A 47,041-nucleotide genomic window follows, 5' to 3' on the forward strand; every position below is an offset into this window, starting at 1 on the left:
CACCACGACCATGGCGATCCCGGTGGCGATCGCGAAAATCCGCTTCGGCTCTATCCCCATCAGCCCCGCCGTCACGGCGTCGTCCGAGGTGGCGCGGAAGGCACGGCCGAGGGCGGTGTGGTAAAAGAGCGCGTTGAGCGCAATGATCGTCACGATCGCCGAGGCAAAGGTCATCAACGGCATGATCCCAACCGTGACCAGCCCTAGATCGAGCGATGCCCCTTCCAACGCGCCCACCGGAATGCGGCGGCTGTCGGCGGAGAAGGCCTCGAGCAGGCCGTTCTGCAAGGCGACCGACAGGCCGAACGTGACCAGAAGCGGCGGCAGGATGTCCTTGCCCAGCACGCGGTTCAGGACGGCGGCCTGCAGCAGCCAGCCGAGCCCGAACATCACGGGCATGGCAATCAGGGCAGCGATCCAGGGCGACAAGCCGAGCAGCGTGACGCCCATCAAAACCAGATAAGCGGCAAGAATGATGAGGTCGCCATGGGCTAGGTTCACCAGCCGCATGATGCCGAAGACGAGGCTCAACCCTGCTGCAAACAGGGCATAGAGCCCGCCCAGCAGAATCCCTTGCACGAGGGTGTCCAGCCAGATCATCGCCGCGCCACCTCGATCAGGCCACAAGGGTGCTGTGCGAGCAGACGACCGAGCCTTGGTTCCCGCGTCATGCCGCCACTCCGAAATAGGCAGAGTGGATATCTTCGCGCGTGACCTCGGCCGCCCTGGCGGCCAGCGTGGCGCGACCCTCCATCATGCAGTAGACGCGGTCGGCCACTGCCAGCGCCTTGCCGATATCCTGCTCCACCAGCACGATCGCGGCGCCGCCTTGGCGGATCCTGGGAAGTGCTGCGTAGATATCGCGGATGACGACGGGCGCGAGGCCGAGGCTGATCTCGTCGCAAAGCAGCAATTCGGGGTTCGACATCAGCGCCCGGCCGATCGCCACCATCTGCTGCTGGCCACCCGAGAGCGCGGTACCGGGGCTCTTGCGCCGCTCGCCCAGGATCGGGAAAAGGTCATAGACCGCGTCGAGGCTCCACGGCCCCTGCACCTTACGCGCCTGCCCGCCGACCAGCAGATTTTCCTCGACGGTGAGCGAAGGGAACAGCCGGCGCCCCTCCGGCACCATGGCGATGCCGCGCTTCATGATCTCGGCCGAAGACAGCGCGCCGATCGGCTCGCCCCTGTGCAGCACCATGCCGGGCGCGTTGCCGATCACGCCGGTGATCGAGCGCATCAGCGTGGATTTGCCGGCGCCGTTGGCGCCGATGATCGCCACGCATTCGCCCGCGGCCACGGTGATATCCACACCGAACAGTGCCCGGAACTGGCCGTAATTCGCGGTGAGGCCGCGCGTTTCCAGCATCAGACCTCGAGCCCCAGATAGATTTCGCGAACCGCCTTCGAGGCCATGATCTCATCAGGCGCGCCGATCCCGATCACGCGCCCGAAATCCAGCACGAGGAGCCGCTCGACCACCGAATTCAGGGCATGCAGCACATGCTCGATCCAGATGATGGTGGTCCCCCTCGCGTGGATGGCTCTGATCGTCGCGACCAGGGCCTTGCATTCGCCCTCCGTCAGACCGCCCGCGATCTCGTCCAGAAGCAGAAGTTCGGGGCCTGTCGCCAAGGCGCGGGCGAGTTCCAGGCGCTTGCGGTCGAGAAGGCTCAACGAGCCGGCCACGAAATTGGCTTTCCTGAGGAGCTCCGTCGCCTCGAGGATACCAGCGCAATCCTCGACCATCTCGGCCTCGCGTCCGCCGCGGCCGAAGGCGGCGGCGGTCAAGAGATTCTCGAACACGGTCAGCCCCTCGAAAGGCTGCGGAATCTGGAAGCTGCGGCCGACGCCCATGCGCACCCGCTCCATGGCCGGAGCGCGGGTCACGTCGCGGCCGAGGAATTCGATGCGGCCCTCATTTGCAAACAAGTTTCCGGTGATCAGGTTGAAGAGCGTCGATTTTCCCGCGCCGTTCGGGCCTATAATGCCCAGCGCTTCGCCGCGCGGCACGCTGACGGTCACGGAATCCGCAACCTTCAGGGCGCCGAAGGACTTCGAAACGTTTTCCAGCCTGAGTATCATCACAGTCATCCTTGGGTCGCGCCGAACGAGGGCGGCGCAGCCGCCCCCGGCAGCGTCAGGCCAGGGCTTCCATCTTGCCAGCGGTGGGAATCTCGGTAGCGCCGGCGTTCTCGACGGTCACCAGATCGAAGCCGCCACCGGCCTTCTTCCGCCACTGGCCGCCAACGAGCGGCGTCTTGCAGACGTTCTTCGCGGCGAAAGGCGGCAGTCCCGCACCGCTCCATGCCACTTTCCCCACCACCGTCGTCATGTCGGTGGCGGCTATGGCCGCCGCGATCGCCTCGGCATTGGTCGGATCCGAAACGCGCCCCATGACATTGGCCGCCACCTCGAACAGCGAATGGACAAAACCGATCGGCTGCGTCCAGGGGCGCCCGGTCTTGGCGGTGAAATCCGCCGCGATTTCCGCCGAGCTCTCGCCCGTCACGGACGATTTGAACGGATGCGAGGCCGACCACCAGACCTCGGATGAGAGGTTGTGGCCAGCATCGCCCAGCGTCTCGACCGATTGCGGAAAGAGGATCGCTTTGGCCACCGTTATCGCCTTGGGCTTGAAGCCCTGCTGGCGGGCCTGGTTCCAGAAGGTGGTGAAGTCCGGCGGAATGACCACACCGGTGACGATCTCGGCATTGGCCGCCTTGAAGGCGTTGACCTGCGCGGTGAAATCGTCCGACAGGTTCTGATAGCGGCCGGGATCGGCAAGGCTGAAACCGGCGGCATCGAGGCCCGGCTTCAAGCCGTTCTTCGGATCACCCCAGGCATTGCCGTCGGCATCGTTGGGGAACAGCCCTCCCACCTTGCCGTTGGTGGAAAGCTGCTTCCACATGCCGGTGTAGACGGCGATGATGTCCTCGAGACCCCAGAAATAGTGATAGGCGAAGTTGAAAGGCTTCCACGAGGACGGATCGGCCGGATTGCCCTGCTGGCCGATGAACCAGGGCTGCCACGGCGCCATCGTCGAGATCACCGGCACGCCCTCCGCCTCGCAGGTGGTGGCCACCGGATTGGTGTTCTCGGGCGTCGAGCCGACGAGCATCAGGTTGATCTCGTCATCGACGATCAGGCTCTTGGCTACCTCGGCCGCGCGGTTGGGGTTCGACTGGCTGTCCTTGACGATGACCTCGAAGTTCTTGCCCGCCTCGGAAGCGAGGAAGGCCTTGATGTTGTAGGCGTCGCTTTCCGCGAAGCCGGCGAGCGGCCCCGTCTGCGGCGAAACATAGCCCAGGCGGATCTTGGCGCCTTGCGCGATGGCCGGCGTCGCCAGGCGCGAACCGGCGAGCGCCAGGCCTGTCGCCGCCGAGGCTTTCAGTAGGCTGCGTCTTGTGATCATGTTTGGTTCCTCCCTCTTGTTTTGTTCTCAGTCCCCCGGACGGCGTCCCTCCCACGCCGCCTGAAGGAGTTCCCTTATCGATCCCGGATCAATCGGCCTTGGATTCGCATAGGCATTCTTCACCGCGATTGCCGCCGCGCGGTCGAGATCGGCCTCCTCGATGCCGATCGCCTTCAGGCTCAGCGGAGAGCCGACCGACTGTGCGAAATCCCAGAGCCCGCCGCCCGCCGAACCACCACCGAATGCCTCAGCGATCGGGCGCAGCAGATCGGGCACCGCCGCTTCGTTGAAGGCGGTCGTGTAGGGCAGCAGGATGGCGTGGGTTTCGGCGTGCGGCGTGTCGAACGAGCCGCCGAAGACGTGCGCCAGCTTGTGATGCAGCGCCATCGAGACATAGCCGAGTGCGGTCGAGCAGCACCACGCCGCATAGAGCGCCTGCGTCCGCGCCGCGCGATCCTGCGGATTGCCGATCAACCTTGGAATGCCTTCCCGAAAGGCAACCATGGCATCCCTGCACATCAGCACGATGACCGGATTGCGATCGGGGGCATACAAGGCTTCCATCGCATGAGCGATCGCGTTCATCGCCGAGGTTACGGTGAGATTTACCGGCAAGCTCAGTGTCAGATCGACGTCGTAGATCACCGTCTCTGGGCGAATGTCCGGCGAGCGGCGGGTGGTCTTCTCGCCGGCTGCCGTCTCGCCGAGTATGTCGGTCATTTCCGAGCCGGCATAGGTGGTGGGAATGACCACCTGGTCGGCGCCCGTGCGCACGGCAATGGCCTTGCCGAGCCCAGTGGTCGAGCCGCCGCCGAGGCTGACGACCGCCGAAGCGCCACTGCCGCGGAAGGTATCGATGGCCTTTTCCGTGACCTCGACAGGGGTATGCATGACCGCGCCGGCAAAGATCCCGGCGGCGAGGCCACCAAGGCTTGCGGCCAGCCTTTCCGCATCGCCCTTCTGATGCGGCGTCGAAAGCACCATCACCTTTTCATGGCCGAGCCGCCGGACTTCCTCCTCGACGCGAGCCATGGTGCCGGCACCGAAGACCACCCGTGTCGTCAGGCCCGGAAAGGTGAAGCTGTCCATCATCGCGCCGCCTCCATGCGCGGGCCACGCCCGGCCGCGAGGTCGTCGAGGATAGTGCCCAGCATGGCAATCTCGGCGTCCGAGACCTCATGGCCGCGGCCCGGGAACAGATCGGCCCGCAGGCTCGCGCCAATCCGGCCCAGCGATTGCGCGGCATCGGCAAACGCCGAGACCGGTATCCACGGATCGGCATCACCACCGGAAAGATAAATCGGCATTCCGGCCGGCGCCGCCTCGGATCTTTCGTCCGCCGGAACGCCGACACGGCAGCCCGTGAAGGCCGCCAAAGCGTCCGGCGGCGGCAGCCCCGCACAGAGATATTCGATCGAGAGACACGCCCCTTGCGAGAAGCCCGCGAGAAGCAGCGGCAGTCCGGGCAGTTCGGCACGCGCCGCAACCATTGCGGCCGCAAGGTGGTCGAGCGCGTCAGAGAGCTGCGCGCGGGCGACCGACGTCAACGGGTCGACGGCACGCGCCTCCCACCACATGCCGTGCGGCGCGCGCGGCAGGATGAAGGCCACGGCCGACGCGGAAAGCCGCGACAGCACATGGGACTGCATCTCTTCGGGCGATTGGCCGCGGCCGTGGACGAAGACGCAAATCGCCTTAGCCTCCGGGCCTCTTGGCCCAAGCCGGAGCGGACCGCTGCCTGAACTCACGCGAAATCCGCCTGTTCCAGGCCGGCCTGCAATTCGCTCTCGCGGTCCTTGAACCAAGGCGGGAAGACCAGCGTCTTGCCGATCTGGCCCGGAGGCTCGTCCTTGGCCCAGCCTTCCGGCGTGGTCCAGGCAATTTCGAACAGCGCGCCGCCGGGCGAGCGGACATAACAGGACTTGAAGTAGTTGCGGTCCTTCTGCTCCGATATGTCCGTGAAGCCGAGGCCCTCGATATGAGCGCGCAGCTTCAACTGGTTCTCTTCGTCGCCGGTGTTGAGGGCGAGGTGGTGGATCGTGCCTCCCGCCAGAGTCCAGGTGCCCTGCGGGCTGTCGCGGTCGACAATGACCTCCACGCGCTGTGCGACGCCGGCCGCATCCGGCACGCGGAACACGAGCCCCTCGTGGTCGTCGGCCTCTTTCTCCATCGGCAATGCGATGGTCAGGAAGTCGTCCATGGCGGTGCGGTCCATCACCGCCACCACGGCGCCGTAGATTCCCTTGATGCCGTGGGCCTTGCCGATGCCCTGCGCCTCGTTGGTGATGGGCGCGCGGGGATCCCTGTCGCTTTCCACCAGCTCATGCGGGATGCCGCAGGGATGTGCGAAAGCCGCACGGTCGGCGCCAAAACGGGTGATCTTGATGGCCTCGATGCCGCGCGCATTCAACCGGTCGACCCAGAAATCCGCGGCGCCCCTGGGGATCGACTGCATGATGGTGCGCGACTGATTGGACCCGCGGCGGCCATAGACGCCCGGCTTGCGGAACGGGAAGGTGGTGATGATCGTCGACGCATCGCCATTGGGCGAGCCGTAATAGAGGTGGTAGACCGGGATGACGCCGTCGAACAAGACGGTGCGCTTCACCGAATGCAGGCCGAGCGCCTTGGTATAGAAATCAAAATCTTCCTGAGCGCTGTCGGTCGAGAGCGTCAAATGGTGGTAGCCGCTGATACGTGCCATCGGTCATCTCCTCCCAGAGGTTTCGGTATCGCTCCGCCGCTGCGGGCAGAGCACGAGGTTGAGGTCGAGCGCGTGCTTGCGTTTTCCTCCATTGGGCGGCAGCGCGCGGAACTCGGCCATGAGTTCGGGTTTGACCCCGAAGATGGCATCCCGGCCGATCGCAGGGTCCGACCGGTCGAAGATGTGGGTCGTCAGCGTCTCGAAGCCCTCCGCCGAGACGCGAAAATGGATATGGGCCGGCCGCTCGAGGCCAAGGCCCAGCGCTGACATCAATTGACCGACCGGTCCGTCCGACGGCAGCGTGTAGCCCTTCGGCTTCACCGTCGTGAAGCGGAACCGTCCCTGCGGATCGGTACGGAAGCGTCCGCGCAGATTGAATTCCGGCTGGCGGTCGGGTTCCTGGTTCTCGTAGAGACCCTCGGCATTGGCCTGCCAGATCTCGACCGTCGCATCGCCGACCCCCGCGCCGTCGAGCGCGACGATGCGGCCCGCGACCTCCAGCGGCTCGCCCTTGTGATCGCGCGAGATGTTCGCGCCGGGTGGCATCTCCGGCACGTCGGCCCGGTAGAAGGGCCCGGCCAGGGTGTTTGGTGTCGCTCCGGCGGGGCGCGGGCTGTTCTGATCCTCGATCAGCGAAGACACGCCCAGGACGTCGGCGAACAGCACCCATTCCTGGCGCCGCGCATCGGCGTAGTGGCCAACCTCGGTCAGAAAATCGATCGCCTGGCGGAATTCCTCGCCGGAGGGCCGCAACTCCACGATCAGCGCGTGCAAACCATCCACGGCTGCCTGCGCCGCCGCCGCCAGGCGGGACTGGCCCATTGCCGTCAGGCGCCGCGAGAATTCCTCGGCCTGCGTCGATATCGCCTTGGGGGACTCATCCCGCTTCGGGTCGTGCTGGCCGTGCATTCCGCCGGGGCCTCCCTTCCCCTTGCCAAGCGGGATAGCACGGCCCGACGCGATGCTTGATGAGATGTGACGTCCCTTGTATAGCGTTTTGCTATGAAGCTGAACGAGCGCCACCTCATGCAGCTCGCCGCGGTGCTGGATGCCGGCGGCGTGTCGGAAGGAGCCGCCATGCTGGGCTTGACCCAGCCGGCGGTCAGCCGATCACTGGCCATGCTGGAGGCGCGGGTGGGTGAGCCGCTGTTCCTCAAGGGCCGCCGGCCGCTGCAGGCGACGCCGCTCGGCTTCCAGCTGGCGGCGCAGGGCCGCACGATCATCACCGCGTCGCGCAAGGCGTCGGATGCGGTGCAGGGCCTCATGAAAGGCACCAAAGGTGTCGTCCGTGTCGGCGGCGTGCCGTTCTTCATGGACGCGATGATCAGCCGGATGATCGGAGAATTCCAGAAGCTCGAACCCGAGGTCACCGTTCAGCAGAGCTACATGAACCTGCCCGAGATGGTCGCGGCGCTGGACAGCAACCAGATCGACCTCGGCATCGTGCCGATCGGCGTGCTCGACCTTGGTCCCGGCTTCGAATTCACCGAAATCCTGCCCGGACGCAATGTCGTGGCTTGCCGGCCCGATCATCCCCTGCTGCGAAATCGCCGCCTCAGGGCGCATGACCTGACCAGCTTTCCCTGGGTGGCTCCCCTGCCCGGCTCTCCGCTGATGTCGGACCTGCAGATGATCCTGATGAGCATCGGCATGTCGGACCTGAACATCCGCTATTCGGGAGGCTCGCTGATGAGCGTGATCAACTTCCTTGCCGAAACCGATGCGTTGGCCGTGCTGCCATTCTCCGTAGTCTTCGCGCAGCGCAAGGAGAGCCGGGTTACGGTGCTGCCCTATGAAATCCCGCAGCCCAGCCGCTCACTCGGTATCCTTCGCCGGGTCAGCGGACCACGCTCACCGGCGGCAGAGCGCTTCGCCGGCCACGTCACGACCGCCTTCGAAAACCTGAAGCACATCATCAAACGGCATGAGAATGCCGTTGTCTGGGGACGGTAAACCAGCCTCGCTATTCGAATGATGCGGTAGCGTCACACAACGCGCATGTTTCCTCCAGCCGGAGGCGCTTCATCCCCGCGTCGCCGGTTAGGCTCGACGGCCGCCCGCCCCCAAAAGCCGTCGGGCCGCCAGAAATCCCGATATCCTATTGGTCACGCCCTCCTCCACCTCGCCATCACTGCGTAAACGCTTTGGACATCTGATCCGCAAAGGGTTTCAACAGATAAGACCAGACATTGCGTTCGTCGGTGCGGATATGAACCTCGGCGGGCATACCTGGCCTCAGCACCTTCGCTTCGGTCAGGCAGCTCGATTTGCTTTCAACCTTGATACGCGCCGAAAAATAGGAAAGCTGACGTTGCGGGTCTTTAATCAGATCTGCCGAGATGTGTTTCACTGACCCTTGGCAGACCGGAGTGGTTCCCACGTCGAACGCCGGAAAACGGATTGATACCGGCTGCCCAGGCCGGACATCGTCGACCCGCGACGGAGGGATCAGCGCGTCCACCACAAGATCGTCGGTATCAGGTACGATGGTCATAAGCATCTCGCCAGGCGCGATAACGCCGCCGACGGTATGGACAGCCGATTCCTGTATCGTTCCGGACTGTGGCGCGCGGATCGTTGTCTTGGTCAGTTCATCCTGCGCCACAATCCTCCGTTCGTTGAGTTCGGTCTGTTTGGCTTCGGTCTCGCGGAGTTCGGTCGTCACGTCGGTGCGCCTTTGGTCATCCAGCTGCAGCATCTGCAACCCCGTTTCGCTGATGCGCGCCTGGGCTTCAGCTACTGCTGCAGCGAGGCGACCCGATTCTCCCCTGGCCCGGGTGGCATCCAACTTGATGTTGCTTACCCTCTCCTTGGAGACGAGTTTTTTGGCGTAGAGGGAATCAACGTCGGCGAAATCCTTGCTCAGCAGGGCAACCGATTCATCCACCGCGCTCTGTTGCGCTTTAAGACCGTCGATCTGACGTTCAAGTTGCTGGGATTGGCTTCTCAGCTGTGCCTTCTGTCCAGCCAAAGCCGAAGAGCGCGTTTCAAAGAGAGCGCGTTCGCCGTTGACGAGCGCAGCCAGCTCCGGTTGGTTCATTCGCGCTTTCAGGCCGACCGGCAGCTGCATTTCCGCCAAGCCCGTGCGCTCGGCCTCCAGCCGGGCGAGGCGAACGGTCGCGCGATCGAGATCCTCGCTGATGATTTGCAGGTTCGCGCGTGTCAGCGTGTCATCCAGCCTGACCAGCACGTCGCCGGCTCGCACATGATCTCCGTCCTGCGCGAAGATCCCGCCCACTGTTCCTCCGGTTTGATGCTGGACCTTCTTGACGTTGCTTTCTACCACCACGGTGGCCGGTGCAACCACGGCGCCGGCGATCTTGGTCAATCCCAGCCACAGGCCGCCGCCGAGGACCAGCAGACCTGTAATCACCAAGCCGAATATCAGGTTGGCCCGTATACCGTCCGGCAGATCTGGCGAGCTCACGGCAGGTCCTTTGCTGCCACGAAGGGTCCGGGCATAGGACGAGAAGGTGACGAATGTTTCGAGCAGAGCCTCATGCATGCCCGGCAACCCCCGGTATCGGCGCCAAAGAAGATGGCCGAGGTGAAACAGGCGGTGAAGGTCGGAGCACGTTCGCCAAGACCTCCTCGCGCGAGCCAAAGGCATGAACCGTCCCGTTCGACATAACCAGCACCTGATCGATGTTGGCGAGTGCCGAGGGACGATGCGCAACGACAATGACGATGCCCCCGCGCTGACGCACTGCCCGTATGGCGCCGGCCAGGGCAGCGTCTCCATCCACGTCGAGGTTCGAGTTCGGTTCGTCGAGCACGACAAGGAACGGCTCGCCATAAAGGGCTCGGGCGAGACCCACGAGTTGCCTCTGCCCTGCCGACAGGGCTGCTCCCCCCTCCCCGATGCGGGTCTGAAATCCCTGAGGGAGTTGCATGATCATTTTCTCGACGCCGGCGGCTCTTGCCGCCGCAAGGACGCCTTTTGGATCCGTCTTGCCTCGGAACCTCGAAATGTTGTCTGCTACCGTGCCGTCAAACAACTCCACATCCTGCGGCATGTAGCCGATATGGGCGCCGAGATGTTCCGAGTTCCATTGATCGAGAGAGGCGCCGTCCAATCTCACCGAGCCATGGAGCGGCTTCCACACCCCGACCAACGAACGGGCCAGCGTCGTCTTGCCGGAGCCGCTCGGGCCGACGACGGCCATTCCAGCCCCCCTCGACAGGTGGAAACTTACATTTACAACGGTCGGTCTTGTCAGGCCGGGCGGCGCGACTGTCAGTTGCTCGACGGCAAATCGTGCCTGTGGACGAGGCAATTCCATCGGATCGTCCTGACTGCCAAATGCAGCCATGACAGCTGCCAGTTCGCTATAGCTGCGCCGGGTCGATAGAAAACCTCTCCAGTTTGCAATGGCCGCGTCAACTGGGGCCAAGGCCCGGCCGAGCAATATGGAAGATGCGATAATCACCCCAGGAGAAGCTTCACCGCCGATGACCAGGTAGGCACCGAGCCCCAGAACGCCGGATTGCAGACCCATGCGAAGCGCCTTCGAGAAGGAACTGGCGCCACCGACGACATCCGAGAGGCGCTCCTGCTGACCAAGATATGCGCGGCTGACGTCGCTCCAGCGTCGAGCCAGTCGACCAGAAAGCCCCATTGCATGAACAACCTCGGCGTTGCGCCGGGCGGAGTCGGCAAGCGCCCGTTGCGACGACAAGTCTTCGGAGGCGCGCGCGGCCGGACCACGGCTAAAGACTTCCGCAACCGCCGTCAGGAGGACCACGGCGATCGCGCCGACGGTTGCCAACAAGCCGAGCAAAGGATGGAGCAAATAAATGATCACCAGATAAAAAGGGATCCACGGAGCGTCGAAGATGACCGTCGGTCCCGTTCCGGAAAGAAAGCCGCGCAGTCGGTCAAGATCGTGCAAAGGCTGCAAGCGGCCCGCATCACGTCCTGCCTTGAGCGGCAAGGACAGGGAGATGGAGAACACCTTTTGCTGCAAATTTCTATAGAGAAGACTGCCGATGCGGACCAGCACGCGAAGCCGCACGAAATCCAGGAGCCCGTAGACCGCATACAAGCCCAGCATGCCGATCGTGAATCCCACCAGGGTGGGAACGCTCTGCGACGGCAGAACGCGATCGTAGATCTGCAACATATAGACCGAACCGGTCAGGGCGAGAATGTTTATCACTGCCGAAAACAGCGCCACGCCAAGCAGCCCAGGCATGCAGGCGAGAATGGCGGAACGCAGCTCGGGAGAACCGGCCCCCGATGTTTTCATGACCAGCGGTCGTTCGCGCGACACTGCCGCGCCGTTACTTCCGTAAATTGTGATGGCTCAAACCTTTCTTGGTGCGCATAGCAGCCGCTATCCGTCGCCCCCCTTATTACGCTCTGCTTACATACGTCGACTTTGAGGAAAATGCAGCGGATTCGTGGCGCAGGACCAACGAAACGCGACCCGCAGCGTGCACAGGCTGGGGATAACTCCCCCAAAAAACGGCAATTCACGCTAGTAACGCAGTCCAGAATGGAACACGCAAAAGGGGCTTATGTCCTTGCTTCCACACACTTTCAAAGACGCCACGGTCGTTGACACAAAATACCTGATGCGGAGCAACAACTTAGATCAATCAAACCTTTTGTCGTTCTGTATTCTGTATTTGATCTCGCCCCGATACACCAATCACCCGAGCAGACCATCAGTCTCCCAGACTTCCAGAGGCGGCAAATTGACGACCGTCAGGCCGGCACGCCGGATCGTCATTCAAACGGAGGAGGACGGTGATCGAGCCTGACGTATTGTGGTTTAACGCATGCGCAGGGATGGCGACTGGAGGGCTCGTTCACCTCGGGGCGCTGGCCGACGGGTTCGACCGGCCCCATCTGTGACGGCTGCCAACCTGCCCAAGGAGGCGGATCGCGCCTTCGCCATCGTCGTTATCAGAGCGGACGCCGCGTTAGCCGTGCGTTATCCGCGTAGTGGGGTGTTGCGTGGAAAAGAAGTATCGGAAATTAAGAAGAGCTGTCTGGGAAACGATATATAGGGTCAGCTTGATAACCCCGAATTTCTACGTTCTGAACTACCCCATAGCAGCAGCGGGATTCTTTAACGGGAACAACAGGTTCCCAAGACGGGTTTCCAGTCAATCGGCTACGATAAATGATTTTATATTTGACAGAATGATACGAAATAGATGGGGATACCTGGAGAAGATTTGCGTTGATAAGCATTATGCTAAGTACATAGCTAGTGGAATCGCAGGCCTTAAAATCCCAAAGACGATCTCTGTATTCAAGATAGATAGAAATACGACGGCAGATGACATTTTACTTTGGATCCAGCCTTTCCTCGGACGTCATTTCGTGATGAAGCCGACCCATTCCTCTGGAAAAATTATATTCCTCGACAAACCGCTCAATAGGAAAACTCTAGAGGAATTCTTAAATTTCTCTAAGAGGTCGTACTTTAATATCGGACGAGAGACACAATATTATAAAATGGAAAAGAAATTAATTGTCGAAGACAACATTTCTACTGGTGGTGAATTAAGTGACTACAAATTCTTTTGCGTTCGCGGCAAGGCAATTTATCTTCAGGTCGACGTCGGTAGATTTGTTGATCATAAAAGGGCTGTCTTTTCTCTTCCGGATTTTAAGCAGATTGATGTCATGTATGGTTATGACCTACCAGAAAACGTAGAAAGGCCGGAAAATCTCGAAAAAATGATCGAGATCGCGGAAACGATATCTAGGGATGTTGAGTTTGTCAGGGTCGATTTGTACAGCATTAACGGTGACATATATTTTGGAGAGATGACTTTTTCTCCATGCGCTGGGTCGGATCATATTTCAAACGAGAGTTGGGCCATCGATTTTTTAAATAGGATCAAAGCAGAAAGTGCTCCTAAAGCAGCGATAGGTGGCCGCTTCACGCCGCAAGCGGCACGATCTTTCGACCGTCAAGTTGGCGGGTGAGCCGCGAGGGCGTCAGCGCAAGCCTCGGTTCATGTGCCGAGGCACCCCAATTGGCTTTCCCCTAGTTGGGGATAACCCGGTCGGGAAAGGCGGATATTTCCCAATCACGCGGCTCAACAATGAGCCGGATGAGAGGGGCTTATGTTGTTGTTGCGGCACTGTTTTAAAAGACTTCGGTTGACCCGAAGCGGAACATCTCCTGCTGTGCAGCAATCCTGTCGGCGATCAAAGATTCTATCCAGCGGGTGTCGTATTTGATTTGGGCCTAATATGCGCCGTCAACTAAGCAGACGTGGGGCATAACCGAATCAACCAAAGGATTTTTGGATGACACTCCACTACGCGTCCGGTGGATCAGCCGCCGAGATCGCAACCGCCGGATTCAATCTGGCTGATGTTCAGTACGTTTCGCAAGTCAATGCCTTGCCGGATGGCATGAAAGGCTTGGTTTATCTCGGTGAGCACGACGGAGTAACTTCGTCTTTCATTGATAAAGTCACTCCCTTCATAGGTAATCCAAATGTGTTCGGGTTTTACCTTAGCGACGAGCCTGATCCGACAGGCAAGTGGGGCAGCTACGCAACCGCTGCAAATCTAAAGGCGGAATCCGACTGGATTCATTCTCATGTTCCCGGCGCCAAGACCTTCATCACGATGATGAACTTGGGCACGGATGGCTCCCCGAGCTACATGAACCCGAACGACCCGGCCCACGCCGCTTACAATCCGGCGAATACGGGCATCGATTTCTACGGTATCGGCTATTACCCCATCAACAACACTTCGGCTCCCGACTACACCCATATCGACAAGATGGTTGCGGCTGCCGGTGAAGCGGGCATCCCGATTGACAAGATCGTCCCGCTTTACCAGGCGTTCGGTGGTGGCAACTGGGAAACCAGCGCTGGCGGCAAGTTTGTCATGCCCACCGCTGCCCAGGAGCAGGCCATGATTGATCGTTGGGCCGCACTGGTTCCGTCGCCGGCCTTTGACTATACCTATAAATGGGGAACGCAGAATGGCGACACCGCGCTTGAAAGCGCCTCGGAACTGAAAGCCTTTTTCCTCCAGCACAATCTCGAGGGCACCCATGCCCCGGTCTCGCCCCCGGTTAGTGATCCTGTCACGCCCCCGGTCAGTGATCCGGTCGGCACACCGACCACACCTCCTACTCACGTCGGCACCCCTGCTCCCACCGGGCCGGCCCCGTCGGGCAGCGATCATGTCTTCCATGGCACGCGCGGCGCAGACGTTTTCCACGCAACCGGGGGCAATGACAAATATCTCGTCAACAATGCTCATGACAAGGTCATGGAAGCGCCAAACGGGGGCTTCGACAAGGTCGCGGCCTCGGTGAGTTACGCTCTTACGGCGGGATCACATGTCGAGCAGCTCTCCACCGCCAATTCCGGTGGCAGGGCGTCCATTAACCTGACCGGCAACGAATTCGGTCAAGCCATCTATGGAAATGGCGGTGCCAACAAGATCAATGGCGGCGGTGGCGCCGACAAGATGACCGGCTATGGCGGCAATGACACCTATTACGTCGACAATGCCCACGACAAGGTGGTGGAGCAGGGAGGAAGCGGCCTCGACAAGGTTCTTGCCTCGGTGAGCTTCGCTCTTTCGGCTGGCTCGCACATCGAGCAACTCGCAACCACCAAGACGTCCGGCAAGGCCGCCATCAATCTGACCGGCAACGAATTCGGACAGACCATTCAAGGCAATGCCGGTAACAACAAGATCGACGGTGGCGGCGGAGCCGATACGTTGACCGGGCACGGGGGCAGAGATGCCTTCGTGTTCAGTACCGCCCTTGGCGCTGGAAACGTCGACAGGATCACTGATTTCAACAAAGCCCAGGACAAGATCCACCTCGACCATTCCATCTTTGCCGGTCTCGATCAGGGGGGCCTCTCGTCGGACGCTTTCTTTGCCGGCAAAGCGGCGCATGACAGTTCCGATCACATTATCTACAACAGTTCGACCGGAGCTCTTTCTTTCGACAGCGACGGCGTCGGAGGCGCAAACCAGATCCATTTCGCGAGCCTCTCTCCGCATCTGTCGATTACCGCATCGTCTTTCCTGGTCACCTGACGCTCCAGCGACGAATGCCTTAAAGGTCGGCGAGGTCTTGGTGCCTCGCCGACAGTCGTTTGGGCCGAGCGTCCGAACTTCGCGCCCATCAGCGAGCCGCGGAGTTCAGGTCCGCCACGCCTTACTCCAGCCACTCATCGTACCCACTTCAGGCAATGCCGTGGGGGCGTCCCGGTGAGACTGCGTCGGCAAGACAGGAGGGACATTAGCGCTCCCCCACCGCGAGGGAATCTCGCCTCACTGGTCCTACCCCTTTCCAAACATCATGGTGTCATTCAAACGGACGAGGACAGGAACCCGGCCTCCCCATAGCGTGCACTCGGGCGGGATGCGCTCATAGGTGATGAAACCGGGCCGTGGCAGCATCGAGAGCGTCAGTTACTCGATTGCCCGCCGTGTGCGCTGGGGAGAGGCAGATGAACCCACATCTGGTCTGCGTGGGAGGCGAGGATCACGCCTTGAGAGTTCCCTTCCTCATCGCGCTGCGAGAGAAAGGCTTTCGCGTTACGGCGGTCTCGAGCGGTTCTCCCGTACCGTTTTTAAGGCATGACATTTCGCATCACAGGTTCTCCTTCGACCGGTTTGCATCTGGCGGCGGGGAATGGCGTGCTCTCGGAACGATGCGCCGATTGATGCGGGAGCTTCGGCCCGACATCATCCAGAGTTTCGACACCAAGCCAAATCTGTTGACGCCCCTTTCCATGCGGGGAACAGTTCCGGTTATTCGCACCATCAACGGGCTGGGCTGGACGTTCTCATCTCTGGCGCCTCGCGCTTTGGCCCTGCGTCCGGTCTATTGCGCGCTGCAATGGCTCGCGTCTTCGTGGACGGCGGCGACCGTTTTCCAAAATCGTGATGACCAACTGTTCTTCGAGCGCTTTCGGCTGACCGGTCGCGGAAGCTCGCGACTGATACGCAGTTCCGGAATCGATGTCGATGCGTTCGCAACGGTGCGCCATCTCGGGTCCTCGGCAACGAAGATGCGTAGGGAACTCGGCCTCCAGTCCGCCGAAGTGGTGATCTTTGTCGGCCGCTTGACCCGTCAGAAGGGTGTGGGAACCCTCCTCGAGGCGGTTCCTCGCGTCGTGGCCGAAAGACCAGCAGCACGATTTGTGCTTGTCGGCCCGCGAGAATCCGAAGGCTCATTCGCAATCGACAAGTCCGAGATCGACCGGCACGCATCTCATGTGCTGGCCTTGGGTCCACGACGCGATGTCGCTGATCTCCTCGGCATGGCCGATGTATTCGCCTTTCCCACCCAGTATCGCGAAGGAGTACCGCGTGTGTTGCTGGAAGCGGGGCTTTCGGGACTGCCAATCGTGGCTTCCAGGATGCCAGGCTGCAGAGACGTCGTCGAAGACGGGTGGAATGGCTACCTGGTTGCACCGCATGACGCCGATGCCCTTGCCTCGCGAACAATAGACTTGCTGTCCGACCGCGCTGGGGCAAAGGCAATGGGCGTCCGTTCCGCTGAACTTGTGCGGGAGCGATTTGCCCTGCCGTTGGTGGTCGATCAGTACTGCGACCTGTACGAAAACACACTCCGCGCGGGGCTTCCGCGACCGCTCCCTGCTGTCGCGCTTGAGGGCAGCCTCGCAGATCACCGGGGCGGAGCACGTCAATGATCCGGGACGCCTTGCTCGCCCTGGGAGTTGCGATGTCCTACGCGACGCAACTGGCCGTTCCGGGATTGCCGCTCGGCTATGGCGAATTGTTCATCGCGATCTGGATCGTTCTGGCGATTGGACGAATATTCGCCGGGGGTCGTCTCCAGGTCACACCCGCTTTTGTCCAACTGGCGAGCTTCTGGCTGATCTTGTCGCTGGCTTTGGGAATCGGCACGATCGTCGGCTACCTGACCACCGTCCTTTACTTGACCGGGCTGGTACATGACCTGATGGCCTACATGCTGCTGGCCGGCTTCACATGCCTGGCGGCCGCGGAGCCCGACGCCGATCGTCACCTTCGCCGCAGTGCCTGGTGGGTGATCGCCATCGCCAATGGAAGCTTCGTAATTCAGCTGGGATTGGCATTTGGGGTAGCCCACCAGCCCGGCGTCGACCCCTGGTTCTGGGACAGATTCCGGGGCTGGTCCGAGAACCCGAACCAACTTGCGCTCTATTGCGCGCTTTTTGGCCCCCTGGCTTTGCACCTTGCCACGACCACCCGCAACCCATGGCGCCGTTTGCTCGCATTCTCCAGCCTGATCCTGACCTTTTATGTCGGCCGGCTGACGAAGAGCGACACCTATCTCTACACCAGTATCCTGAGCTGCCTCGTCTTTCTCGGATTGCGGCTTCGTGCATGGATCGCAACAAGCGGTCGCGCCAGCCTGCCCCGCTTGGCAGCAATTGTGCTGTTGGCGGGTTCCTTGCCTTTAGCGCTGGCGATGACGCCCTACGCGCTCACCGAAGAGGCCAGCGTCGCCCATTTTGCCAAGAGCCTTACCAAGGACCAGGGTGGGGAAGCGACACTCGAAACGTTCGAACTCCGGCTCTATCTGTGGCAGGACGCGGTGGAAACGGGGTTGAAATCCGGGTCGCTGGGATTGGGCCCTGGGCCTCACCTCGAGCGCCCGCCCGTCGCCGACCGTCAATTTCTGCAGCGACCTTTCGAGGCCCATAATACCGTTCTTGACCTTTACCTGCAGGGCGGATTGCTTGCGGTGATGGCATTGGTCTGGATCGTGGGAGCCGCAATGTCGCTTGCCTGGCGAGCGGGATTCGACGCGCTGCTGGTGCTCGGTGCGTCGACGATAATCTTCAGCATGCCTCACCTGATCATCCGCCATCCGATCGTGTGGTTTTCGCTGGCTTTCTGCCTCGTTGCCGGAAATCCGACCGCACTTCGGCGGCAACTTGCCGAGCCCAGGGTGCCCTAAATGTGTGGGATCGCCGGAATTCTATTGGCTTCCGATGCCACAGACATAAAGCCGCTCCAAGCGATCGGGCGGATGACCGCATCGCTGCGTCACCGGGGCCCGGATGGCGAAGGGCTCTGGGCCGATCGCGAGGCTGGAATCGCATTGGGCCACAGGCGATTGGCAATTGTCGACCTGTCAGCCGCCGGGCACCAGCCGATGCATTCTGCCAGCGGCCGATACGTGATCACCTTCAACGGTGAGATATACAATTTTCGCGATTTACGTCGCGAACTTGAGGGTGCGGGCCAAACCTTTCAAGGCGCCAGCGACACCGAAGTGATGCTCAGCGCAATCGAGCATTGGGGGCTTGAAACCGCCCTCAAACGCTTTGCCGGAATGTTCGTGTTCGCATTGTGGGATCTGAAGACAAGAAGCCTTTATCTGGCCCGTGACAGGATGGGCAAAAAGCCCCTCTATGTTGCTTCGACCCGAGACGCATTGGTCTTCGCCTCTGAGCTGAAGGCGATCAACACCTTTCCGGGCTTCTCTCCCGACCTTGATCTTGATGCCGCGGCGGCAATGCTTTCAACGGGATGGGTGCCGGACCATCTCTGTATCTGGCGAGGCGTGTTCAAACTGCCGCCTGGTTCCGTCCTTTCCGTCACCGCGGCGAATTGTGCCGAAGACCGCAGCGCGGACCGTCTTTCGCAACGCGTTCACCGCTGGTGGTCACTGGCTGACGTTGCAGCCGATGGGCGACGGAACCCCGCTACCGGCACCGACGAAGATCTGGTTGACGAACTGGACAACCGGCTTCGGCTGGCCGTGCGGGAACGCATGATGGCCGACGTCCCTCTGGGTGGCTTCCTGTCGGGCGGGATCGACAGCTCAGCCGTGATCGCCCTGATGCAGGCTCAATCCTGCAAGCCGGTTCGCAGTTTCACGATCTCGTTCGCAGAGGGCGGCTTTGATGAAGCTCCATACGCAGCGGCCGTTGCCCGTCATCTGGGCACCGACCACTCCGAACTTCACCTCTCGCCCAGCGCCGCACGTGACGTCATTCCCGAGTTGCCGCAGGTCTGGGATGAACCCTTCGCCGATGAATCGCAGATACCGACCTTGCTCGTTGCCAGGCTCGCCCGTCAGCACGTCACCGTAGCGCTGTCGGGCGACGGCGGTGACGAATGCTTCGCAGGATACGGCCGCCACTTCATGGCGGAGCGGTTGAAACGACACCTGCGCCTGCCCCGACAACTGCGCCGAACCTTGGCGGCAGGGGCAGGTTTTTTCGCACGCGCCGGACGCGACGATGTCATCGGCAAACTGCCACTCTCTGCGAGCGCGAGGCATTTTATCCGGAGCGACCGGATGGAACGTCTCGCCCGGCTGCTCACGGCATCGAATGAAGACGAATTGTTTCAGCGGCTGGCGCGGCCACAGGCTGAAAACCTGGGACGTCAGCGGCCCACCGAACCAATCTACGGCCACGGCGGTCCGCCGCTTGACGACCTGCTCTCCCGTCTTCTGTGCGATGACATGGCGGGGTACTTGCCTGGCGATATCTTGGTGAAGCTGGACCGTGCCACTATGGCCAACAGCCTTGAGGGCCGGTGTCCTCTGCTTGACCACCGCGTTGTCGAATTCTCCTGGCGGCTGCCATCCAACATGAAAGTTCGTGATGGCGCCGGCAAATGGATCCTTCGTCAATTGCTACGCCGCTATCTCCCGCAGCACCTGATCGAGCGTCCGAAACAGGGCTTCGATGTCCCTATCGCAGCATGGCTGCGGGGTCCGCTGCGCAACTGGGCCAGCGATCTTCTCGCCGACATGCGAGCAGAAAGCAGTGACGTATTGGACGCTGCGAAGATCGACGCCTGCTGGCGCGATCACATTGATGGCCAGAACCGCTCGCGCGAATTGTGGTCCGCATTGATGTTCCAGGCCTGGCGGAGCCGAGCCAACCGGCAAGCACAGGAAACCGGCCCAATTCATGAACCCGATCTGGCAGGAGTATAAAATGGTAGGTTCCGCAATCAGCCCGATCCAGCTGCCACGGATCAATCAACCACCAGCACCGGTTCTCGAAGGCAGAGTGCACGTGCGGTCATTGCGCGAATATGTCGAGCCGGCCACCGCGTCGCACCAACTCTTCGTGATTCTGGCAAGGCGAAAATGGTCTATTGTTGCCTTCGCTGTGTTGGGCGGGCTGCTGGCGGGGTTGCTGGGAAGTCTTCGCCCGGTTCTCTACGAAGCAACTACTCAGCTTATCATCGACGCCCCATCGCGCGGTTCACTGCCCGTCGGCGCCCCGTCTTCGCAGGACCTCGTCGATTCAAGCATAGATGACCACATCACGATGCTATCGTCGCAAGACCATCTGCGCCGCGTCATGGCGGCACTGCGCAAGACAGGTGCGGCTGAAACCGGACAGGACAATTCCGCTAGCGGGAATTCCCGGCTTGAGCCGTCTGCCATCCCTCCCCCGAGGACACGCTCGCTTGCCGGTGGTCTACTGGACCGACTGTGGCCAGGAGCGGACAAAACAATCAGCGATTCACAGGCCGAGGATGCCTCTGAATTGAGAGCCTTGCGGCAAGGAATGCGGGTCGGGCAGGAGCTGCGATCGAGAGTAGTCTCCGTCGCTTTCGCCGATGACAGTCCCGCGCGGGCGGCGCTCGTGGCCAACACATTCGCTCAGGTCTATGTCGACAATCTGATAAGGAGAAGGCAGGCATCCGACCAGCAAGAACTCGATGCGATCACCACCAGCCTGCCCAGGCTGCAAAACGATCTGCAGGCAGCGGCCGACCGCCTTGAGAAATATCGGTTGAGCCACGGAGCCATCGACCAAGGCTCGGCGGACAATGCAGCCAGGGAACGGGCCGACCTCAGCCAGCAATTGTCGATGTCAAACGCAGATCTCGCCGCTGTGGAAACTCGGCTGCGACATGTTCAGGAGCTTCGAGCGCAGGGGGCTTCTTTCGTCTCCGTGGCCGAAGCCATTGGCGGGCCTGAACTTGCCGATCTTGCGGCTCGACAGGCTCGCGCGCCTGCGGACCAAGAACTCAGAAACCTGACCGAAAGCAAGGTCGAACAAGGCATCGACAAGATTGCTGCGGACGCAAACATTTTCCGTGCCCAGATCGCCACTCTTGAGAGCCGGAAGGCCATTTTGGATGCGGTCATGGCCGACACCGCCAGCCGGCTTTCCGGGTTGCGGGTTCTCGAGCCGCAGGTCAGTTTGCTGACCCAGCGATACAACGAACTTCTTGGCCGGCAACAGGATTTGACGCGGCGTATCGGAGTTCCCTCGGCTGGAATTTCCATCCTATCGGCGGCATGGCCGCCGACCATCCCGCAGACCTTGCCCGCCATCTTCCTTGTTCCGCCCGGGATGATTGTGTTCGCTATACTGGGCGCGATTTTCGTCACGATGCGCAATCACTTCGATCGGACTTTCCGCGGTGAGACCGAGGCGGAAGCGGTGCTCAAGGTTCCATGTATGGGGCAGATTCCCGAAGCAGGCAGGGTGCATGCCAAACGACTGCGAACCCTTGTCCTGGGCGAGCGCAGCTCCGCCTATAGCCGCGCCGTGACGTCGTTGCTGATTGCTGCGGCGCCCAATGCGCTGAGGGCTCGTTCGTCGTACACGGCGCTTGTCACCTCCAGCGTCCCGGAGGATGGGGGGACCGAGCTCGCATGGAGTCTGGCGCTGGCCGGCACGCGGATGGGCGGTCGTGTTCTCTTGATCGATCTTGAACGCAAGGGCGTTCAACTCACGCTCGAGTTCCTGCATCAGTTCAGCGAGCGCAAGAGCCGCCATTCCTTCGCTGATTATGTCTGCAATCGCAGCAACCTGGAAAACGCCGTGGCCAGTCTGCATGAAATCGGCATCGACGTGATGACCGCTGCTCCGTCGGACGATCTGCTGGCGGTGTTGTCCTGCGAGGATGGGGGCAAAGTGATGGCGGATCTGCACTTGACCTATCGCATCGTCATCATAAACCTGCCGTCGGCGCTCGGGCGGCCGGAAGCCAAATTTCTGGCTGGATGGGCTGATGCGGTGCTTTTTGCCGTCCGATGGAGGAAAACGCCACGTACCCTCGCTCGCGGGGTGCTGGAACTCCTTCAGGGCAACGGTTCTCTTGCGGTACCCGTCGGCAGCGTCCTCACGCAAGTGAACTTGAAAAAACATGCCGGATATCGGCTCGAGGATAGCGCCGACCTCTTGCGCGAGCAGATAGCATGACCAAGCATAGGCTCGTCCTTGGGCCGCGGACGATCCGGGGGCGGTTCATCCAGGGAGCGGCCCGGACGATTCAGGGTGCAGCCTGTCCGCAGAGCGCGTCATTCAGGTGAATGATGGCAACGTTCGGTGTGCATCGTAGGCTGCGGCAATCCCCGATATTTGCCTCCCTCGGAAGCGCGAACCGATGGCACTGAGCGACCTTCTGAGACCCAAGATGGTTCCCGCGGCCGACACAGCCATCATCGCTGTTCGGCCGAGCACGATCGGTTCGATCATTCGTGCAGCTGGTGAGGTGTCGGCGATGGCAATTGTCGGCCAACTCACCCTTCTTGCTGCGATTCCGGTCTTGGCGCGGCTCTATTCGCCTGCGGATTTCGGCATCTTTACGATTTATCTGTCGATTGTGAACATACTCGCCGGGGTCGCAGCATTGCGCTTCGAGGCGTCACTCTATGGGGTTAAGGGGAGCGCCCAGGCCTATGTGACGGTCAAGCTTATCCTTTTGGCTGTGTTCGTGACCACCGTCCTGGCCTTTTCGGCCGGACAGATGCTGTCGAACCTTGCTCCCAACCGCCTCGGCTCGCTTGCCTGGCTCATTCCGATCGGAATGGGAGGCGCAGGTCTGGTCGAAGCCATGAACTGCTGGAGCCTGCGTGCTGGGCTTTTGCGCGACTTTGCCCTTGGGCGGCTGATCCTGCCGGCGAGCATGGCTGCACTGCAATTGGTTTTCGGCATTGCCAACCTTGGCGGCGAAGCGATGATCCATGCCCATATTTTGAGCCAGTTCGTCTTTATCGGGTATATCGGTTATCGGGTGACGAGCTGGGAGGATTTGCGCGGCATCGCCCGGGCACCTTGGCGTGCGGTGTTCGAAAAGGCCCGGCGGGAATACAAATTTCCTCTGTTCGATATCCCCGCAACACTCGCGAGCATAGCGATCAACAATCTTCCGGCAGTTCTTGTCGGTGGGCTGTTCGGCACCGCATTTGCCGGATATTTGGGCGTGGCAACGCGCCTGGTTACCGGTCCAGTGACGCTGATCGCTTCACCGCTCAGCAATGTTTTTGTCGCCGAAGCAAACCAGAACAACAATCGTGGACACCTGCTTGGCGTGGCACGCGGGCTTCTCCTGCTGGCCGCCGGCTTTACCGCGGTGCCGATATTGCTGCTTGGACTCGCCGCGCCCTATGTGGTCGTTCCGCTCCTGGGCGAGCCTTGGATGCACACCGCGGAAATCATGACCGCACTGGCGCTGATGGGTGCGGCACAAGCGTTGTCTACTCCGCTTAGCGACGTTCCCGCTCTGCTACGTCGGCAAGGAACAAGACTGGTCATCGACCTCGCACGAGCGGTTCTCGTGTTTGGCCCGCTGCTCGCCGGCGCCCAGGCGGGCTGGCAGCCAGTCACCGTCATCTATTTCATGGCCGCCGGCGGCGCGTCGGGTTTCGCTCTGAAAATGGCAGCATCGCTGTATTTGTTGACCCACGACCCCCAACCAGCAGGCGCTGCAACGTGCATCCAACATGAATGTCTCGAGGAAAAAACACCATGAATTCGTCGTCGGTTGACAATCTTCAAGCGGCAGTTGCGGTCACCCAGCATGACCGTGCCGATGTCTCATGGTCACGCCCTTTTATCTCTGTCGGGATACCAACCTTTCGCCGGCCCGATACGATCCGCAGGGCGATCGACAGCGTCCTGGGTCAGGATTACTCCGATTGGGAGTTGGTCGTGAGCGACGACGAGGGACCGGAGGGCGAGACCTGGGCTATCGTGACCGACTATGCACGAAGCGAACCTCGCATCCGCATCATCGAGAACAGCCGAGGTCGCGGTCAGGTGGAGAACACCAACAACGCTATGCTGGCTTGCGCTGGACGGTGGATCAAGTTGCTGCACGACGATGACTGGCTTGCGCCAGGTGCACTCAGGACATTCGCCGAAGTTGCCAAACAGCACCCGTCGGTTGCCTTCATGACGTCAGCCGCAAACATAATCGAGGACAAGCGAGTGAGATTTCGCCAAGTCCCCAAGGAGCAGGAAGCGATCTCCCTTTATTCCAGCCAGCAGTGCCTGATGGACCTCTATCTGGTGCGCGCGACACGCTGCCTGGGGATCATTCCATCCACATTGTTGATCAACAGCGACGTCATTCGTGCCGGCTGCTTGATGCGCACGCACAAAGAGATTCCGGCCGGAGTGGATCAACTGTTCTTCGTCGATCTAGCCAGCCATGGGGACATGGTGGCGATAAGCGATCCGCTTACCTTTTATGATGCAACGAGCCATCCAAGCATTACCACGTCAAAGAGTTTCCGCGAGGTCGACGAAGTGACCCTCGCCGTCAAGCAGCTTAACTGGAATCTCATCAAAGACCGCAACCATCTCCCGCCTCCCGAGACATTGCTGCGGGCGCTGCGGGTTGCTCGTATTCCCATGCGGTTCCACCAGCAGTCCTGGTTGACCACGTTCCTGGATGGGATACAGATCTTCCGGCCTTCGGTCATGAAGGTGGCGGGCTGGCACGTGCTTAATCACGTGTTTGCAATCCGCCCAAGATTGGGCCGGGTGCGCACGCGACGGCGGTAAGGTGAGGCTGGCCGACAAGCACATCAGCGACAGATTGCGCGCACAAGCCTGTTGTGCGCGCGCATGGTAAAGGCGTTTGCCTCACGGCAAAACGCATATGCGCCCAAGAAGAGCTACCAGTTCCGCCTGTCGCCGTGTTTCGGTCTTGGCGAACAGCGACGCCAGCTGCGACCTTATCGTGGTCCGGCTCAAGCGCCGCTTGCGGGCTATTTCCAAAGGGGCATCGCCCTGCGCCAAGCGCAGTGCGAGCTGCGTTTCGGCACTCGTCAGACCAAACATTCTTTGCAGCGTCTGGGGATTTGGCCCGGACCTGTTTTCACGATCCAGCAGCGCCACGATGCTTGTCGCGTCAGGCGTTGCTATGCCCTTCTCGTTCAATATCAGGGGCCTGTCGCCCATGCCTCGGATCACCACCCATGAAAGCGTGCCAGGAGAAAAATTGCCCGGCACGTTTGCGATCAGCCGTCTCAGCGCAGCAAATACCTTGCTGGCCGTATCGGCTGCCTCGCCTTCGCGCTCCAAGGTGTTTTGAGCGGCTGAATTCCACTCCATGACCTTCCTGTCGCTGTTCAGGATCAGGTAGCCACAACCGATGCGATCAAGCATTCTCACAACAGATGCAAGGCTGCTCTGCCGTGGCTCGACAGCAACGCTGTCGAACCGTTGTGGTGCTTGATGCCAAGCGGAAGCATGGTCACCTTGCGTTCTCAAGGCGGAGACAGGCTTTCCCCCGAAACTTCCATATTGGCGACCAAGAATTCCATCATCTTGCCTACCAACCAGTGCCATTTTCTTACCTCCCGCAAAACGGCAACGCCTCCCAGTCAAAAGGAGGTGCCTTAAACATGTCAGTCAGGTCGCTTGGAGAGTAGCGGTCCGATCCGCCCCCGACATCGGACAAAATGCGCGCTACAATCCCGGGGAACAATCCTGCGGTCGGACTAGTCTGTACGCTTTTCGGTCTAATCTCGACGGACTAGTCAGAAGGTTATAGTCTGGCACATGCGTTTGCATTCGCTCAGTTTGCATCCGAACAGCTCAGGCAAGTTGCTGACCCGCCTTGCCTCGATGTCGCTCCTGATAGCGACACTTGCAGTCGAGACAGCGCTGCCGACCTCTGTGGCATACGACATCGGCTTTTTTGAGTTTGTTCCCGCCATTATTGCCATCTCATATTTCGAAGATCGCATGATCGCTCTTGCGGCAACATTTGTGATGGTTGCCGTCGGCTTGTTGACGCGGGATGTCCTGCACCATCCAATCGATGTCGGCCTTTGGGTTCAAGCCATTCTGCTGCTGGTTGCAGGGGGGATGATCGCCCTGACTTTCCACCGGCAGAGGCAGGACTACCGCACCCTTTTGCAGGTTGCGGAGGCTAGACTCGCGGCCTTGGAAGCAACCGAAAACAGGTATCGCTGGGCATTCGAACGTGCCGCCATTGGCTTTGCCAACATGAATGAGAACGGAGAGTTGCAACGGTCCAACAAGCGTCTTGGTGAGATGACAGGGTATGTCGAGGAGGAGCTTTCAAGTCTGCCGCTCAGCGCACTCGTCCACCCCGACGACAACCACACCTTGGCGGAAGCGTTGACTCGCCTGAAAGACACGACTTCGTTTGGCTCGGAGATCCGTCTCCTGAGAAGAGACGGCACGATTTTGTGGACAAGATTGGCCCTGTCTTTGGCCGTGCCAGCCGATGCTCTCCCTCAAAGCATTTTTGTAGTGGTGGACGACATATCGGGAGAGCGAACCGCCCGCGAGGCACTCCGGGCTCAGAAGGAATGGTTGGACCTGGCGCTATCGTCAAGCCGGTTGGGAACATGGCGCATAGATTTCGAGAGCGGGTCCGTGAAGGGCTCAGCCGCGTTCTGGGAAATGATGGGGCTGGCACCCGCGCCGAGCCGTCCATTGCAGGAATTGACTGCGGTCGTTCACCCGGCCGACTTGCCTAATCTGATGGCCCCGGGAGAGCTTGCATCAGGCGCCGACTATGACGCTGAGATCCGCATCAGGCGAACTGGCGGACATATCCGCTGGATTGCTCTTCGGGGACGGGACGAATTGCGCGACGGTCGTGCACAGCGAATAGGAGTCGCCGCGGATCTCACCGATCGGCGCATAACCATTCTGCTGCGGGCTGCGGCGAAGAAGCGAGAGCGGGCTATGCTTGAACAGCGCCATAGGCTCAACAATCTGTTTCCGGTGATCACGGCGCTTGTGAATATGGTTGGTGCCCCCGACAATGATATCGCCAGCTATAAGCAGACACTGATCGAAAAGATCGGCGCACTCCAGGCGACGCATCTGCTTCTTTCACGCGATGGCAGCCTGTCGGCTTCCCTGCGTGACCTCATCGTTCAGGAATTGCAGCCCTATATGGGGACGCATGACATTTCGATCAGTGGACCCGAAATAAAAATGGCTGAGGGTTCGGCTGAGAGCTTCGCAATGATCGTTCACGAGCTTACGACCAATTCCGTGAAGCATGGGGCTCTCGGCACTCCGGCAGGACGGATCGAGGTCGTGTGGCAATTCGTGGCCCAGGAGCCCGGCGCCGACATAGTGTTTGAATGGTCGGAATCGGGAGAGCGCCGGGTCTCCACCTCGGCTCGGCGTGGTTTTGGGTCGTTGATTATCGGAGCCGGCGGTGAGCCTATCGTGGGCCACTCTTCCAAGCTTGAGATGCTGGATCACGGACTGAAATATTCGGTCCGGCTGCCGCCAAAAGCAATCGGCGCTAGTTGATGTCCCTGGCGGCCCATGTCTTCAGCAAAACCGCGGCTTCCGTTCGATTTCGTGCCCCAAGTTCGCGCAGGACGGCAGCCGCATGAATCTTCGTCGTCGCTTCTGCAATTTCAAGAGAGCGGGCAATCTCTTTGTTCGAGTAACCTTCAGCCATCAACCTGAGGACTTCCTTCTGTCTGGACGTAAGCCTGCCCAGATTGTTGACGCTGATGGTCCTGTGGGGCATTTGCGTGGGAGCCTCGGATGGAAGGCGCACCGACGCCTTGGACCTTTGTGAAAGAAGTGCCGGAACGTAAATGCGGCCAGCCAGGATTTCGTTCACCGCCAGGACCACCTCCTCGTCCGTTTGGGACTTTACGATATAGCCATGAAGTCCAATCGAGAGGGCAGTTAGAATCTCGGCGCGTGAATCGGTCCCTGAGACAATTGCAAACCGTGTGTCGGGATGAGCCGGTAAGACGTCGCGAAGGTCGTCCTGACCGGACAGTCCCGGCATGTTCAGGTCGATGATGGCGAGATCAACAGGCGCCTGATCTTCAAGCAAGCTTATGACGGTATCAAAACACGCCGCTTCGAATATTTCCAAGTCTGGAATGCCGGCCATCAAAGCCAGTCGCAGCCCACGACGATACAAGCCGTGATCATCGGCGATGATAATACGATACATGAACCACCCACCTTTTGGCAGCCCGCATGTGTCCCTAGCTGCCGAAACCTCCCTTTGGATGGACTGTACGGTGACCCAACACAGATCAGCCGCCCGCTGATCCCCCGTATGTCGACGCTCGCCGCCGCCCATCGGCACATTTCAACCTTCTAATATAGCTTACAATCGCACACATTTCAGGGCCAGATGTTGAAGTGTTTTTTTCGTACGAACGGTAGCGATGCCCTTCCGAGCAGGTCGTTGCCGGCGCCGGACATGTGAACAGTTCCCAGCTCTGATCGCCCTGCCGCCCCCATGCCCTGCCAACTGGAATATTGAATCAAAAGGCCGGGAAAGTGCCATTCAAATGCACGACGACGCCTTCTTAAGCGCCACTTACCATCGCTGCACTCCGGAGAGGCAAAACCAACACTGGCGTACCTTCCGGCCGGGTGGGTTGGACCCATCACACCGCGACAGTCGTATCAATAGGAGGACGAGATGAAAGCGGTCATTCAGTGCGGTGGAATGGGAACACGCCTTCGGCCTTTCACTTCCATATTGCCCAAGCCTCTCATGCCGATCGGTGCTCGACCGGTTCTTGAATTGCTTTTGAAGTGGCTGCGGCGGAACGGCATTCAGGAAGTCTACGTCACGACCGGCTATCTGGGGCACTTGATCCGCACCGTATGCGGGGACGGATCCCAGTGGAATCTAAGGATACGCTACACCCAGGAACTGGAACCTCTCGGCACCATTGGCCCGCTCTCCCTGATCAGGGAGGAACTGGACGAGCCGTTCATTGTTCTCAATGGGGACGTACTTACCGATCTCAGTCTCAGCCGGTTTGTGGCATCACACCGCACACACACGGATCCAGTCACCATAGCCACCGCATCCCGCGTCATCAAGATGGACTTCGGCGTCATCGACGAGGTCGACAATACCGTTCAAGTATTTCGTGAAAAACCGACGCTATCCCATCTGGTAAGCATGGGAATATATTGCATGAATCCAGACGTTTTTCGTTTTATACCTGACGGCATCGCCTTCGGATTCGACGATCTCATGCTGCAGATGATGCAAAACGGCACGAATGTGCACGTCTACAAACATGACGGGCTTTGGCTGGATATCGGACGCGTTGAAGATTTTCAAAACGCACAAACCATTGCCTGGGAAGAGCAGTCCGCATCGATCGAGGTCTCGGCAGCGGCCGCTTGAGGGCTGAACGCTCGACCACGCCAACATGAGGAGGTCGTAATGCTCTTGGTCAGCGCTCCTATTCTTGGCTTTCCGGAAAAGGCGGCCTTGGCCAAAGTTGTCGACAGTGGGTGGCTGACGATGGGGGACCAGGTACGAGCCTTTGAAGAGGCCTTCGCGGCCGTGCATGATGCGGTCGATTGCGTTGCCGTCAGCTCTTGCACCGCCGCCCTGCATCTCATTCTCCATGCACTTGGGATCGGTCCCGGAGACGAAGTTCTGGTTCCCTCGCTGACCTTCGTGGCGACCGCGAATGCAGTGCTCTACGTAGGAGCAACACCGGTATTCGTCGACATAGAGTCGGCCGAAGTGCCACTGATGTCCCTAAGCGACGCGGAAGCCAAGTGCACCGGACGCACCAAGGCCGTCATTCTCGTCCACTTTGCCGGCTACCTCGCCGACCGGGAAGAATGGCAGAGATTTGCCCGTGTGCGAGGACTGCATATCGTCGAGGATGCCGCGCATGCTCCCGGCCTTAAGGAGGTGGGGACTTATGGTGCGGCCGCGGCCTTTAGCTTCTACGGCAACAAGAACATGACCACCGCGGAAGGTGGGGCCGTAATCGCCCGGGATGCACAGCTCCGTGAAGCGATCCGCCAGGCTCGCGGACATGGGATGACCAGCGGCACACATCAGCGGCTGAACAGCCGCACGCCGCAATACGATGTGACGATGCTCGGTTTCAATTATCGCATGGATGAATTGCGCGCCGCTATTGGCTTGGTCCAGCTTCAGAACCTGCAGGAATGGAATGAAATCCGGCGCATATTGGTCGTCCTCTATCGACGTCTGATCGCAGACTATTGCTCGGCTGTGACAGTTCCGTTCTGCAAACCGCGGACCTCGGCCTATCACATCATGCCTGTCCTCCTGCCACATGACGTCGACCGGCAAACGGTGATCGACCATCTGCGAACGAAGGGAATACAGACCACAATCCACTATACGCCCGTGCACCAGATGACGCTCTATCGCCAAATGTTCACTGAAATCCATCTGCCGAAGACCGAGGATTTCGCGCAGCGGGAGTTGACGATTCCACTACACCCGCAAATTACGGCAAGTGCGATCGAGTCGGTGGTTGTTGCGTTGGCCACCGCGATTGAAAGCAGCGGGCGCGCGGGAGCCGCGGCATGAACGCACTCGACGTGACGATGCATCGGCCCGCCGTAGCTGGCACCAGCCATGGAATTGCCAGGCGCGCGATGGATATCATCCTCGCCGCAGCAGCGGGAATGGCACTCGCTCCGCTGATGCTACTGATTGCTGTTGCACTCTTTGTCGAGGGTGGTTGGCCCGTGCTTTTCGCACAGACGCGCCTGGGTGCCGGCGCAAAACCATTTCGCATGTACAAGTTCCGCAAATTCAAGACAACAGCTGATCCTTTCGGCCTTGCGCTGACCATGAACGATGACAGCCGCATGACGCGGATAGGCCGTTTTCTCGCGGCAACGAAACTTGATGAGTTGCCGCAACTGTGGAACGTTTTTACGGGAGACATGGCAATTGTCGGCCCGCGGCCGGAAAGCCTTGCCTTCGCCGATTGTTTCCGCGGCGGCAATGAAGCCGTCCTGCAGTGGAAGCCCGGCCTGCTCGGCCCGACCCAGGTTCTCTTCCGTCACGAAGCCTGTTTTTACCCGCCATCCCTTGATCCGCTCCTGTTTTATCGAGAGGTCCTGTTCCCGGCCAAGGCAACGATCGACCTCGCCTATTATCCGCGGCGCACGATTGCATCGGACCTCGTCTGGATAATGCGAGGCTTCAGGGCGGTTTTCGGCGTGTCCCTGCCTCCCGCGGCAAGTGGATAGAGTTGGAAAGTGAGGAGAGTTTGGCATGAATGGATCGTTGTTCGTTCGCCAGTTTGTCAGCTCACACGATCAAAGGAGTGCGCAGTCGTGAGCTATCACGGCAGGAAGGTCCTGGTCACGGGTGCGGATGGATTTATCGGATCCCACCTCACGGAAGCGCTGGTGCACGAAGGCGCCGATGTCACGGCACTGGCCCTCTACAACTCGTTCGACAGCCATGGCTGGCTGGACGATTTACCCGACCACGTTCGAAGCCAGCTGCAATGCATTCGTGGGGATGTTCGTGACAGCGCGTTCATCAACCGGATCGTGCGCGGCCAGGCGGCGGTGTTTCATCTGGCTGCGCTGATTGCGATTCCCTACTCCTACGCGGCTGCCCAATCCTATGTGGAAACCAATGTGCTGGGCACCGTGAATGTCCTCGAAGCGGCACGCCACTGGGAAACCGAACGCATTGTGCATACGTCCACGAGCGAGGTTTATGGCACCGCTCTGACCATGCCGATCGACGAATCCCACCCACTGCAGGGACAGTCCCCCTACTCTGCATCCAAGATCGGCGCAGACATGATGGCGGCGTCCTATGCCAGGTCCTTCGATGTGCCGGTGGTCATCCTGCGACCGTTCAATACATACGGGCCGCGCCAGAGCGAGCGGGCCATCGTGCCGACCATCATAAGGCAGGCTCTGGACGAGAACTGTCCGGCGATCATGGTCGGCGACACCAGCCCTATCCGCGACCTTACCTTTGTGGAGGACACTGCTGCGGCATTTGTGGCGGCAGGGGCGGCCGAGCTTGAATTTGGCCATGCCTACAATGCAGGCAGCCAGCGCGCCGTCAGTGTCTCGGACGTTTTGGAGTTGGTGCTCGAGTTGAGTGGCACCAGGAAACCAGTTCGTCGAGATGAAAGCCGGATGCGGCCGCAAAACTCCGAGGTTCGCGCGTTGCTCGCCGATTCCTCGAACCTTGAAAGTAAAGTCGGATGGCGGGCACATACGAGCTTGCGTGATGGTCTGGAAAAGACCATCGAGTGGTGGCGCTCGCGCCTCAGCGAAGGCCGCGTCCGACGCGAAATGAGCTACATGACATGACCTTTCCGCGGCTCATACCAGCTTTGCTGTTGATGGCCGCTCTGCTGGCGCTGCACACAGCCGGAAACCGGCCGAGCGGTGCGGCAGGCACGGAGCCGGCAATGGATCTGCCCGCTTATCTGAAACCTGCAACTGATCCGGCGACAGGGATCCGCTTTACTCGGATCACTCAGCCCGGAGCGCTTGGCAGCGGAATTGTCTGCGGCAAAATATATTGCAGTCATCGCTACTCGAGCGCGCAAGCCTGGAATGCGGATCAGAGCCTCCTCGTCCTCATGAACGGCTGCAACGGCATGTGTTTCCTCGACGGGAAAACCTACCTCCCTTTGTTTCATCGCAACAAGTCGGGTGAGTGCGAATGGCGCCCTCGAAACGCGGAGATGATGATCTGTGTCGATGGTCAAAAGATATCGACCTGGGCGCCCCGCACCAATCGTGAGGACATAGTGTATGCCGCAACGAAATATCGGGATCTCGAATTCGGCCCGTCCAAGGGAAATCCTAGTCGTGACGGCAACCGCATTGCCGTACGCGCGACCCGCAATGATGGAGCTGCTGTCGTCTTCGCATACGACATCGACCGGCGTCTGAAATACCCGGACATCGATCTCGCCCAGGTTGCCGGAACGACCAGCTCCTGCACCATTTCTCCGCTCGGAGAGAACATCCTGTGTTTCCAAAATCTGGTCGACGGCACCGAACAGCGAGCCATTTTCGCAGTCGACGGGACCCTGCGCCAAACGTGGAAGGATCATCATCGGCCCGGCCATGGCGATTTGACTCTCGATGCGGATGGCAGCGAAATTTACGTCGGAACCAGCAAATCCGCTCCGGACAAATATCAGGTGATCAAGCGTCGGTTGTCCGATGGAAAGGTCACGTCGCTCACGAAGTACGGTGAGGCCGAGCATACGTCGCTGCGTGCTTTGGACAGGCCCGAATGGGCGTTTATAAGTTACGGGGGCAATCCCGATGAGGTTCGGAGCCACCCGGACTGGGCGCCATACACGCGCGAAGTGATCGCGCTGCGTGTCGACGGTCGTCAGGAGGTGCGACGCATCGTGCAGACGCGAAACGCTCCGTTCGACTATTGGAGCGAGACACATGCCTCACCCTCCCCTGATGGGTCGCAAGTGATCTGGTCGAGCAATTGGGGGGTGCCTGGTGGGCCGGTCTACGAATTCGTCGCCCATCTCGATTGGCCGCAGCAGCCGGGCCTGAATTAAAGGGAGATTGCCATCGATGGCCTTCGTTAGCCGAATTTTCTTTGCAGCCCTTGCCGGTTGCCTGGCCCTGGATATCGCAGCCGCGGCTGAAGCGCCGGTGGCCTATAAGCTGTCGCCCGGCGATACGGTGGAGATAGGAATAGCCTCCATAGCGGAGCGAACGCAACGCGCGATCGTGCAAATGGATGGCTCGATCGCGCTGCCCGAGTTCGGGATGATCCCGGTTGGCGGGCTGACGCCGGCAGAATTGCAGACGCGCATGGAGGCGGTGCTGCCAACCAAGATAGTCCATCAGCGCCTACCTGATGGACGGGAGCAAATGATCGTCATCAAGCCGAGCGACGTCACGGCCGTGATCGCGGAGTACCGTCCGATCTATGTGACTGGCGATGTGCTGACACCAGGGCAGCAGACTTACCGGCCACTCATGACTGTCCGACAGGCAATTGCCGTCGCCGGCGGTTTTAGTCTCCTGCGGTCTCGGGCAAGCCAAAGCGGACCTGATCCCGTTGATCTGCGACGCGACTACGAGTCGATCTGGGGGGACTACATCAGGGACTACTTTCATGGCGCGCGCATCCGCGCCGAACTTCAGAACCAGGCAGAATTTGACATGCAACCGCCGCAAGGCTCGCCCCTGTCGAATGCATTGATATCGGCGGTCGCGCAGGCGGAAGCGGAGGGCCTCAAGATTTCGCTGAACAATTTTCAGCAGGAGCAAAGCTATCTCGACAAGACCGCCAAGGATGCCGAGGCTCAGGTCGAGGTTCTGCTCAAGCGCGAGCAGGCGGAAGCAGACGAGGTGAAACAGGATGAGGACGATCTTGCGCGGGTCACCAAATCGTTCGAATCGGGCAACCTGACCAACAGCAGGCTCGCCGACGTCAGGCGTGCCGTGCTGATGTCGTCGAGCCGGGCGCTCGAGACCTCAGTCGAACTGATGAGAACGCGGCGCCAGCAGGAAGACTCCGTCAGGCAGCAGGAACGCAATGAAAATCAAAGAAGGATCGGCCTTCTGAACGAATTGAGGGACACCGACCTTCGCCTCGCCGAGACCACTGCAAGGCTCCACGCAGCCAGCCAGAAGCTTCAGCCATCAGGGGCGTCCGCGCTTCCACTGCCCGTCGCCGGCGAAACCTTTCAGGCGCGGATCACAATAACCGGCGGGGCCGGCGACGCGTCAAGAGGTCGACCGGTCGACCAGGACACCGAGGTTGCGCCTGGAGACACCATCGAGGTGAGGTTCAGCAGCGAACTGCAGAGCGCGGCGATCCAGTAGTTGCGCGGACGTGAACCGAGCCGGGAACGACGTTGCTGATGGCTCGCCCATGGCATGAAGACCGGGCGCCTGAGAAATCAACATTGGGAAATCAAGAAAGCGGGTTTGCCGTGATTGGTGAAATAGATGTCGCCAGCGCCTACAGCACCGGCCGCACCGACTTCATGGGGCTGAAGTTGGTTGTCGCGCCCGGCGTGCTCGTCCCTCGCCCGGAGACGGAACTGCTCGGCAGCACCGCCCTCAATGTGCTTCGTGAACTTAACAGGCCGGTACCGCGTGTCGTGGACATGTGCTGCGGGGCGGGCAATCTCGCCTGCGCCATTGGATACAAGGTCCCCACCGCGCGCGTCTGGGCGAGCGATCTTACTGACAGCTGCGTCGAAACCACCTGCCGGAACGTTGCCCATCTTGGCCTGGCCGGACGTATTTCGGTGCTACAGGGCGACCTCTTCAATTCCTTCTCGGGTCTGGAGCTCGAAGGTACGATCGATCTGGTCGTCTGCAACCCGCCTTACATCTCGGAGAAGCGGCTCGAAAACGACCGCGCGCATCTGATGGAACTTGAACCCCGTGAGGCGTTCGCTGCCGGGCCTTACGGCCTGAGCATTCATATGCGGGTGATCAAGGAGGCGCAGCATTATCTGCGGCAAGGTGGCATGCTGCTTTTCGAGGTCGGGCTTGGCCAGGACCGGCAGGTCATGAGTTTGGTTGAGCGTTCCAAAGCCTATGAGAGCATTCGCACGGTTGCGAACAAAGCCGGTGAAGCCAGGGTGGTTTGTGCACGGGCCAAAGCGCCAGCGTGAGCCGCGCCATGGGTTTGCGCGCCCGGTTGGGACGACGCCCTCAAGCCGTAGCCCGGCGATCAGTTTTCCTTGCTGACCACGTAACGTGCAATTCCCTGGATGGAATCGAAATTCTCCGGCAGAAGTTCACTGTCCTCGACAGTGATGCCGAATGTCTCCTCGACGAATCCGATAACTTCAAGCACTCCAGTCGAGTCTATGATGCCCTGATCGAGCAACGACGTTTCAACTTCCAGCGCACGCGGGTCGGCTACGTAGAAGTTTGACGCCAGAAAGGCGCGGATTTGATCGCTGTAGGTGTCAATTCTGTTGTTCGTGCTCAGCATTGAATTGGCCTCCGATCCAAATAATTTCCGTAAATTGCTTTATGACAGCGCCATTTTCTTGAGCTTGCCCGTGTCCGTCATCGGCAGACTGGACACAATTTGGATGGACTTCGGAATCATGAAGTTTTCCAATCGCTTCTGACATTCCATCCGCAGCTGCTTTTCGCCCATGATCGTTCCTTGCTCCATGACGACAAACGCTTTCACTGCTTGCCCCAGCAGGTCATCAGGTACTCCGACAACCGCGGCTTCCCGTACTCCCGGGATTTCCATCAGCACGTTTTCGACTTCCCTAGGCGCCACCTTTTCTCCCCGCGATTTTATGATCTCATCGCTGCGGCCGACAAAATAGAGGTAGCCTTCCTCGTCCATTCGGCAGTAGTCGCCGGTGTACAGAACCTGCTCGCCGGGCAAAGGACCTGGCTTGAGCTTCTTCGCGGTAGCCTCCGGCTTACCCCAGTAGCCCTTCATGACCGTTGCCCCGCGGATGACCAACTGGCCGACGACATTGGGACCAACCCTTCGGTCATCCTCATCGACAATCCACATTTCGGTGTTCGGGATGGCGATCCCCACGCTCAACGGTTTTCGGGCAAGATCGTCCGGCGGAAGATAGGTGCAGCGTTTGCATTCGGTCAGGCCGTACATCGAATAGATGCGGGCGGCGGCAAACAGTTCCTGGAGCAGGCGAATGTGCTTAAGCGGCAGGGCTGCCGCCGTATTCGTGACATACCTTATGCTTGCAAAATCATTTGCCTTCAGCGTCCTGAGATCCGACAGCGCGGCAAAGATGGTCGGCACGCCGGGAAAGCCTGTAACTCTCTCCCTTTCGATGATCGCAAGTATCTGTGCGGGGAAGGCAAACGAGCGCTCGAGGACCAACCGCGCCCCGGTACGGAATGCCATTATCATCTGATAGAGGCCGTAGTCGAAGGCCAGGGGCAAGACATTGAGGATCACGTCGTCTTCGCCAAGCTCAAGGTACGAGGCGATAGACGTGCAGGCTGTCATCATGTTCCTGTGTGTCAGCATCACGCCTTTGGGTTCGCCGGTCGAGCCCGACGTGTAGATGATGGCTGCGAGATCGATATCGATGCGGCGGCGGGGCGGCGCTTTGCCGTGGCCGGCAGCCGCCTCATCCCAGCGCACGGCATGCGGCAATCCCCGGAGCTCGGCGTCGTCCACCTGACCGGAGACGATGAGCCGCCGCAGCGACGGACAGTTACGCGCCGGCTCAGCAAAGACCGGCTGCAAATGTTTGTCGGTGATCAATGCTGCCGGAAGGCAATCGTTGAGCAAATACCCCAGCTTGTCGCTCTTGGTGAGCGGATTGACGACGCACACAACGGCGCTCGCCTTGAGAACCGCCCAGAAGCTGACCACGGTCTCGACGGTGTTGTCGGCGAAGATCATAACGCGGTCACCGGGGGCGACCCCGGACGTGACGAGATGACGGGCGACCGCGCTGGAGCGTGTCTCAAGCTCGTCATAGGTGAGCCGGTGCTCGCCGCACACCAGCGCTATCTTGTCGCCGAGCCGTTCGGCCGAATGGCTGAGGTAATCGTCCAGCAGAGGTACGGCGCCATGCATCATACCAGCACCTCTTCCCTGTGCAGGTGATCGACGTCTATCCTGAGGTCGACCGCATGCGCGCTCGATGGGCGGCTAGCGACAAACTGCTGATGGAGGAGCTGCGTCGACAGCACGCCGACCAACGCCATGTTGTCCGAGTTGGACAGATCCCCATCGCCGGTCTTGGCAGCGCATTTGTCCAGCAGGCGCGCGACCGAGTTCGGATCAAAGACATTCGCCGCGCGCAGGGCAGTCTCGGAGAGTGCTTCGCGGACATAGGCGGGTGCGCCATCGCCCGTGAAGCAAAGTGCGTTGGGCGCCCGGTAGGGTTGCTTCTTGCGGGCCACGACTTCCGCGGGCACGATCGATTTCGCCACACGCTTCAGCACGTGTTTCTCATCCAGAATGCGCAGCTTGTAGTCGGGCGGGAGCGAATTCGCCAACGCCACGAGCCTGTCGTCCAGGAACGGGAAGCGCCCCTCGACAGAATGGGCCATCAGCATCCTGTCACCCTGCGAGGAGAGCAGGTAGCCCGACATCAGCGTCCTGATCTCAAGATACTGGTCCTGCGCGAGAGGACCCCATCGTGGAAACTCTTCGGGCAGGTGGCCAAGCAGGTCCGCCACCACGTCGTGACGCGCCGCTTCGGCATGCATGTCGGCCGAGAACAGCCGTTTGATGGCGCTGGTGGTGCGCCAGCGGGTGTCATGCGCGAAGCCGGGCGCGCCAAATGCATGGATACCGTGTCCGAAGAACTGGCGCGCCATCGCCTGCTGCTTGACGGGCGACCGGCTCAGATAGGGGTAGAGCCGTTCCAGCAGTCGCGCGCGTCGGGCGGATGCGGGCTGCCGCCCCCAGAAACGGCGGACCTTGCCTTCACGGAACAGGTCGTAGCCGGCAAACATCTCGTCGGCGCCCTCGCCGGTCAGGACGACCTTGATGCCATGTTCGCGCACCAGCCTCGAGAGAAGGAACAACGGCGCCGGCGCGGTCCTGAGAATCGGACACTCGGCGTGACGGATCACATCTGGGAAAACCTCGGCAATATCACCGCGCGAAACCATCACCTCGTGGTGCTCGCCGCCGCTCGCACTTGCAACCAGCCGCTGGTAACGGGTTTCATCATATTCGGCGTCAGCAAAACGCAACGAGAAGGTCTGGAATGGCGCGCCGGCGAAGCGCCTACCGAGCATGGCGACAAGTGAGCTGTCGAGCCCGCCGGAAAGGTAGCAGCCAACCGGCACATCCGCCTTGACCATTCTAAGCGCCGTCGCGGCCTGCAAGGCGCTACGCACTTCGTCCACCGCATCGTCCAGTGAGCCGGTGAAGGTGCCATGGGCCTGGTCCGCGATCTCGGGATAGCAAGGTTTCCAGAAAGCGTGCTCACGAACGCTGCCATTGTCGTAGATGCGTACATGGCCGGGGGTAAGTTCCTTCACTCCCTGAAATACGCCTTGCGGCGGTACGACCGTCCACAGCGTGAAAGTCTGGTCTATCCCCGCCGGATCGAAGGCCCGCGGTATCGCCGGGTCGGCTGCGAAAATGGCCTTCACTTCGCTGGCGAAGTGAAGGCGGCCAGCATGTTCGCACAAATGCAGCGGGCAGATGCCGAACCGGTCGCGCGACAGGACGAGGCGGCCTGTCAGCGAATCCCAGATGGCGAGTGCCCACTGCCCGTTTAGCCTCTCGAACGCGGCCACGCCCCAGGCGCGGTAGGCGTGCACGATGACCTCGGTATCGCTGCGGGTGCGGAAACGATGCCCCAGCGCCGTGAGTTGTTCACGCAGCTCGATGTAGTTGAAGATCTCGCCGTTGAACACGATCCAGGTGGTATCGCCGGTGTCGGCGAGGGGCTGCTGTCCGGTCGAGAGATCGATGACCGACAGACGGGTATGCGCCAGCCCCGCCCGCCTGTCGCGGTAAACGCCGCTCTCGTCCGGGCCTCGATGGGAGAGCGCGGCTGCCATTCGTAGAAGCGCGGCTCGTGAAGGAGGCTCCGCAGCCGCGTTCAGCGCCACAATTCCGGCGATACCGCACATGGGTCAATCCCTGTCCATCGCAGCGGACAGCTGCGGCCGTGCGTGAAGGTAGCGGGCGGCGCGGCGTTTGCTGACGATATCCTTATAGACCTTCTCGACCTGCTCGGCCGTCAGGCCGGCGGCGGCGGCAACCACGCCGGCCGAAATTCCGTGATTCATGCCGTAGAGGCACAAATCCATCAGCTGATAGGGCAAGGCGAAGTAGAACTCCTCCTGGGTTTGCGCCATGGAAAACGTGTCCGTGGTCGGCGGCCTCATTCGGACCTCCTCGTCAATCCCGAGATATTCCGCCAGCTGATAAACCTGGGTCTTGTAGAGATGGACGATCGGCATCACGTCGGCGACGCCGTCGCCCTGCTTGACGAAGAAGCCTTGGTCATATTCGAGCCGGTTTGGCGTGCCTGCCACTGCATAGTTGAGGCGGTCCGCATGATAGTATTCAGTCATCTTGCGAACCCGCTGCTTGTAGTTGGTTGCAGCGACGATCTGCAGGTAAGCCGCCGGCGAAAGACGCACGGTGTCGATCTTTCCGTCCGGATCCTCGACGGTGAGGCGCGTGATATTAAGGCCGCTGCTCTCCAGCACCGATGCCATGACCAGCTTGCATTTCCAGCCTTCGCCATATCCAGGGACGGCAGTTCGGATGGCCTCCATCTGTCGGGCGTAGGCACCGATGCCCTCGAGCGCCGGCTGGATATCTTCAAGGATTGTGTCGATGCCAAGCTGCCCGGCGACGCTGCGGCCAAGCCTCAGCGAGTCGCCGGATGAATCGCGCTCCGGCATGAACAGGCCCAGTACCTTGTCCCTGCCGAACGCGCGTGCGCAGACCGTTGCGACGACCGAACTGTCGATGCCTCCGGAGAGCCCGACAACCACTCCGCGGCGCCGTTGTGTGCCGAGAACCTGTTCGCGCAAGGTCTCGACGATGCGATCGATCTCCAGCCGGGCATCGAGCGCCAGCACACCGCTGCTGAATTCCCCGATCAGGTCGATGACACTGCCTCCCGTTTCTGTGACTCGATTGAAGAGTAGGTCTCAGTCACAGCGTTTTCGATGAGCGGGCGATTGATGGTCAGATGAGGCTCCACGACCATGTCGATGTGAGTGCCGGCGATCGGAATGACGTCCAGATGGACGAATGCCCGATCCCACCCAAGTGCAAGCGGCATTCCGGGCCGCGCGCAACGGAACAAGGTGCCGGTGATCGGCAGTATCGGCCTGGGTTCTGTGAGCCACTGGAAGAAGGCGCGCGCGCGCAGAACTTCCTGCAGTTCCAGTTTGGTTCTGAAGCTCGTCGGGTTGAACTGACCCTCGGCATAGCGATCGAGGAAGCTGGCAAGCCGGGATTCGCAGTGCATTTTGACCGCGACCTTGGCAAGCGCGCGGCATGCCACTCGACTAGCCGATATACGATTGGTTCGGATCCGGTGAAATGTCCGGGTAATCGTCTCCCAACGCTTGCTGCGTTCGCCAACCAGGCTGGTATCCAGAATGCCCGTGAACGCTACCGCTCGCCCTTGATCAAGCAGACGCGCGGCAACCTCAAAAGCAACCGCTCCTCCGAGCGAGTGACCAAGCAGGCGAACACAGCCGGTCGGCTGTACGCGGTTGATATGATCGATTGCAGCTTCGACCATTGCGGCGACGGTGTTCTGACCTTGCAGGATCATGCCCAGGGCCGGATATCTGATGGGAGACACCCTGGCGACCTTGCTTATTGCCGATGCGAACGAAGCAAGGCTCGGACCATAGCCGACCGACCCGGGGAAAAGGAAAAGCAGCGGAGGCTCGTGTTTCCAAGCGGGCGCGTGCTCGCCGCCTCCTTGAGCAGAAATGACCGCTGCAACCATCTCATCGAAGCTCATTCCAACCGTGAAGGCTTCCAATCCGAGCTCCTGCCCGATCGCGCTTTCGATTTCCATGACGCAGTGCAGCAGCTTCAGCGAATCTCCCCCCGCTTCATCCCAACAGCCCAGGGCGACCCGCGTCTTGAGGACCTTGGTCCAGGCACGCCGTACGATCTGATGAGCAGGAACTTCATGTCCCGCATGGGGTATTTGCGGTGGGGGCGTGGTTTCCCGAACCGAAAGGTCAATTGCAGCCAGCGTTGTCATATCGATCTTTCCGCTGGGCAGTCGCGGTATCTCGGCGCTTGCATGGAGTCGCAACGGGCAAAGCGCCGGCGGCAATTTTGTCCTGGCAAGTTGGCGCAGCTCGTCGCAAAAACTGGCTCCCGCTCCGCTGTGCGGTACGGCGAATGCAACCAGTTCATTCGCCGGGGTGACGATAACCACGGCATCCTTCACCGACGGCGCGCCACGCAGCACCCGTTCGAGTTCGGCCGGCTCAACGCGCCGCCCATTGACCTTTATCTGGCGCCCTTTGCGGCCTATGATCCGCAGCAGGCCGTCACTCCCGATTTGCACAAGATCGCCCGTCGCAAAGATGCGAAGCGTCTGGTCGTCGGGGTCTACTTCAAACGGAACAACGGCCCCGTTTTCCCAATGTCCAAGCGCGACATACGGGCTTCTGATCAACAGTTCTCCGATCTTGCCGGGCTGAACCGGGTAACCCTCTTCATCGACCACTGCGAAGCTGATTCCCGGAAGCAGCCAGCCGACGGGAGCCGAAGAATCGAATTCCGGCCAATCGTGCGGCAAGAACCACTGCGATCCCGTCGTTTCCGTCGATGAATAGCCGATCTGCACCAGGCAATTTGGCGGGACAGCCTTGCGCACGAGGCGGATGTCGGCCGAAGATACCTTCTCGCCTCCAATTCGGGCAACTCTGAGCGAACCAAAGGCGTCCGCGGGTTCATCCGCCAAGAGAGCGCGAAGCAATGCCGGCACCAGATAGGTGATCGTCACGCCTTCGGATTGCATGCGGCCGCGAACCGCGCGCAGGCCGACGGCTTCAACCTCCACAAGCTGCAACGTGGCACCCGTGAGCAGAGCGGCAAGAATTTCCCGACAGCCGGCGATGGTTGCCGGGCCGGTCAGAGGCAGGAATACATCCTGTGCATTGATGTGGCACGCATCGACATATTGCTGCACTCGGCACAGCAAGTTCCGCTGGCTGTTGACAATCCCCTTGGGGCGGCCCGTGCTGCCGGAGGTATAAAGCACGATTGCCGGTGCATCGACAGAAACCACACGGTGTGCGGCTGGATGGGGCGTTGCCTGCAATGATTGCGCCATATCGATCCAGGCAACGTGCTGGGGCAGATCAAGGCCGTGGAGGCCTTTGTCGCCAATTATGGCGGAGAGCCTCGCGTCGGCGACGATTTCGTTGATGCGCGAGTCCGGATCTCGCACGTTAAGCGGCACTGACGGCCGACCGGATGCCATGCTGGCCAGCATCGCAACGGTGTACCAGACCGAGTTGGCCTGAAGTATTCCAACCGCATTTCCGTCGGGAACGACGGCTTCAATCCAGCCGGCCAATGCCTCGACCGCCCGAAAAAGCTCGGAATAGGTCAGTCGATTGGTGCCGTCGCTGGCGGCTAATTTTTCGGAATAACGCCCGGCGATCTCCCTCAGGTGATCAAAGACAGGAACGTCGGCGAAGCCAGTTCCCATCCGTTGATGCAGACGTAGAACAGGCCCGCCATGGTCAAGAGCATGATCGGGAGCTTTTAGCCATCGGCAAGGGACCACCGCTTGGTAGTCAGCCTGCACCGTTTGAATCGCCCTCGAAGATTCTAAATGCGCCAGAGACATAAGGGCCCCACGCTAGGATTGTTGCCGCTTATCGCTCCGCGGCATGATCTTTTCATCAATCATTCGGATGATGCGTGAGACGGTCTTAATCGCTTGAATTATTCGAAGATGAAGAGGCCAGCCTGCGCCCGCCCGGGCTGCGGGACTACCTTACCTTACAGAGGTGTCGGGCTGCGCGCTGCTATCCGCTTTGCCAGTACTTGAAACGAAGCAGTATGCGAACACTTCCCCTCCAAGCTCATCCGTTACACGAACCCAATTGTTTTCCCAAGTCCGCAGGGTAACCTGGCGTCCCGTTGACATAGTCGCCGCCGTGAACGGGCTGGACGCATTGACGTTACTCGCCGCGACCACGTCATCCCCCTCCATTTGTTCCACCAGGTATGTTTGCATCACTGCTCCTGACTGTGGGGCAAGGCCGGTTCAATCGCGTGTAGCTGGACAACTCCAACCGCAGGGAACGGATTTCGTTCCATGCTACAGGCAACCCTACCGCCGGAAGTCAGCCTTCAGATCGCCTGCCCTCCTGGCAGGACCGTGGCCTAGCCGCTGAACGACTGGTCAGGACTGAGCTATGCTTTGGGGGAGATGGACCTCGCCCTGCGAATCCGCATACTTCTGGAAAAGTGCAATCTTGTCGGGATACGTAATCCGGATTTCGCTGTGACAGCCCTCGCAGCGATATTTGGACGCAACCTGGAACCAGCGCCCGGGTTTCAGCAAAGCCAATCCGCAGCGAGGACATTTGAACGTCATTTCAAGAGGGCATAGATTCTGACACAGCGGCATTTCGCAAAGTCCATAAGGGATACCTAATGTTAGGCAACGACAGCCGGCCGAAATCGTTCCTGGACGCCGTTCTTTTCGTCAGGCCGATGACCAGCCCCGGACGCCGGGAGATTATTGGATTATCCGCGATGCCAGATTTACTGACGCGGGCCTGAACTCAAGCGCACCCCGATTTCCGGTGGCGTAGCGCCGTTGCAGGCGTTGACTGATGTCAGCAGCTTGCAATCCGAATGAGCAAGCCCGGAGCGAGGTGGCCTCGGGGGGACGACGGGGCCGCACGGTCGACGACACGGCCTATCCGGATGCTGAAACAACGCCGCGCGCCGACCCTGTCGAACAGCACCAGTGGAACAGGCAGGACGAAAAGCGGCGCAACAGGCGGCAATACTTAAGTGTCTCGCCTATATCGTAGCTCGGAAGCCGCGATCCCGACCGAGTTGATGGATATGGAAGCGCTGTTGAAGGGAACCGACGCATCCCTTGGCGAATGCGTCGGTTCCAGAAGTTTATGCGTGGCGGATTTCCGTTCCCAGCACCTTCAGACATTCGCGGATGAACGCAGCAAGCGCCGTCCAACCTTTGGCCGAAACCATTGTCCCGTCCACATAGGCCTCGGTCGGCGACAGGTCGATATAGGTGCCACCCGCCAGTGTCACCTCCGGCTCGCAGGCGCCGAGTGCCGCGACCTTCTTGCCGCGCACCACGCCGTCGACAGCGATCAGGATCTGCACGCCGTGGCAGATGGTGAAGATTGGCTTCTTGGCCTCGTGGAAATGGCGCACGATCGCCTGCACGCGCTTGTCGGTGCGGATGTATTCCGGGCCGCGGCCGCCCGCGCAGTAGACGGCATGATACTGATCGAGCTGCCTCTCGGCTTCCGAGAAAGTCTTGTTGATCAGCGCATAATGGCCGAGCTTTTCGGTGTAGGTCTGGTCGCCCTCGAAGTCGTGCAGCGAGGTCTTGATCAGATCTCCGGCGTTCTTGTCCGGGCATACCACGTGGATGGTGTGACCGACGGCTTCCATCGCTTGCTGATAGACAAAGATTTCGTATTCTTCGGTGAACTCACCGGTCAGCATCAGTATCTTTTTGCCTGGCATGGTTCTTCCTCTCAGTGTTTTGAGCTAGGCAAGGCGCAGACTGCGCCTGCCTTTCTGTGAAATCGGATAGGGTCAGAATGGCGAATCCGGAAAGTAATATTCCTTGGCGTTGGCCTGGGTGATCAACGGCGCGTCGAGCTTGACGGTGCCACGGACGGGTGCCTGGCCGATCAGGTTGGCGACTGTCATGTAGATCGCGGTCTTGATCATCGACGGCGGGTATGGCGTCTCGACCGGCGTCATGGCGTCGCCGTCGATCACTTTCTTGACGATGTCCTTCATGCCGTTGCCACCGAGCGCAAGCTTGATGTCGGTCCGCCCCGACTGCTTGACCGCCTCGAGCACGCCAAGCAGCATGTCGTCGTCATTGGCCCACACCGCATCGATATGCGGGTACTTGGCCAGATAGTCCTGCATCAGCTTGAAGGCTTCGTCGCTGTTCCAATGCGCGTACTGGATGTCGAGGACTTTCAGATCAGTGCCTTTGATCGTGTCCTGGAAGCCCTTGATGCGCTCGTCGTCGATGACGGTCGGAATGCCGCGCAACACAACGACGTCGCCCTTGCCGCCAAGCTTGTCGATCATGAACTTGGCGGTGTTGGTGCCAACCGCGATATTGTCGCCGGCGAGGTAGAGATCCTGGACGGAGGCGTCAGTCAGACCCCGATCGACGACGGTGATGAACGTGCCCATGTCCTTGATAGCGTTGACCGGCTGGGTCAGCTCTTCCGAGCTGTAAGGCAGGATCACCAGAGCATCCAGCTTGCGGCTGGCCGACAGGTCCTCAAGCGCGCTGACCTGCTCCGCCGCGGACGGCGACGTCTTCACGACCACTTCGACGTTCGGGAACGCGGCGTTGATTTCCTTGGCCGCCGCTTGTGCGTGGTAGACGATGCCCGCTGTCCAACCGTGGTCAGCGGCCGGTATCGACACCGCGATGACCTTCTTGTCTTGCGCCATGGCCTGGCCGGCCAGCAGCAGCGCGCCAAGTGTCGCTGCCGCAATCCATTTTCTACTGAACATTGTCTTCTCCCTTGGACCTACAAGAACGTTAATCCGCGTGGTCCGGACGCGGCGCTATTTCGAATTCGAAAACCGCTGGATGAGCATGGCGATGATGATGATGACGCCTTGAACAGCGGCAACGAGGTATTCGGAGACGAAGTCCGAGAGCACCATGAGATTGGCGATGAGTTCCAGGATGACGGCGCCGGCGACTGTCCCCCACACATGGCCCTTGCCGCCGCGCAATGCGGTGCCGCCAATCACCACGGCGGTGATGACCTGCAGTTCCCAAAGCTGTCCGGTTGTCGGCGTTGCGGCGCCCAGGCGCGGCACGTAGCAGATCGCGGCAATCGCCACACAGACACCCTGGACGATATAGGCCACGGTCCGTGTCCTGATCACCGAGATGCCGGAATAACGGGCGACATCCTCATTGGCGCCGACCGCCGCACATTTGCGCCCATATTTCATCTTGTAAAGGATGAAGGATGCGACCGCGGCGACTGCGACGGATATGAGGATTGGAACCGGGATCCCGCCGACCGTGCCGAAATAGACAGGCCGGTAGGCCTCGCGCAACGACCTGTCGATCGGTATCGTGCCGCCATCGGTCAGATAGGTTATCAGCGCCCGGAAAATCCCCATCGTGCCCAGCGTGGCGATAAACGGTTCGATCCTGCCGACCGTGACGATGAGCCCGTTGGCAAGCCCGCACAGGAGGCCGACCAGGATCGCAACCGCCATACCGGCGGGAATAGCCCCCGTC

At 60.3% G+C, this 47,041-nt stretch carries 37 protein-coding genes; 17 read left to right on the forward strand and 20 right to left on the reverse strand.

Features of this window, described 5'->3' with window-relative positions:
• From ENZ74_RS00005 to ENZ74_RS00040, 8 genes are all read right to left on the reverse strand, one after another.
• Positions 1-600, reverse strand: a 600-nt coding sequence (locus tag ENZ74_RS00005) for a branched-chain amino acid ABC transporter permease (protein ID WP_164760932.1), incomplete at its 3' end; no start/stop codon positions are given.
• 67 nt (positions 601-667) lie between these two features.
• Positions 668-1,369, reverse strand: coding sequence for an ABC transporter ATP-binding protein (locus ENZ74_RS00010; protein WP_063167500.1), 702 nt, complete (start codon positions 1,367-1,369; stop codon positions 668-670).
• On the reverse strand, positions 1,369-2,085 hold the full coding sequence (locus ENZ74_RS00015; protein ID WP_063170177.1) for an ABC transporter ATP-binding protein: 717 nt from the start codon (positions 2,083-2,085) through the stop codon (positions 1,369-1,371). The genes ENZ74_RS00010 and ENZ74_RS00015 overlap by 1 nt, the downstream gene beginning before the upstream one ends.
• Positions 2,086-2,140: 55 nt before the next feature.
• A complete protein-coding gene (locus ENZ74_RS00020; RefSeq protein WP_063167499.1) occupies positions 2,141-3,415 on the reverse strand; it encodes an ABC transporter substrate-binding protein in 1,275 nt (424 codons plus the stop codon).
• A gap of 27 nt (positions 3,416-3,442) precedes the next feature.
• Positions 3,443-4,504: a maleylacetate reductase gene (locus ENZ74_RS00025; RefSeq protein WP_063170176.1), complete on the reverse strand. Its 1,062-nt coding sequence runs from the start codon at positions 4,502-4,504 to the stop codon at positions 3,443-3,445.
• Positions 4,504-5,163, reverse strand: coding sequence for a dienelactone hydrolase family protein (locus ENZ74_RS00030; protein WP_013533098.1), 660 nt, complete (start codon positions 5,161-5,163; stop codon positions 4,504-4,506). The genes ENZ74_RS00025 and ENZ74_RS00030 overlap by 1 nt, the downstream gene beginning before the upstream one ends.
• The gene (locus ENZ74_RS00035; protein ID WP_013533099.1) at positions 5,160-6,119 is read right to left on the reverse strand and encodes a VOC family protein; all 960 of its coding nucleotides are present in this window, start codon (positions 6,117-6,119) and stop codon (positions 5,160-5,162) included. Before ENZ74_RS00035 ends, ENZ74_RS00030 begins: the two co-directional genes overlap by 4 nt.
• Positions 6,120-6,122: 3 nt before the next feature.
• Positions 6,123-7,028: a dioxygenase gene (locus tag ENZ74_RS00040; RefSeq protein ID WP_063167498.1), complete on the reverse strand. Its 906-nt coding sequence runs from the start codon at positions 7,026-7,028 to the stop codon at positions 6,123-6,125.
• A gap of 93 nt (positions 7,029-7,121) precedes the next feature.
• On the opposite strand from ENZ74_RS00040, the gene ENZ74_RS00045 reads away from it, so the two are divergent.
• Positions 7,122-8,072 (forward strand): LysR family transcriptional regulator, encoded by a 951-nt coding sequence (locus ENZ74_RS00045; RefSeq protein WP_127312631.1) that lies wholly within the window; start codon positions 7,122-7,124, stop codon positions 8,070-8,072.
• 175 nt (positions 8,073-8,247) lie between these two features.
• On the opposite strand, the gene ENZ74_RS00050 is transcribed toward ENZ74_RS00045, so the two are convergent.
• Entirely contained in the window at positions 8,248-9,624 is a 1,377-nt protein-coding gene (locus ENZ74_RS00050) for an HlyD family type I secretion periplasmic adaptor subunit (RefSeq protein WP_013533102.1), read from the reverse strand.
• Positions 9,617-11,368, reverse strand: a complete 1,752-nt coding sequence (locus tag ENZ74_RS00055; RefSeq protein WP_063167497.1) for a type I secretion system permease/ATPase — start codon at positions 11,366-11,368, stop codon at positions 9,617-9,619. Before ENZ74_RS00055 ends, ENZ74_RS00050 begins: the two co-directional genes overlap by 8 nt.
• 713 nt (positions 11,369-12,081) lie before the next feature.
• Here ENZ74_RS00055 and ENZ74_RS00060 point away from each other — a divergent pair.
• From ENZ74_RS00060 to ENZ74_RS00095, 8 genes are all read left to right on the forward strand, one after another.
• Positions 12,082-13,065, forward strand: a complete 984-nt coding sequence (locus ENZ74_RS00060) for an ATP-grasp fold amidoligase family protein (protein WP_164745800.1) — start codon at positions 12,082-12,084, stop codon at positions 13,063-13,065.
• Positions 13,066-13,392: 327 nt separating this feature from the next.
• Positions 13,393-15,162, forward strand: a complete 1,770-nt coding sequence (locus ENZ74_RS00065; protein WP_063167496.1) for a calcium-binding protein — start codon at positions 13,393-13,395, stop codon at positions 15,160-15,162.
• A 416-nt stretch (positions 15,163-15,578) separates the two neighbouring features.
• Positions 15,579-16,787, forward strand: a complete 1,209-nt coding sequence (locus tag ENZ74_RS00070; protein WP_063167495.1) for a glycosyltransferase family 4 protein — start codon at positions 15,579-15,581, stop codon at positions 16,785-16,787.
• A complete protein-coding gene (locus ENZ74_RS00075; RefSeq protein ID WP_063167494.1) occupies positions 16,784-18,043 on the forward strand; it encodes an O-antigen ligase family protein in 1,260 nt (419 codons plus the stop codon). Before ENZ74_RS00070 ends, ENZ74_RS00075 begins: the two co-directional genes overlap by 4 nt.
• On the forward strand, positions 18,044-20,041 hold the full coding sequence (gene asnB / locus ENZ74_RS00080) for an asparagine synthase (glutamine-hydrolyzing) (protein ID WP_063167493.1): 1,998 nt from the start codon (positions 18,044-18,046) through the stop codon (positions 20,039-20,041).
• Complete coding sequence (locus tag ENZ74_RS00085; RefSeq protein WP_244514268.1) at positions 20,016-22,274, forward strand: exopolysaccharide transport family protein; 2,259 nt, start codon at positions 20,016-20,018, stop codon at positions 22,272-22,274. The genes asnB (ENZ74_RS00080) and ENZ74_RS00085 overlap by 26 nt, the downstream gene beginning before the upstream one ends.
• A gap of 184 nt (positions 22,275-22,458) precedes the next feature.
• Positions 22,459-23,826: a lipopolysaccharide biosynthesis protein gene (locus ENZ74_RS00090; protein WP_127312632.1), complete on the forward strand. Its 1,368-nt coding sequence runs from the start codon at positions 22,459-22,461 to the stop codon at positions 23,824-23,826.
• Entirely contained in the window at positions 23,823-24,863 is a 1,041-nt protein-coding gene (locus ENZ74_RS00095; protein WP_063167492.1) for a glycosyltransferase family 2 protein, read from the forward strand. Before ENZ74_RS00090 ends, ENZ74_RS00095 begins: the two co-directional genes overlap by 4 nt.
• Positions 24,864-24,944: 81 nt before the next feature.
• Here the strand turns inward: ENZ74_RS00095 and ENZ74_RS00100 are convergent, their stop codons facing one another.
• Positions 24,945-25,652, reverse strand: coding sequence for a helix-turn-helix transcriptional regulator (locus ENZ74_RS00100; protein ID WP_024502429.1), 708 nt, complete (start codon positions 25,650-25,652; stop codon positions 24,945-24,947).
• A 213-nt stretch (positions 25,653-25,865) separates the two neighbouring features.
• Here ENZ74_RS00100 and ENZ74_RS00105 point away from each other — a divergent pair, with 213 nt between their 5' ends.
• The gene (locus ENZ74_RS00105) at positions 25,866-27,608 is read left to right on the forward strand and encodes a PAS domain-containing protein (RefSeq protein WP_063167491.1); all 1,743 of its coding nucleotides are present in this window, start codon (positions 25,866-25,868) and stop codon (positions 27,606-27,608) included.
• On the opposite strand, the gene ENZ74_RS00110 is transcribed toward ENZ74_RS00105, so the two are convergent.
• Positions 27,601-28,275, reverse strand: a complete 675-nt coding sequence (locus ENZ74_RS00110) for a response regulator transcription factor (protein WP_063170174.1) — start codon at positions 28,273-28,275, stop codon at positions 27,601-27,603. The two genes, ENZ74_RS00105 and ENZ74_RS00110, sit on opposite strands and share 8 nt — an antisense overlap.
• A 480-nt stretch (positions 28,276-28,755) precedes the next feature.
• Between ENZ74_RS00110 and ENZ74_RS00115 the strand changes: the two genes are divergently transcribed.
• The 7 genes from ENZ74_RS00115 to ENZ74_RS00145 all read left to right on the forward strand — a co-directional run bounded on the left by ENZ74_RS00115 (position 28,756) and on the right by ENZ74_RS00145 (position 35,725).
• Entirely contained in the window at positions 28,756-29,478 is a 723-nt protein-coding gene (locus ENZ74_RS00115) for a sugar phosphate nucleotidyltransferase (RefSeq protein ID WP_013533115.1), read from the forward strand.
• 39 nt (positions 29,479-29,517) lie between these two features.
• On the forward strand, positions 29,518-30,654 hold the full coding sequence (locus ENZ74_RS00120) for a DegT/DnrJ/EryC1/StrS aminotransferase family protein (protein WP_013533116.1): 1,137 nt from the start codon (positions 29,518-29,520) through the stop codon (positions 30,652-30,654).
• Complete coding sequence (locus ENZ74_RS00125; RefSeq protein WP_013533117.1) at positions 30,651-31,325, forward strand: sugar transferase; 675 nt, start codon at positions 30,651-30,653, stop codon at positions 31,323-31,325. The genes ENZ74_RS00120 and ENZ74_RS00125 overlap by 4 nt, the downstream gene beginning before the upstream one ends.
• A gap of 87 nt (positions 31,326-31,412) precedes the next feature.
• Positions 31,413-32,417, forward strand: coding sequence for an SDR family NAD(P)-dependent oxidoreductase (locus ENZ74_RS00130; protein ID WP_063167490.1), 1,005 nt, complete (start codon positions 31,413-31,415; stop codon positions 32,415-32,417).
• A complete protein-coding gene (locus tag ENZ74_RS00135) occupies positions 32,414-33,643 on the forward strand; it encodes a hypothetical protein (protein ID WP_027163967.1) in 1,230 nt (409 codons plus the stop codon). Before ENZ74_RS00130 ends, ENZ74_RS00135 begins: the two co-directional genes overlap by 4 nt.
• Positions 33,644-33,659: 16 nt before the next feature.
• Positions 33,660-34,922, forward strand: a complete 1,263-nt coding sequence (locus ENZ74_RS00140) for a polysaccharide biosynthesis/export family protein (protein ID WP_127312633.1) — start codon at positions 33,660-33,662, stop codon at positions 34,920-34,922.
• Positions 34,923-35,032: 110 nt separating this feature from the next.
• Positions 35,033-35,725 carry a class I SAM-dependent methyltransferase gene (locus ENZ74_RS00145; RefSeq protein ID WP_164745784.1) on the forward strand — a complete coding sequence of 231 codons (693 nt, stop codon included), beginning with the start codon at positions 35,033-35,035 and terminating at the stop codon, positions 35,723-35,725.
• 59 nt (positions 35,726-35,784) lie between these two features.
• On the opposite strand, the gene ENZ74_RS00150 is transcribed toward ENZ74_RS00145, so the two are convergent.
• From ENZ74_RS00150 to ENZ74_RS00195, 8 genes are all read right to left on the reverse strand, one after another.
• Complete coding sequence (locus ENZ74_RS00150) at positions 35,785-36,051, reverse strand: acyl carrier protein (RefSeq protein ID WP_013533122.1); 267 nt, start codon at positions 36,049-36,051, stop codon at positions 35,785-35,787.
• Between the two features lie 39 nt (positions 36,052-36,090).
• On the reverse strand, positions 36,091-37,644 hold the full coding sequence (locus tag ENZ74_RS00155) for a class I adenylate-forming enzyme family protein (RefSeq protein WP_063167488.1): 1,554 nt from the start codon (positions 37,642-37,644) through the stop codon (positions 36,091-36,093).
• Positions 37,641-39,662, reverse strand: coding sequence for an asparagine synthase (glutamine-hydrolyzing) (gene asnB, locus ENZ74_RS00160; RefSeq protein ID WP_063167487.1), 2,022 nt, complete (start codon positions 39,660-39,662; stop codon positions 37,641-37,643). The genes ENZ74_RS00155 and asnB (ENZ74_RS00160) overlap by 4 nt, the downstream gene beginning before the upstream one ends.
• Before the next feature lie 3 nt (positions 39,663-39,665).
• On the reverse strand, positions 39,666-40,646 hold the full coding sequence (gene nadE, locus ENZ74_RS00165) for an NAD(+) synthase (protein WP_272482884.1): 981 nt from the start codon (positions 40,644-40,646) through the stop codon (positions 39,666-39,668).
• Positions 40,646-43,240: an AMP-binding protein gene (locus tag ENZ74_RS00170; RefSeq protein WP_082826410.1), complete on the reverse strand. Its 2,595-nt coding sequence runs from the start codon at positions 43,238-43,240 to the stop codon at positions 40,646-40,648. Before ENZ74_RS00170 ends, nadE begins: the two co-directional genes overlap by 1 nt.
• Before the next feature lie 1,436 nt (positions 43,241-44,676).
• Positions 44,677-45,270 carry a DJ-1/PfpI family protein gene (locus ENZ74_RS00185; protein ID WP_013533129.1) on the reverse strand — a complete coding sequence of 198 codons (594 nt, stop codon included), beginning with the start codon at positions 45,268-45,270 and terminating at the stop codon, positions 44,677-44,679.
• Positions 45,271-45,342: 72 nt separating this feature from the next.
• Complete coding sequence (locus tag ENZ74_RS00190; RefSeq protein ID WP_063167484.1) at positions 45,343-46,293, reverse strand: substrate-binding domain-containing protein; 951 nt, start codon at positions 46,291-46,293, stop codon at positions 45,343-45,345.
• Between the two features lie 54 nt (positions 46,294-46,347).
• The coding region (locus ENZ74_RS00195; protein ID WP_164760933.1) for an ABC transporter permease at positions 46,348-47,041 on the reverse strand (694 nt) is incomplete at its 5' end.

Origin of the sequence: Mesorhizobium sp. M7A.F.Ca.CA.002.15.2.1 (genome assembly GCF_003998715.1) — a bacterium.
GTDB classification, from domain to species: Bacteria; Pseudomonadota; Alphaproteobacteria; order Rhizobiales; family Rhizobiaceae; genus Mesorhizobium; species Mesorhizobium ciceri.

Coding starts and splice junctions, on each gene's coding strand:
- ENZ74_RS00085 (WP_244514268.1), top strand. CDS start 20,016: ATGAACCCGATCTGGCAGGAGTATAAAATGGTAGGTTCCGCAATCAGC.
- ENZ74_RS00105 (WP_063167491.1), top strand. CDS start 25,866: ATGCGTTTGCATTCGCTCAGTTTGCATCCGAACAGCTCAGGCAAGTTG.
- asnB (WP_063167487.1), bottom strand. CDS start 39,662: ATGTGCGGTATCGCCGGAATTGTGGCGCTGAACGCGGCTGCGGAGCCT.
- ENZ74_RS00170 (WP_082826410.1), bottom strand. CDS start 43,240: ATGGGAACTGGCTTCGCCGACGTTCCTGTCTTTGATCACCTGAGGGAG.
- ENZ74_RS00075 (WP_063167494.1), top strand. CDS start 16,784: ATGATCCGGGACGCCTTGCTCGCCCTGGGAGTTGCGATGTCCTACGCG.
- ENZ74_RS00110 (WP_063170174.1), bottom strand. CDS start 28,275: ATGTATCGTATTATCATCGCCGATGATCACGGCTTGTATCGTCGTGGG.
- ENZ74_RS00140 (WP_127312633.1), top strand. CDS start 33,660: ATGGCCTTCGTTAGCCGAATTTTCTTTGCAGCCCTTGCCGGTTGCCTG.
- ENZ74_RS00045 (WP_127312631.1), top strand. CDS start 7,122: ATGAAGCTGAACGAGCGCCACCTCATGCAGCTCGCCGCGGTGCTGGAT.
- ENZ74_RS00090 (WP_127312632.1), top strand. CDS start 22,459: ATGGCACTGAGCGACCTTCTGAGACCCAAGATGGTTCCCGCGGCCGAC.
- ENZ74_RS00050 (WP_013533102.1), bottom strand. CDS start 9,624: ATGCATGAGGCTCTGCTCGAAACATTCGTCACCTTCTCGTCCTATGCC.
- ENZ74_RS00015 (WP_063170177.1), bottom strand. CDS start 2,085: ATGATACTCAGGCTGGAAAACGTTTCGAAGTCCTTCGGCGCCCTGAAG.
- ENZ74_RS00100 (WP_024502429.1), bottom strand. CDS start 25,652: ATGGCACTGGTTGGTAGGCAAGATGATGGAATTCTTGGTCGCCAATAT.
- ENZ74_RS00020 (WP_063167499.1), bottom strand. CDS start 3,415: ATGATCACAAGACGCAGCCTACTGAAAGCCTCGGCGGCGACAGGCCTG.
- ENZ74_RS00155 (WP_063167488.1), bottom strand. CDS start 37,644: ATGATGCATGGCGCCGTACCTCTGCTGGACGATTACCTCAGCCATTCG.
- ENZ74_RS00040 (WP_063167498.1), bottom strand. CDS start 7,028: ATGCACGGCCAGCACGACCCGAAGCGGGATGAGTCCCCCAAGGCGATA.
- ENZ74_RS00115 (WP_013533115.1), top strand. CDS start 28,756: ATGAAAGCGGTCATTCAGTGCGGTGGAATGGGAACACGCCTTCGGCCT.
- ENZ74_RS00025 (WP_063170176.1), bottom strand. CDS start 4,504: ATGGACAGCTTCACCTTTCCGGGCCTGACGACACGGGTGGTCTTCGGT.
- ENZ74_RS00190 (WP_063167484.1), bottom strand. CDS start 46,293: ATGTTCAGTAGAAAATGGATTGCGGCAGCGACACTTGGCGCGCTGCTG.
- ENZ74_RS00120 (WP_013533116.1), top strand. CDS start 29,518: ATGCTCTTGGTCAGCGCTCCTATTCTTGGCTTTCCGGAAAAGGCGGCC.
- asnB (WP_063167493.1), top strand. CDS start 18,044: ATGTGTGGGATCGCCGGAATTCTATTGGCTTCCGATGCCACAGACATA.
- ENZ74_RS00070 (WP_063167495.1), top strand. CDS start 15,579: ATGAACCCACATCTGGTCTGCGTGGGAGGCGAGGATCACGCCTTGAGA.
- ENZ74_RS00065 (WP_063167496.1), top strand. CDS start 13,393: ATGACACTCCACTACGCGTCCGGTGGATCAGCCGCCGAGATCGCAACC.
- ENZ74_RS00035 (WP_013533099.1), bottom strand. CDS start 6,119: ATGGCACGTATCAGCGGCTACCACCATTTGACGCTCTCGACCGACAGC.
- ENZ74_RS00010 (WP_063167500.1), bottom strand. CDS start 1,369: ATGCTGGAAACGCGCGGCCTCACCGCGAATTACGGCCAGTTCCGGGCA.
- ENZ74_RS00055 (WP_063167497.1), bottom strand. CDS start 11,368: ATGAAAACATCGGGGGCCGGTTCTCCCGAGCTGCGTTCCGCCATTCTC.
- ENZ74_RS00095 (WP_063167492.1), top strand. CDS start 23,823: ATGAATTCGTCGTCGGTTGACAATCTTCAAGCGGCAGTTGCGGTCACC.
- ENZ74_RS00125 (WP_013533117.1), top strand. CDS start 30,651: ATGAACGCACTCGACGTGACGATGCATCGGCCCGCCGTAGCTGGCACC.
- ENZ74_RS00185 (WP_013533129.1), bottom strand. CDS start 45,270: ATGCCAGGCAAAAAGATACTGATGCTGACCGGTGAGTTCACCGAAGAA.
- ENZ74_RS00135 (WP_027163967.1), top strand. CDS start 32,414: ATGACCTTTCCGCGGCTCATACCAGCTTTGCTGTTGATGGCCGCTCTG.
- ENZ74_RS00150 (WP_013533122.1), bottom strand. CDS start 36,051: ATGCTGAGCACGAACAACAGAATTGACACCTACAGCGATCAAATCCGC.